Origin of the sequence: Micromonospora sp. WMMD714, from assembly GCF_029581315.1 — a bacterium.
In the GTDB taxonomy this organism is placed as follows: domain Bacteria; phylum Actinomycetota; class Actinomycetes; order Mycobacteriales; family Micromonosporaceae; genus Micromonospora; species Micromonospora rifamycinica.
The window spans coordinates 2,353,451-2,411,121 of the sequence record NZ_CP120744.1 but is presented as its reverse complement, the minus strand read 5'-3'; the positions used below and the strand labels follow the sequence as shown (position 1 = coordinate 2,411,121).

Genomic DNA, 57,671 nt, shown 5'->3' with positions numbered 1-57,671 from the left:
CCCGACAGGGGCTTCTCCGGTGCGGACGTGATTCGCCCCCGTACCGGCCCCCGCCCGCCGCAGGAGCGTGACAGCGACGAGGTCGCAGGCTGCCGTCGGAGCGCTCCGCCCACGACCACGGGTGCGCCGGACTCCGATCCACCACCGCCCCGACGACGGTCGCGCCGTCGGCGGATCCGCCCGTCCTTGAGCCACCTGGGCCCGACCGGGATCAGCGCGGGGTCCGCGCCGGCCGGCCCCGTCCGGGCCTGAACCCCGCGCGGTCCGTACGCGTCCTCCCCCACTCGGAAAGTGAGCAACAGTGATGGTCCCGTTGTCCTTCGCGCAGCGCCGACTGTGGTTCCTCGACCGCCTCGAAGGCCCCTCGGCGACGTACAACATCCCCGTGGTCACCCGGATCCGGGACGCGGTGGACGTGGCGGCTCTCGATGCGGCCGTCGGGGACGTGGTCAGCCGGCACGAGGTGCTCCGCACCGTGTACGTGGAGGTCGACGGGGAACCGTCGCAACGGGTGCTGCCGGCCGACCGGGTGCGGGTCGACTTCGCCCACCGGGCGGTCACCGCCGACGAGGCCGACGCCGCCCTGGTCGAGGTCTGCGCGCAGCCGTTCGACCTGACCCGCGAGCTGCCCGTCCGGGTCCGGCTGTTCAGCCTGGACGCACGGGAGCACCTGCTGGCGATCTCGCTGCACCACATCGCCGCCGACGGGACCTCGATGGGGCCGCTGAGCCGCGACCTGGCGACGGCGTACGCCGCCCGCCTCGCCGGGACGGCCCCGGCGTGGGAGCCGTTGCCGATCCAGTACGCCGACTACGCCCTGTGGCAGCGCGACCTGCTCGGTGCCGACGACGACCCGGACAGCCGGGCGAACCGCCAGCTGACCTACTGGCGGTCGGTCCTGGCGGGGTTGCCCGACGAACTGCCCCTACCCACCGACCACCCCCGCCCCGCACACCCCACCCACCACGCCGGCCGCATCGACCTCACCATCCCCACCCACACCCACACCACACTCCGCACCATCGCCCGCACCCACGACGCCACCCTCTTCATGCTCATCCAAACCGCCATCGCCACCCTCCTCACCCGCCTCGGCTGCGGCACCGACATCCCCCTCGGCACCGTCGTCGCCGGACGCACCGACGACACCCTCGACAACCTCATCGGCTTCTTCGTCAACACCCTCGTCCTCCGCACCGACACCAGCGGCAACCCCACCTTCACCGACCTCCTCCACCGCGTCCGCGACACCACCCTCACCGCCCTCGACCACCAAGACCTCCCCTTCGACCGCCTCGTCGCCCACCTCCAACCCACCCGCACCCTCGCCCGACACCCCCTCTTCCAGGTCGCGTTCGCCGTCGACCGGGGGCTCGTGCTGACCCTGGACCCGCTGTCGGTGCGGTCGGAGAAGCCGCCGTTCGACACGGCCAAGTTCGACCTGTTCTTCGGCTTCGTCGCGCACGACGACGGCGAACTGGAGCTGAGCCTCACCTACGCGGAGGACCTGTTCACCCGGGCGGGCGCGGCGGCGGTCGGGCAGCGGCTGGTGAACCTGCTGACGCAGCTCGCCACCGACCCGGCCCGCAGGGTGACGGCGACCGACGTGCTCACCGAGGGCGAGCGCGAGAAACTGCTGAACGGTTTCAACGCCTCGGCTGCCCGGGTCGTCCCGGAGACCGTGCCGGCGCTCTTCGCCCACCAGGTCCGCCGGAACCCGGACGCTGTCGCGGTGGCGCACGCCGCCGGTGAGCTCAGCTACCGCGAGCTGGACCTGCGGGCGAACCGGTTGGCGCACTACCTGACGGCGCACGGCGTCGGCCCGGACGTGCACGTCGCGGTGTCGATGCGCCGGTCGGTGGAGCTGGTCACCTGCCTGCTGGCGGTGGCCAAGGCGGGTGGCTGCTACGTGCCGGTCGACCCGGCGTACCCCACCGTCCGCAAGCAGTTCGTCCTGGGGCAGACCGCGCCGGCGGTCATCCTCGTGGACGACCCCGCCCACCTGCCGGGCTCCCCGGCGGCCAAGACCGTCCTGGTCGGCGGTGACCTGTGGCGGGAGGTGTCGACCCTGCCCACCGACGAGCCACGGCCGCCACTCGCCCTGGACCACGGCGCCTATGTGATCTACACGTCCGGTTCGACCGGACAGCCGAAGGGCGTGACCGTCACCCACCGGGGGATCAGTCGCCTGGCCCACCGCTACCGGCGGGACTTCGGTGTCCGGCCGGGCAGCCGGATCCTCCAGCTCGCCTCGATCGGCTTCGACGGGTCGGTGTGGGAGATGTACATGGCGCTGCTCGCCGGTGGTGCGGTCGTACCGTTCGACCCGGAACGGCTGCTCCTGCCGGCGGAGGCCGACCGCGACGAACTGGGCCGGACCACCCACGTCACGGTCACCCCGAGCCTGCTCGCCACGTTGCCGACGAGCATCCTGCCGGCCGGGGCGACGGTCATCACCGCCAGCGAGGCGTGCCCGCAGTGGCTGGTGGACACCTGGGCGGCCGACCACCAGCTGATCAACTCGTACGGTCCGACCGAGGTGACCGTCTGCGCCAGCGGCGGCCCCCTGCCCCACGGCCAGCCGGTGACCATCGGAACGCCGGTGGCGAACACCGCCTGTTACGCACTGGACGCGACGCTGCGGCCGGTGCCGGTGGGGGTGGCCGGGGAGCTGTACGTCGCCGGGGAGGGCCTCGCCCGGGGTTACGTGAACCGGCCGGAGCTCACCGCCAGCCGGTTCGTGGCCAACCCGTACGGGCCGGCCGGGAGCCGGCTGTACCGGACCGGTGACCTGGTCAGGTGGGACCGCGACGGGCGGCTGCACTTCCTCGGTCGTACCGACGACCAGGTCAAGATCCGGGGCTTCCGGATCGAGCTGGGCGAGGTCGAGACCACCCTCACCGGGCACCCCGGGGTCCGCCAGGCAGCCGTGGTGGTCCGCGAGGACCAACCCGGTGACCGGCGGATCGTCGCGTACCTGGTGCCCGAGGACGACGACCTCGACCTGTCGGCGCTCCGTGGGGCGGTCGGCGACCGGCTGCCCGACTACATGGTCCCGGCCGCCTTCGTCACCATGGCCGCGCTGCCGATGACCCCGAACGGCAAGCTCGACCGCAACGCCCTGCCCGCGCCCGGGCACCCGACCGCCGGCCGGGCCGTTCCGCGCACCGCCCGGCAGGAGGTGCTCTGCCAGCTCTTCGCCGCCGTCCTCGGGTTGCCCGAGGTGGGTGTCGACGACGACTTCTTCGACCTGGGCGGTCACTCGCTGCTGGCGACCCGCCTGGTCAACCGGGTGCGCGGCGTCCTGGGCGTCGAGGTCGGGGTACGGGACCTGTTCGCCAACCCCACCGTCGCCGCCCTCGAACCCCGGCTCACCACCGGCACCCGCCGTCCCCCGGTGACGGTGGCCGTCCGGCGGCCCGACCCGCTGCCGCTGTCCTTCGCCCAGCGTCGACTGTGGTTCCTGCACTCGGTGCAGGGACCGTCGGCGACGTACAACGTGCCGGTCACCACCAGGATCACGGGCAGGGTGGACGTACCGGCCCTCCGCGCCGCCGTCGACGACCTGGTCGCCCGGCACGAGGTGCTGCGCACCGTCTACGTCGAGGTGGACGGTGAGCCCACCCAGCACGTGCTGCCTGTCGCACCGGGGCTGGTCGAGTTCATCCACCAGCGGGTGCCCGACGCCGAGCGGCAGGAGGAGGCGGTGCGCGCCGCCTCCGCCCGCGCCTTCGACCTGGCCCGGGAAACCCCCCTCACGGTCCGGCTGGTCAGCCGGGACGACCTGGCGGACGAGCACCTGCTCGTGGTCAACCTGCACCACATCGCCGGTGACGGTGCGTCGATGGGGCCGCTCGGCCGGGATCTCGCCGACGCGTACGCGGCCCGGGTCGACGGGCACGAACCCGACCGGGAGCCGTTGCCCGTCCAGTACGCCGACTACACGCTGTGGCAGCGCGACCTGCTCGGCGACGCCGACGACCCGGGCAGTGAGCTGCGCCGGCAACTGGACCACTGGGGAACGGTCCTGGCGGGGTTGCCCGACGAACTGCCCCTACCCACCGACCACCCCCGCCCCGCACACCCCACCCACCACGCCGGCCGCATCGACCTCACCATCCCCACCCACACCCACACCACACTCCGCACCATCGCCCGCACCCACGACGCCACCCTCTTCATGCTCATCCAAACCGCCATCGCCACCCTCCTCACCCGCCTCGGCTGCGGCACCGACATCCCCCTCGGCACCGTTGTCGCCGGACGCACCGACGACACCCTCGACAACCTCATCGGCTTCTTCGTCAACACCCTCGTCCTCCGCACCGACACCAGCGGCAACCCCACCTTCACCGACCTCCTCCACCGCGTCCGCGACACCACCCTCACCGCCCTCGACCACCAAGACCTCCCCTTCGACCGCCTCGTCGCCCACCTCCAACCCACCCGCACCCTCGCCCGACACCCCCTCTTCCAGGTCGCCCTGTCCCGGGCCGACCGCACGCCCACCTCGACCCCGCTGCCCGGGCTGGAGACCGCACCGGAGCCGACCAGACTGGCGGTCGCGAAGTTCGACCTCGACTTCACGGTCGCCGACGAACCGGTCGACGCCGACCTCCAGATCACCCTCACGTTCGCCACCGACCTGTTCACCACCGCGACGGCCGCGGCGCTCGGGGAACGGCTGGTGGCGATCCTGCAGCAGGTCGCGCTCCGACCGACCGTCCCGGTCGGCAGCCTGGACGTCCTCACCACCCGGGAGCGGCGGCAGCTGCACGCCGAGGCCGACGACCCGCCCGTGGTGCCGTGCAGCGTGGTCGCCGCCTTCGACGAACAGGCCGCACGGACGCCCGACGCGCCCGCCCTCACCGAGGGTGAGGTCACCCTCAGCTACGCCGAGCTGCGGGACCGGGCCGAGCGGCTGGCCCGGACGCTGCGCGCCAACGGGGTCGGCGACGAAACGCCCGTACCGGTGCTCATGCAGCGGTCGGTGGACCTCGTGGTCGCGTTCCTCGCGGTGCTCAAGGCCGGTGGCGCGTACCTGCCGATCCACACCGCCTACCCGGTGCAGCGGATGCGCGCGGTGGCCGCGGACACCGCCTCACCGGTCCTGCTGGTGGACGACTCGTTCCAGGACCACGAGCTGGCGAACGACGAGCGGGCCGCCGGCCGGGTCGTGCTGACCGGGACGCCCCGGGACGCCGACGCGGCGGTGCCGCTCCCGCCGGTCCACCCGCAGCAGCTCTGCTACGTCATGTACACGTCCGGCTCCACCGGCGAGCCGAAGGGCATCCAGATCACCCACCAGGGCGTCGTCGACCTGGTCCGCGACCCCAGCTGGGCGCTGCACGCCGGGGACCGCATCCTGCTGCACTCCCCGCACGCCTTCGACGCCTCCACCTGGGAACTCTGGGGTCCTCTGCTGCACGGCGGAACAGTCGTCGTGGCACCGCCCGACGCCGTGGCGGCGGCCGTGCTCCAGCGGCTGGTCCGCACCCACGGCATCACCCGGTTGAGCCTCACCGCCGGGCTGTTCCGGGTCGTCGCCGACGAACTGGTCGACGTCTTCCGGGAGTTGGACGAGGTGACCACGGGTGGGGACGTCATCTCCGCCCGGGCCGTCGCGCGGACCGTCGAGCACTGCCCCGACACGGTGGTCCGCACCACCTACGGCCCCACCGAGATGACGCTGTGCGTCACCCAGTACCCCTGGCGGCACGGGGAGGACGTGCCGGCGACGGTCCCCCTCGGACGTCCGATGGCGTACACCGGCGTGCACCTGCTGGACCACCGTCTCCAGCCCGTCCCGGCCGGGGTGCCCGGCGAGATCTACCTCGCCGGATCCGGTACCGCCCGTGGTTACCTGCGCCAGCCGGGGACCACCGCCGCCCGCTTCGTCGCCGACCCGTTCGGCCCTCCCGGCAGCCGGCTGTACCGCACCGGTGACCTGGCCCGCTGGAACACCGACGGGAGTCTGCACTTCCTCGGCCGCACCGACGACCAGGTCAAGGTGCGCGGCTACCGGATCGAGCTGGGCGAGATCGAGAACGCGCTCACCGGCCGGGACGACGTCCGGCAGGCCGCCGTGGTGGTCCGCGAGGACCAGCCCGGCGACAAGCGGATCGTCGCCTACCTGGTACCCACCGCACACCCCGTCGACCCGGCCGCCCTACGCCGTGACCTCGGCGCCCGGCTGCCGGACTACATGGTGCCCGGCGCCTTCGTCACCATGACCGCGCTGCCGGTCACCGCCAACGGCAAGCTCGACCGGAAGGCGCTGCCGGCACCCACCCACACCCCCGGCGCCGGGGCCGGTCCGCGGACCGCCCGGCAGGAGGTGCTCTGCCGGCTCTTCGCCGACGTCCTCGGCCTGCCGGAGGTCGGCGTGGACGACGACTTCTTCGACCTCGGCGGCCACTCGCTGCTCGCCACCCGCCTGGTCAACCGGGTCCGTACCGCGCTGGGCGTCGAAGTGGGCGTGCGGCAGCTCTTCGAGAACCCCACCGTCGGCGCGCTGGAGCCGTGGCTGGTCTCGGCCAGGCCGGCCCGACCGACGCTGCGGGCCCGGTCGGCGGCCCGCGACACCGATCGAAAGGACGTACCGTGATGTTCCCCCCTGCCCTGCTCAAGGGCGACGAGCTGTACGAACACGAGGCCAGCGCCCCCTACGACGCCTCACGTGACCTGTCCAAGTACCTGCTCATGCACTACGGCAGCATCGAGGACGTCTTCCACCAGAGCGGGCACCCCCTGGCCATGGCCCACGGGTACTGCCAGCGCCTGTCGGACCTGCTGCGTTCGTGCGCCCAGCGCACCGGCACCACCGTCGCCCGCGCGCTCGACGTCGGATGCAGCGTCGGCGGGGTCACCCACGCCCTCGGCGCGTGGGTCACCGACCAGGTGGTCGGCGTGGACATCAGCCGCCGGTCGGTGGAGATCGCCCAGGCGCTGACCCACCACGGCGGCGGCACGTTCTCCGTCATCGAGCAGGGGCCGTTCCACCGGGAGGTGTCCATCCTCGTCGAGCCGGGTGACCGGGCACGGGTGGCCTTCGAGGTCGGCGACGCCAACGCGCTGCGGGTCGGGGAGCAGCCGTTCGACGCCGTCGTCCTGTCCAACGTGCTGGACCGGGTCGCCCGGCCGGCGGCGTGCCTGGAACAGTTCACCGGGTCCACGGCGATCCTGCGCACCGGCGGGCTGCTGATGGTCGCCTGCCCCTGGTCGTGGTACCCGGAGTACAGCCACCCCGACGAGTGGCTCGGGTCCGCGGCCACCGGCACACCGAGCGAGACCGCCCTCAAGGCGTTGCTCGCCGGCCACTTCGACCTGGTCGCCGAGGTCGACGAACCCGGCGTCCTGCGGCAGAACCCCCGGGAGTACGACTACTTCGAGTCGCACGTCACCGTCTGGAGGAAACGGTGACGGCCGGGCCGACGACCGGCACCGCGATACCCCTGTCGTACGCCCAGCGTCGGCTGTGGTTCCTGGGCCGGATGGAGGGACCGTCGGCGACCTACAACGTGCCGGTGGTGAACCGGATCACCGGCCCGGTCGACCCGGCCGCCCTGCGGGCGGCGGTCGCCGACGTCGTGGCCCGGCACGAGGTGCTGCGCACCGTCTACCGCGAGGTGGACGGCGAGCCCGTCCAGCAGGTCCTGCCGGCCGCCCGGGCACGGGTCGAGGTCGCTCACGAGAGGGTCGCCGCCGACCGGGTGGACGCGCGGGTCGCCGAGCTGTGTGGCCTGACGTTCGACCTGGTCACCGGGCCGCCGTTGGCGGTGTGGCTGCTCAGCACGGACGACCGCGATCACCTGCTGGTCCTCCTCGTGCACCACATCGCCGCCGACGGCACGTCGATGGGTCCGCTGAGCCGGGACCTGACCATGGCGTACGAGGCCCGCCTCGGCGGCGGCCCGCCGGCATGGGAGCCGTTGCCCGTGCAGTACGCCGACTACACCCTGTGGCAGCGGGAACTGCTCGGCGCCGACGACGACCCGGAGAGCGAGGTGCGTCGGCAACTCGACTTCTGGCGGCGCACCCTCCACGGGTCGCCCGAGGAGCTGCCGCTGCCCGTCGACCGGCCGCGCCCGGCCGCGGCCTCGTACCGGGGCGGCACGGTGCCGTTCGCGGTCGGCGCGGCCACCCACGCCCGGCTGCGGGACCTCGGGCAGGCCGAGCACGCGACGGTCTTCATGGTGGTCCAGGCGTGCATCGCGATGCTGCTCACCCGGCTCGGCTGCGGCCCGGACATCCCGCTCGGCACGGCGGTGTCCGGTCGGCTCGACGAGGCCCTGGACGACCTGGTGGGTCTCTTCGTCAACTCGCTGGTACTGCGCACCGACACCTCCGGCGATCCCTCCTTCACCGAGCTGCTGCGCCGGGTCCGGGACGCCGACCTGGCCGCCTTCGACCACCAGGACCTGCCGTTCGAGCGGCTGATCGAGGACCTCCAACCGGCCCGGTCGCTGGGCCGGCACCCGCTGTTCCAGGTGTTCTTCCTGCTCGCCAGCGGCGGCAGCGGGGACGTGCGCCTGCTCGGGCTGCCCGGTGCGCCGTACCGTCCGAGACACGACGTGGCCAAGTTCGACCTGTCGTTCTACCTGGCGGAGGAGTTCGACCCGGCGGGTCGACCGGCCGGGATCAGGGGCATCGTCGAGTACGCCGACGACCTGTTCGACCGGGCGTCGGCGAAGCTGCTGGCCGGACAGCTCGCCCGGGTGCTGGAGACCGCGGCGGCCGACCCCGCGCGGCGGATCGGTGCGGTCGACCTGCTCGACGACGACGATCGGCACCGGCTGCTGGAGAGCCGCAACGACACGGCCCGTCCGGTGCCCGACGTCCGGGTCACCGACCTGTTCACCGGGCAGGTGGCCGTCACCCCGGACGCCGTCGCGGTGCTGGCCGGCGACCGGCGGCTGACCTACCGCGAGCTGGACGAACAGGCCGAACTGCTCGCCGGGTCGCTGCGCCGCTGCGGGGTCGGGCCGGAACGCTTCGTCGCCCTGGCCCTGGCCCGTACGGAACAGGTCCTGGTGGCGATCCTGGCGATCTGGAAGGCCGGTGGGGCCTATCTGCCGATCGACACCGGGTATCCGGCGGGGCGGATCTCGTTCGTCCTGGACGACACCCGGCCGGTACTGCTCCTGACCGACCGGGCGAGCAGCGACGGACTGCCCGACGTGGACGGTTGCCCGCGCTTCCTGCTGGACGGACGGCGGAGCGGCCCGCTGTCCCCGTGCGCCGGCCCCGCCGACGGGGCCGCCGGACCGGGGCAGGCCGCCTACGTGCTGTACACGTCCGGTTCGACCGGGCGGCCCAAGGGGGTGGTGGTCACCCACGCGAACCTGGTCAACCTGCTCCTGGCGATGCGGGACCGGCTGCGGTTCGGCCCGGCCGACCGGATCGCGGCGACCGTCACCGTCGCGTTCGACGCGTCGGTGGTCGAGCTGCTCAGCCCACTGGTGTCCGGCGCCACGGTGGTGCTGGTGCCCCGCGACACGGCACGGGATCCCGCCGGGCTGGCGACGCTGCTGCGGCGTCGGGGGATCACGGCCATGCAGGGCACGCCGAGCCTGTGGCAGGTGCTGATCGGCCTCGCCCCGGAGGCGGTGCGCGGGCTGCGCATGCTCAGCGTCGGGGAGGCGCTGCCCCGGCGGCTCGCCGAGCGGATGCGCGACCACGGTCGTGAGGTGGTCAACCTGTACGGACCGACCGAGACGACGGTCTACTCCACCACCGCGGTCGTCGACGGACGCCCCGGCGCACCCCCGATCGGGCGGCCGATCGCCAACACCCGGGCGTACGTGCTCGACGATGCGTTGCGGCCCGTGCCGGAGGCGACCGTCGGCGAGCTCTACCTGGCCGGCGCGGGGGTGGCCCGGGGTTACCTGAGGCGGCCGGCGCTGACCGCCGGGCGGTTCGTGGCCGACCCGTACGGCCGACCGGGATCCCGGATGTACCGCACCGGCGACCTGGTCCGCTGGGCCCGCGACGGGCACCTGGAATACGTGGGCCGCTCCGACGACCAGATCAAGATCCGTGGTCACCGGATCGAGCCGGGCGAGATCAGCGCTGTGTTGGACACCCATCCGGACGTCTCGGCGTCGGTGGTGGTGGCCCCGGTGGCCGGGACCGGCGACCGGACCCTGGTCGGGTACGTGGCCCGGCGGCCCGGTGCCGATCCCGACCCGGAGGCTCTCCGCACCCACCTGGCCGCCCGGCTTCCCGAATACATGGTCCCTTCGGCACTGGTCGTGCTGGACGTGCTGCCCACCAACGCCAACGGCAAGGTGGACCGGTCGGCGCTGCCCCGGCCGCCCCGCCCCACCGGCGGCAGGGCACCGGCCAGCCCCCGGCAGCAGGTCCTCGCCGACCTGTTCGCCGAGGTGCTGGGGGTGCCCACCCCGGGGATCGACACCAGCTTCTTCGACCTCGGCGGCCATTCCCTGCTCACTCCGCGCCTGGTCAGCCGGATCGCCGCCGTCCTCGGCGTAGACGTGGGGGTGCGGGCGGTCTTCGCCGCTCCGACCGTCGCCCAGCTCGACCGGGTCGTCGACCGGGTCCTGGAGCACACCGGACCGACCGGGTTGGAGGCGGTGCTCTCCTACCGCGCCGACGGCGACCTGCCGCCGCTGTTCGTGTTCCCTCCGGCCAACGGCCTGGGCTGGGGCTACTCGGCGCTGCCCCGGTTCGTCCCGGCCGGCCGTCCCGTGTACGCCCTGCAGGATCCCCGGCTCGCCGACGGGCCGGTCGACGAACGGACCGTGGCCGACCTGGCGGCGGGGTACCGGGAGACCGTCACCAGGCTCCGGGGCACCGGCCCGTACCTGTTGCTGGGTTGGTCGTTCGGGGGGACGGTGGCCCACCAGGTGGCGGTGGAGCTGCGCGCCCGGGGCGAGGAGGTCGCCCTGCTCGTCCTGCTCGACGCGCATCCCGGCGGGGACGGCCCCGCCGAGGTCAGCGACGCCGACGCCCGCCGCGTCGGGCTGGACGGGGTGTCCGTCGGCGACGGGAACCCCCGGGCGGCACTGGTCGCGGCGGGAAGTCCGCTGGCGTCCCTCGACGACCCGACGGTGGACCGGCTGCTCGCGGTGACGAAGGCGAACCTGCGGGCGATGGCCGCGCACACCCCGGGCCGGTTCGACGGGCCGACGCTCGGCTTCGTCGCCACCCGGCACCACAGGGGCTCCGACCTGGCCTGGCGGCCGTACCTGACCGGACCGGCGGAGTTCCACGACCTGGACTGCGGACACCTCGACATCGTCAAGGCCGAGGCCATGTCGGTGCTCGGCCCCGTCATCACCGAGAGGATGAGCGACTCGTGACCATCCGGAACGCGAAACACCTGATCAGGAGCCGGAAACGGATGTGGGGGTGGACGTACCGGTGAGCACCGCGACCGCGCCACTGCCCCATCCGGGGCTGCTCCGCGCCGCGCCGCCGCCGGCGCTCGGAACCCACGCCATGGCCCGCGTCCTCGCGGTCGGCACGGCCGTCCCGCCGACCGGATACACCCAGCGGGAACTGCTGGACATCCTCGACGTCCGCGATCCCCGCATCCGGTCGGTGTACCTCAACAGCGCCATCGAGCGCCGGTTCCTCACCCTCCCCGAGGCGGGGCCGGACGGCACCCGTGTCATGGAGACGACCGGACAGCTCCTCGCCAAGCACAAGCAGCAGGGCGTGGCGATGGGCGTCCGGGCAGTGCACGAGTGCCTCAAGCAGACCGGGGCGGACCTCTCCGACGTGCGCTACCTGTGCTGTGTCACCTCCACCGGCTTCCTGACCCCGGGTTTCAGCGCGCTGCTCATCCGGGAGTTGGGGCTCGACCGGCACGTCAGTCGCGCCGACGTGGTCGGCATGGGATGCAACGCCGGCCTGAACAGTCTGAACGTGGTCGCCGGCTGGGCCCGTAGCAACCCGGGCGAGCTGGCGGTGATGGTCTGCATCGAGGCCTGCTCGGCGGCGTACGTCTTCGACGGCACGATGCGTACCTCGGTGGTGAACAGCCTCTTCGGGGACGGTTCGGCGGCGGTCGCGCTGGTCGCCGGCGGTCGGGACGACGACACCGTCCCCCACCGGACCACGCCCCGGATCGTCGACTTCACCAGCTGCATCATCCCCGAGGCGGTGGACGCGATGCGGTACGACTGGGACACCGCCCAGAACGGCTTCAGCTTCTACCTCGACCCCGACATCCCGTACGTGGTCGGCGCGCACGCCAGGGCGACGGTGGACCGACTGCTCGGCCGTTCCGGGTTGCGGCAGGACGACGTCGCCCACTGGCTGGTCCACTCCGGGGGCAAGAAGGTCATCGACGCCGTCGGGGTGAACCTCGGCCTGACCCGCTACGACCTGCGGCACACCATCAGCGTGCTGCGCGACTACGGCAACCTGTCCAGCGGATCCTTCCTGTTCTCCTACGAACGGCTGTTGCGCGAAGCCACCGTCCGCCCCGGCGAGTACGGCGTGCTCATGACCATGGGTCCGGGCTCCACCATCGAGACCGCCCTGGTCCGTTGGTGACCCGACCGTCCCCACCCGACCTGGGAGAAGAGCCCCCACCCGACCTGGGAGAAGACATGCCCCTCCAGCACGTCGTCGACGGCACCCTGCCCCTCACGGCGGCGGTCGTCGCCGCACTCGACGCCTTCATCGACACCGTTCAGGACGCCCCCGCCGGGCGGGTCGCCGTCCTCGAACTCACCGGGACACCCCCGGACCGGAAGCACCCGGCGCTGAGCCTGGTCAACAAGTGGGAGCGCGTCCTGCGCCGGTGGGAACGGGTGGCCGCGCCGACGGTGGCGGTGGCCCGGGGGGACTGCGGCGGCACCGCCGTGGAGATCCTGCTCGCCACCGACCTCCGGATCGCGGCGACCGACGCCCGCCTGCACCTGCCGGCCGCCGGGTCAGGGGTCTGGCCCGGTATGGGGCTGTACCGGCTGGTGAACCAGGCCGGTTACGCCCGGGTGCGCCGGGACGTCCTGCTCGGCAACGTGATCCCGGCCGACCGGGCCTTCGCCCTCGACCTGGTCGACGAGGTGACCGACGACCCCGCGGGCGCCGTCGCCGTGGCGGTGGCCGCTCTCGCCGCCGCAGGCCCCGACGTCGCGGTCCGCCGGCAGTTGATGCTCGACGCGACCACCACCCCGTTCGAGGAGGCGCTCGGTCGGCACCTGGCCGCCTGTGACCGGGTCCTGCGCGACGGGGACGACGAGGAGGCGCGTGATGTCGTCTTCGCCGGTTGAGCGGGTCGGACAGCTGGCCGGGGCGCGGGACGTCACCGCCGCCGAGGCGGCACTGGACGGACTCCTCGCCGGCTGTCCCACCCCGAGCCGTCGTTCACCGCGGCAGCGGGAGGCGGTCGCGGCGGCCCGCGGCCGGGCGCGTGACCTGAAGGACGCGTTCCTGCGAACGTCCGTCGACCAGCTCTACGACGAGCTGACCGACGGCCACCGACGGTTCCTCCGGCTGGACGACCTGTGCGCCGCCGCCGCCACGGCGGTGCCCGGTCTGGTGCCGACCCCGGCCCGGTCCGACGCGGAGCTGCTCCGGCCGCCGGCCGAGAAGGAGGGCCTCGACGTCGACCAGAGCATCCTGGTCAGCCACGTGCTGCGTTCCGACCGGGCCGGCCCGCATCTGCTGGCGGCGATGCGGCGGCCCACCCGCCGGGCCGGTGACCTGCTGCCGGAGCTGCTGCGGGCCGGCGCGGTGGAGCTGCGTTCGGTCCGGGTGGAGGTGCGTGACGGGGCGGCGTACCTGACGATGCGGCGTGCCGACTGTCTGAACGCGGAGGACAACGAGCAGGTCGAGGACATGGAGACCGCCGTCGACCTGGCGCTGCTGGCCCCCTCGGTCCGGGTCGGGGTGCTCCGGGGCGGCGTGATGACCCATCCCCGGTACGCCGGTCGACGGGTGTTCAGCGCCGGGATCAACCTGAAGTCCCTGCACGCCGGACGGATCTCGTACCTGGGCTTCCTGCTGCGCCGGGAGCTGGGCTACCTCGCCAAGATCGTCCACGGGTTGACCGGCGGAGGCGACGACGCCTGGGACGGCGGGCCGGTGCAGAAGCCGTGGATCGCCGCGGTGGACACCTTCGCGATCGGCGGCGGGGCGCAGATCCTGCTCGCCTGCGACCGGGTGATCGCCGAGCGGGGGGCCTTCTTCAGCCTCCCGGCCGCGCAGGAGGGGATCATCCCCGGTGCGGGGAACCTGCGGCTCGGCCGGGTCGCCGGAGGCCGGCTCTCCCGGCAGATCGTCCTCGTCGGGCGGCGGGTCACCACCGACGAGCCGGCCGCCGGGTTGCTGTTCGACGAGGTCGTACCGGCGGACGGGATGGACGCGGCGATCGTCCGGGAGGTGACCCGGATGGACAGTCCGGCGGTGGTGGCGAACCGCAGGATGCTGAACCTCGCCGAGGAGCCGCAGGCGCTGTTCCGGCTCTATCTGGCCGAGTTCGCCGTCCAGCAGGCGCGGCGGCTCTACAGCGGGGACGTGCTGGACAAGGTCACCCGGTTCAGCACCGGCCCACTCGCCGGGGCGCCGGCGGGTTGACCGGCACGGCGCGGGGCGCGAGCGGACCTGGTGGCCTCCGACGTCGGCGGGTCACGGGTGCCGACCTCCTTCCCCGACGATACATAGCGATATATCGTTGAGGGGTTCGTCCTGCGTACCGTGGAGGTTGTCGATGACGGACCGGCACGTGCACCTGGGGCCCGACGCGGACCCGTCGGACCTGCCACCACCACCGCTGCCACCGTTGCCGCCGATGCCACCACCGCCGCCACCGCCGCCACCGCCGCCGGGCCGGGTCCGACGGCCGGTCCGGATGCGCCGGGGAGACGTGCGGGCGGCGCTGCTCTCGCTGCTGCACGAGCATCCGGGCAACGGCTACCAGCTCATCCGGGCCATCACCGACCGCAGCGGGGGCCGGTGGCGGCCCAGCCCCGGTTCGGTCTACCCGGCGCTGTCGCAGTTGGAGGACGAGGGCCTGGTCGTCACCACCGGCACCGGCGCCGAACGCCGGTGCCACCTCACCGACGCCGGCCACGCGTTAGTGACCGGCGACCCCGCCCGGACACACGAGCCGTGGGCCGCGGCGGCCCGGCTGGTGCCCGACGCGGTCGTCGAGGTCCGGGCCGCGCTCGACGGCCTGACCGCCGCCGTCAACCAGGTCACCACCGCCGGCACCGACGCACAACTCGACCGGACCGCTCGGATGCTGGAGTCGGTCCGCCGCGACGTCTACCGCATCCTCGCCGGCGACGATGCCACCCGATGAGCACCCCTTCGAGGCCAGGAGCAACGTGATGGAGGCACCACCCGGCGTCCCGACCGTTCTCGACGCGGCGCCTTCCGACGAAACCCCGCTGCGGCGCAACCGCAACTTCCAGCTCCTGTGGAGCGGGTCCGCGCTCGCGTTCCTCGGGCGGGAGATCACCGACCTCGCCTACCCGCTGGTGGTCCTGGCCGCCACCGGCTCGGCGGCCTGGGCCGGCACGTTCGGTGCCGTGCAGATGCTGGTGGCCCTGCTGGTCGGTCTGCCGGCCGGGGCACTCGTCGACGCGTACGACCGGCGGGTCCTGCTGATCACCATGGAATCGGTCCGGGCCACGGCCTCGGCGAGCGTCCTGGTGGCGGTCGCGCTCGACGCGGTCACCCTGCCGCACCTGCTGGCCGCCGGGGTGGCGGTCGGCGCGGTCCAGCCGCTCGGCGGCTCGGCCCGGATGCTCCTCGTCCGGGCGGTGGTGCCGCCGAGGCAGCTCACCGCCGCGTTGACCCAGGAGGAGATCCGTACTCACGCGGCGGCACTGTCCGGCCCTCCGCTGGCCGGCCTCCTCTACGCCACCGCGACGGCGTTGCCCTTCCTGGGCAGCACCGTCTCGTTCCTGGTGTCCGCCTTCTGCGCGGTGTTCGTCCGGCCCCCGGCCCGGGACAGGGAGGCCGGCACCGGGGCCGGGAAGGGCCGGCTTCTCCGCCACGCGCTCGCCGGGCCCGCCCAGCTCTGGCGGGTGCCGGCGCTACGGGCGGCCACCGTCTTCGCCGCGGCGCTGAACCTGGTCACCGCACCGCTGATCCTCGTCGTCATCGTGGTGCTGACCCGCCAGGGGGCGTCCCCGACCGTGATCGGTCTGACCTCGGCCGGCCTCGCGTTGGGTGGGCTCGCCGGCACGCTGCTGGTCCGCCCGCTGCACCGGGCGCTCGGGCCCGGCACGCTCATGCTCTGGCTCGGCGGCACGGCGGTCGCCACCATCGCGGCGCTGGCCCTGCCCTGGGGTTCGTGGTGGCTGGCCGCCGCGCTGTTCCTGCTCGGTCTCGGTGGGCCGTCGATGCGGGTGCTGGTCGACATCCTCATCTTCCGGCAGATACCCGATGAGCAACGGGGCCGGGCCATCTCGGCGTTCATGACGATCCTCACCGCCGGCGCGGCGGTCGGCCTGTTCCTCTCCGGGCAACTCCTGCGGTGGATACCGTCGTCGATCGCGATCCTGAGCCTGGCGGGCCTCCTGGCGATCACCGTCGTGGTCGCGGCGACCGACCGGCGGATCCGTACCGCCCGCTGGCCGGACGAGTCGCCCTGACACCCACCCGACAGACCGGTCCGGCCGTACCCGGATACACGGGATGCCGGCCACGCAATCGATCAGTATCGTGGTCCTGAGCGGACGTTAAGGAAAGGCGGCCAGGACGGATCACAGCACTGGCGGACTCAACGGGGGCTATAGTGGAAATTCGGGTACTCGGACCGGTCGAGTTGTGGCATCGGGAAAGGCCGATACGACTCGCCCGCCGGCAACAACGGCTCATTCTCGGCATCCTGGCGCTCCGGGCGAACGAATCGGTGTCGACGAGTCAGCTGATCGACCTGCTCTGGGGGGACGCGCCGCCCAGGCAGGCCAGGGCGGTGGTGCAGACCCGGATCAGTGAGCTGCGCGCCGTGCTCAACACCGCTGACGGCGGCCTGGTCCACCTGCACACCCGGGGCGGGGAGTACCGGCTCGAGTCGCCCCCGTCCGCCGTCGACGCCCAGCACTTCCTCGCCCTCTCCCAGGCCGCCCGGGAGGAGCCGGACGCGGCGAGCGCGGTCCGTACCCTCGGCCGGGCACTCGACCTGTGGCGGGGTCCGGTTCTCGGCGGGGACGTCCCCGATGAGAGCTACGCGACCGTCTGCCAGCGGCTGGAGTCCGCCCGCCTCACCGCCGTCGAGGAACTCTTCGACCTCGAACTCGACCAGGGCAACCAGCGGGGGATCGTCGACGAACTGCTGGCGACCGCCCAGGCCAACCCGTCCCGCGAACGCCTCGTCCGGCAGCTCATGCTGGCCCTGAGCAGGGTGGGCCGCAGCGCGGAGGCACTCAGCCACTACGAGAGATGGCGGCGGTGGCTGGCCGACGAGTTCGGGGCCGACCCACAGCCGGAGACCCAACGCGTACACCTGTCGATACTGCGCGAGGGCCACGAGGACCCGGTCGAGGAGGTGGCCGCGTCCGCGGACGGCCCGGTCGGCAGGCAGCCGCACGCCGACGTGTCCCGACTCCTGCCACCGGACATCAGCGACTTCACCGGCCGTACCGTCGAGGTCGAACGGATGCGTCGGCTGCTCACCGCGCCGACACGGACCGGGGTGGCGGTGGTGACGGTGGTCGGGTCGGGCGGCGTCGGCAAGTCCGCCCTCTCGGTGCACGTCGCGCACACCGTCCAAGAGAGCTTCCCGGACGGACAGATGTACGCCGACCTCCACGGCTGCGACCACCGTGACCCGGTCGATCCGGCCGAGGTGCTCGGTCGGTTCCTCCGGGCACTCGGGGTGGCCGGTACGGCGGTGCCCGACACCGTCGAGGAACGGGCGGACCTCTACCGGAACCTCCTCGCCGAGCGACGGGTCCTGGTGGTGCTCGACAACGCGGCCACCGACGAACAGATCATCCCGCTCGTGCCGGCGGGCCGGCAGTGCGCGGTGATCGTCAACGGTCGCGCCCACCTCGGGTCGACCTTCGGTGCGTCGACGCTACGGCTGGCGGCCCTCGACCCCGCCTCGGCCGGTGAACTGCTCGCCCGGGTGACCGGTGACCAGCGGGTGCACGCCGAGCCGGCGGCCGCCGCCGAGCTGTCCCGTCAGTGCGGGTTCCTCCCGCTCGCCCTCCGCGTCCTCGGAGCCCGGCTCGCCGCGAAGCCGCACTGGAGCGTGGAGAAGCTCCGCGGGATGCTCCGGGACGAGAGCCGCCGATTGGACCAGCTCAGCTACCGCGAGTGGGACGTACGGGCGAGCCTGGCGGCCAGCTACGTCGGACTGTCCGAGGACGCGCGGCGACTGCTACGCCTGACCGGTCACCTCGACCTCGCCCACACCGACCCGGGGATCGCCGCCGCATCGCTGGACGTCTCCCCCGGTGAGGGTGAAGCACTGCTGGAGCAACTCTTCGACGCGCACCTGGTGGAGGCGGTCCGGGCCGAACCCATGGTCGGCGCCCGCTTCCGGCTGCACCACCTGGTGCGCCTCTACGCCCGGGAACGCGCCGCCGCCGAGGACGATCCGGCGGAGCTGACCGCCGCCCGGAGCCGGGGCTTCGGCGCCTGGCTCACCCTGGCCGAACTGGCCCGCAGGGCGGTCGGCGACGACACGGGCATGCGGCACCGTGCCGTCGCCGAGCGTTACCCGGTCGGCGGGGAGCCGGCCCGGCTGGCCCGCACGGCACCCCTGACCTGGTTCGACGGTGAACGCGCGGCGCTCGCCGTGGTCGCCCGCAGAGCTGCGGGGAAGGGGCATCCGGCGGCCTGCTGGGAGCTGGTCGACGCCGTCTCCCCGCTGTTCCGGCTGCGCCGCTCACTCACCGAGTGGCACGAGCTGCTACTCGTCGCGCTGGCCAGCGCCCGCTCGGCCGGAGACCGGCTGGGCGAGGCGACCATCCTGCACCGGCTCGCCGCGTGCAGCCGTGACCGGCAGGACTTCACCCGGGCCGAGCGGTACGTCGAGGAGTCGCAGACGCTCTTCGCGACGGTCGAGGACCACGAACTCCCGTACCTGGCCCGCACCGGCCCCGTCCCGGGCGAAACGCCACGCGCGGCGACGCCCACACCCGCCCACCGGTTCCGGCTCGACGACCTCGGACGCATCGCCGCCGGACCGCGTGCCGGCCTACTCCTGGTCGAGGACGATCCCGGCGCCGGGCCGGCGAGGCGCTGAACCCGCGCACCGGCTGGGAGCGGGCCTACCGGGGCTGCTCAGGTGAGGTCGCGCTCGATCCGGAAGCCCAGTTTGATCAGCAGCCGGATCGTCCCGTCGATGAGCTCCCGGTCGTAGGACTTGTCGCCGTCGTCCAGATCCTCGTAGGCGACCAGGTTCGGGTGGGTCTTCTCCACGTCGTCGCGGGCCTCGCCGTACCGCCAGCCGTCCGCGAGCCGTTTCGCGGCCCAGATGTCGTGCGCCTGGCGGGACAGCGTCTCCCGTTCCCTGCGCACCTCGGGCGGCACCTCGACCCCACTGGTGTCAATCGGCTGCGGATGCCACACCGGATGCCCCCTCGTCTGCCGCGTCGGTGCGCGGCGGTCGCGGCCAGTGCGCAGAGACTAACCGGCTGACGGCGGTAAATGCGCGCTCCGCCGCCACCGCACGGGCGGCGTCGTCCGCGTCGGGTGGCGCGACGCCGACGACCGCGCTGAAGTGACTGATCCGCCCGTACGTCCGGAAGTCCTCCAACTGTTCGACGGTGTCCACCGACAGCACGGCCACCGCCACCGTGTCGGGCCAGGCGTTCAGCACCGGGGCGAAGGCGGCGGCGTCCGGGGCGGGCACCACCTCGTCCCCGACGGCCAGTGTTCCCCGTACCACCGACGGCAGCCCCTCCGCCGATGCCGCGACCCCCGGATCGGTCGGGTAGTCCCGGTGCGGACTGGGCACGAACGAGCTGTCGATGCTCAACCGGTGGAAGCCGCAGATCCGGTCGGCGACCACCACGTCGGCCGGCACCACGGCCGACGCGGTGCCGAGCAGCACGACGTGCTCCGGTGCGAACGCCTCGACGGCCGCGCGCAGCGCCTCCCGGCCGCCGTCCGTGCCGGCCCGGCAGAGCACCAGTTGGTAGCCGCTGCCCTGCCGACGGGCCACCGTGCCGCCGAGCCAGTCGAAGTGGTTGGGGTGCTCGGCCGTGCCGACCACCGGGGCCGGGTGGCGCAGGGTGCGGGCCGCCGCCGCGTACTCCGTCGGGCCGGCGGCGAGCACGACGACGTCCACGTCCAGCGCGGTCCGCCCACCGGCCACGGTGATCTCGATACGGGGGCGGTGCCGCCGGTCGGTCAGGTCGGTCAGCGCCCGGTCCACGTCGTCGACGACGCGTCGCACCCGCGCGGCGGCGTCCAGGTGCACCACCGAGGCGCCCTGGACGGGCACGCTGGCGCCGGCGTGATGGTCGAGGAAGTACGGCAGTATCCGCATCCGTCCCCGACCACTCAACTCCAGCGCGATCTCCATCTCCTTCCGGCACCACGCGCTGTCCAGGTAGTGCCGGCTCACCAACGGCACGAAGATCCGGCACTCCCCCACCTTGGCGAGCAGGCGGTGCTCCCACGCCTTGCCCCGCGGCAGGTCGCTGTTGAACAGGTAGTGGAAGTGCTCGACGTTGCGCAGGTCCAGCTCCTGGGCGATCAGCTGGGCGAAGTCGTTGTCGCCCTGGGCGCTGCTGAGGAAGACCGGCCCCTGGTCCCGGCCGAGGCTCCAGACGTACCGGCGGGCCTCCGGCAGGCCGACGAACGGGAGGCGGGGCATCTGCAGCCGGCCGATCTCCCGGCCCAGCTCCGGCAGCAGCACGTCCATCTCGGACCACCAGATGGCGTGCCGGTTGACCGCACTGGACGCCTGCAGCGCGTGGCTCACGGCGAGCCGGGGCAGTTGCCGGACGGCGTCGTCGGGGCGGTGGCAGACCAGCCGGACTGTCGGCACGCCACGGGCCTGGAGGAACGGCAGCACCCAGGACGGCGTCCGAGGGTCGAGGACGTCGAGGAGGACGAAGTCGTACCGGTCCAGCAGGGTCGCCGCACCGGCGGCGTCGACCTCGTCGCGCAGCAGGGCCGCGGAGATGTCGTCCACCTGCCAACCGGCCTGGGAGATGAGCCGGCGCAGCTCCGGTTCGGCCGCCCGGTACTCGGGGGTCGGTGGGAGCACGAGCGCGGCGGCGCCCAACGGACGGTCCACCTCGTCGGCGTGCTCCCGGGCGCGGGCCGCCAGCTCGTCGAGGGCGGCCAGGGGCATCCGGTACGCGGCGAGCCGGTTGCGGTTGAACGGACGGGCCAGGTCCGCGCCGATGAAATGGCGTGCCGGAATGTTGATCTCCGGTATCACCAGTCTCGGCCGGTTCGCCAGGACCGCCATCCCGTACTCGTGCACCGCGAATGGTGAACACCGGTACTGCGGTTGATTTTCCCGACGCGTGACCACAGCGACGAAACAGGCGGTTCGTCGCATCATCAACTCAAGGTGCATCGTGGACAGGGTGGCGGAGCGCGGGTCGACGGCGAGGGCGAACCGTTCCGACAGCACCTCGAGAAAGAAGTCGGTCACCCGCCGGTCCAGGACGTCGTAGCTGTGGCTGAAGTAGGCCGCTGGGCGCTCGTCGAGCATCTCTGGTCCTCCCCTGAAGCCATTTTCCGACAGTTCGCTCCAACATCAACGACGTGGGAGCCGGAGTTATCCTCAGGTTAGGCGCTGCGCTTCGTGCGGAATGCGCGTGCTTTTCGATCAAGGAGCGGCAACGTGCGCGATCACCAGCCGAACGTCGAGATCCTTTCCGAGCAGGTGCTCCGCACCACCCCACGCGAGGAACACGTCCTCGTCATTCTCAAGGACGCCAAGACCCGCACCGACCTGCGCTGGTTGCACCGGAAAAGGTCACGGTCGTGAATCCACCGCTGCTCGGCGTCACCGGTGCCCTCATGCTGATCGGCATTCTGTTGCAGGTCTGGTTCTCCGCCCCGCAACGCGCCGGCCGACAGGCCGCGATGCAGCTGCCATCGGTGCTGCTCTACGCGGTCGCGGTTTCGCTGCTGATGTTCTCGATCTTTCCGGAATCGTACGCCGACGGCCGTGCCCTCGGCTTCAGCATCGGCGGTGCCGCGGCGTTCGTCCTGATCTCCATCACCCTCTCCTTCCAGTGGCTGGCCCGCGCCGGCAAGCGCGACGCGCTCGAAGCCGAGGTACGCCAGGCCCGCCAGGAGGTCGAGCGGCTGAAACTGCGGCTGACCATCGTGGAGGCCGCCCGGCAGCCCCAACGCCTGCACCGCACCACCCGGACCGTGGCGTTCATCCGGCAGGACCGCCGGCACCGCCTCGGCATCGTCACCGGCAACATCGCCAATGTCACCGGCATCGACGTCTGGGTGAACGCGGAGAACACCCGGATGGAGATGGCCCGCCCGACGGAGCCGACCATCTCCGGCACGATCCGCTACCGGGGCGGACGACGGGACACGGCCGGCAACCTGGTCGACGACCTCATCTACGACGAGCTGCGCACGGTGGCGCTGCGCACGCCGGTCGCCCCCGCGACGGTGTTCACCACCTCCGCCGGCAGGCTCGCCGTCGACAACGGCGTCAAGCGGATCCTGCACGTAGCCTCGGTCGACGGCTCACCCGGCACCGGCTACCGGCAGGTCTCCGACATCGGCGGTTGCATGCGCAACGTGCTGGCCGAACTCGACCGGCTCAACGCCGGCGGCGACCAGCTCCGGACGGTCGTCATGCCGCTGCTCGGCACCAGCAACGGCGGTGGTGACCCGGAGCGGACCGCGCAGATCATGGTGGAGGCGGCGCTGGACTACTTCCGGACCCACCCCGCCAGCCGGATCCGCACCGTCCACCTGCTCGCCTTCACCGACCTGGAGGAGCGGATCATCCGCCTGGTGCTGACCGACCACCGGGACATCAGCGGTCTCGAGTCCGGATGACCGTGCTCGACGACGCGGTCGCCACGATCGCCGAACCAGGCCCGGCCGGTGTCCTCCTCTGGACCGGAGCCGGCGTCTCCCGGGGTGCGCCGAGTTGCCTGCCGACCGGTTGGCAGCTCACCGAGCGTGCCTTCGCCGCGCTGTTCCGCCCGTTCACCCTGGACGTCGTGCTCGCGTACCACGAACTGCTGGGCTGGCGGCGGGGATCGGTGTGCCCGGCCGAGCCGGCCCGGACCCGGCTGCCCCGGCTGGAGACCGCGCTCGGCGCCGGTGCGCAGCAGAGCCCCGACCTGATCGGGGAGATCCTCGCCGACGTGCGGGACGCCCGGCCCAACCCGGTGCACGGGTTCCTCGCCGCCCACCTGCACGGCGGCGGACGCCAGCTCACCGCCAACTTCGACCTGTGCGTCGAACGCGCCCACGTCGGCCGGTACGGCCGGTCGCCGGACCCCGGGCAGCTCCACCACTTCCACAACGCGTTCTCCGACGGGTCGGATCCGGCCCGGTTGGGCGCCACCCTGGCGCGCATCGAACGTGGCTTCGACGCCGCCGACCGGGCGGCGCTCGTCGACCGGCTGCGCGGCCCGGCCCGCCGGGTCGTCATGGTCGGCTACAGCGGCAGCGACTTCTTCGACGTGGACGTGGCGGTCGCCGACCTCCCACCGGGCTCGCTCGACGGTCTGACCGTCCACTGGGTCAACCACTCGTCGTGTGCCTGGCACCGGCCGACCCCACGGCCGTCGACCGCCGTCTTCGACGTCGAGTACGGCGACCCGGACGGGGTCCTGCCCTCCCTCGCCGGGCACCTGCGCAGAGCCGGGGCCACCGTCGAGTTCCTCTGCGGGCCGACCACCACGCTGCTCGACGGGCTCGCCGTTCGCTGGGGCTTCGACCGGGTGCCCCCGCCGGTCCTGCGGCCACCGCCCGCCGTCGACGTCGCCGTGGACGACCGACGCCGCACGGCCGCCACCTTCCGGTACTTCCGCGCGGTCGGGCTCGTGCCCGAGGTCCGTCGGCTGCTCGCCGAGGAGCCGGACGTCGCCGCCGACGAGCTGGTCCTCACCCGGTCCGACCTGATGTGGGAGGAGGGCCGGTACACCGACCTGCGCCGCTGGTGGCGACAGCAGCCACCGTCGCCCCGCCGCACCGAACGTATCGGGGCGACCCTCTGGGTCCAGGGGCGGTTGCTGCCCGCCTACGCGTGGCTGACGTGGCACCGGCGGCGGGCCTCGAACGACGCGGAGCTACGGCTGATCGCCGAGACCGAGGCCCGGGTCATCGAGCACATGCGGCTGGTGCCCGACCTGCGCTGGCTGGGCCGCCCGCTGGCACGCGACGCGGCCCGCTGGTTGCCGGCACCCCGGCAGCAGGACGGGCTGCACGAGTTCCGGCGACTCACCGACGTCTCCGGAAGCCTGCGGAACTCCACGGCGGCCACCTCCCGGCCGGAGTCCGAGGCGGCCGAGACCCAGGAGTGGTTCCTGGAGGCCGGCAACGTCCACGCCGCCCTCGCTTACCAGCACCGGCGGCTGCGGGACAACCATCGCGTCACGACCCCCGTCGCCGAGCTGGGCCGGCTCTACCGGGCGCAGCAGCGTCGGGCCGGCATCCTCGGCTCGACGGCGGCATCCTGGCGGGTGCTCCTGCTTCCCCGGGCCGGGCAGGTGTTCACCCTGCGGGAGGCGGTGGTCGGGTGCGTCGCCGTGCAGTTCGGCGCCTGGCACCGGGTACGCCTGCTCGGTCGGCTCCTGATCGACCGGTTCCGGTCCCGGATCCGCCCCGCCCCGCCGGACGACCGGGGCTCCCTGCCCTGAGCTACCCGCGCCTGCCCGGCGTACGGCCGCCGCCCCGGATCCCTGGGGGAAAACCACCAGGCCGAGCCGGGTGGTTGCCGGCTTCTGACCACCGACGCGGGTGCCTAACGTCGATCTCGTGATCGAACTGCGGGAATTGACCAAGAGGTACGGCGACCGGGTCGCCGTGAACGGGCTGACCGTCCAGGTCCGGCCGGGGGTGGTGACCGGCTTCCTCGGCCCGAACGGGTCCGGCAAGTCGACGACGATGCGGATGATCCTCGGTCTGGACGCGCCGGACCACGGTGCGGCGCTGATCGGCGGGGTGCCGTACGCCGACCTGGACTGGCCGTTGCGGTCGGTCGGCGCCCTCCTCGACGCCGGGGCGTTCCATCCCGGTCGCAGCGGCTACGCGCACCTGGCCGCGCTCGCGGCGAGCAACGACGTCCCCCGCTCGCGGGTCGACGAGGTGCTGCGCCTCGTGGGTCTCTCCGAGGCGGCGAAGCGGCGCACCGGCACCTACTCGCTCGGCATGCGCCAACGGCTCGGCGTCGCGGTGGCGCTGCTCGGCGACCCAGGGGTCCTCCTGCTCGACGAGCCGGTCAACGGGCTGGACCCGGAGGGGATCCGCTGGATCCGGAGCCTGCTGCGCGCCCTGGCCGCCGAGGGCCGGACGGTGTTCGTGTCCAGCCACCTGATCGCCGAGATGGCGCTGACCGCGGACCGGCTGGTGGTCATCGGCCGGGGCGAGCTGCTGGCGGAGACCACCGTCGCCGAACTCGCGGGCCGCCACGACTCGCTGGAGGACGCGTTCCTCCGACTCACCTCGCAGTCCACCGACTACCGCGGCACGGAGGTGTCATGAACGGCTACGGATTCCGGCAGGTCGTCCGGATGGAACGGATCAAGCTGGGTAGCGTCCGGTCCACGTGGTGGCTGTCGGCCGCCGCGGTGCTGTCGATGGCGGCGACCGGGGTGGGGGTGGGCCTCGGCTACCGGTCCCACACGCCGGTCGCCACCACCGCCCAGATCCTGAACAACAGTCTCAGCGGCGCCATCCTGGCGCAACTGTTCCTGGGCGTGCTCGGCGTCCTGCTGGTGACCGGCGAGTACGGCACCGGGCAGATCCGCTCGACGTTCGCCGCCGTGCCGCGGCGTCGGACCGTCCTGGCGGCGAAGGCCGCCGTGGGCGGTGGCGCGGCTCTCGCCGTCGGCCTGGCCGGGTCGTTCGCCGGCTACCTGGGCGGGCAGCTCGCCATCCGGGGCACCGCCATCCCGACCGCCTCCCTCGGGGAGCCGGGGGTCCTGCGGGCGGTCCTGCTGACCGGTGGCTACCTGGCCGCCACCGCGCTGATCGGGGTCGGCATCGGGGCGGTGGTACGGCACTCGGGGGCCGCGATCGGCACGCTGTTCGCTCTGATGTTCGTCCCCACGATCGTGGTCGGGCTGTTCGGCGAGGACGGCGTCGTCGTCGGACGCTTCATGCCGCTGCTGATGCTGCTCAACTCGGTGGCGGTGCTCTCACCCGGGTCGGGGCTGTTCAGCGGGTGGGTGAGCGTGCTGCTGATGGGCGGCTACGCGGCGGTGGCGATCCTGTGCGGTGGCGTACTGCTCCGTTCGCGGGACGCGTGACCGAACCACCGTGGGACGGACCGCCCGTGGGACCGGCCGACCGGGGGCCGGCCACCACGCGGCCGACGACGACGGGGGTGGTCGTGGGGGTGGTGACGGGGGCGGCGGGGGCGGCGACAATGGGCCGATGACCGTGCTGCGCGCCCCGTTCACCGCAGCGGTCCTCCGTCAGGCCGTGTTCTGTGTGGTCGGGGTGCTCAGCGCGGTCGCGGTCCTGGCCGTACCGGTGCTTGTGCCCGCCCTGGGCGTCCTCGTCCTCTCGGCCACCGGTGCCCTGGACCGCGAGCCCGCGCCCGTCGTCGCGCCGCTGTTCCTGGTGCTGCTCCCGCTCACCGTCGCGCTCCTGGTCGTCCTGGTCGCCCCGACCGGACGCGCGACGGGAGCCGGGTACCGCCGGCTCGCGGCCCGACTGCTCGACGTGCACGTGGCAGCCCCGCCGCCCCGCCCCTCGCGGCGGCCCGGCGCGCTGGTCGCCGACGGGCCGGGCTGGCGGGCCGCCGGATACGCCCTGCTCAAGGTGCCGCTGGCCGTCCCGCAGGGCTACGGCGTGTTCTGCTACGTCTTCGGGCCGGTCAACCTCAGCTACCCGCTGTGGTGGCCGCTGTTCCGCAACCACCCGCCCGGCACCCGGCTCGGGCCGGTGTGGGCGTTCACCCCGTTCGGCGTCCTCGGCGCGCGGACCCTCGCCGGCGCGTTCCTCGTCGCGGCGGCCGGTCTCGCCATGCTCCTGGTGGCGCCGTGGGTGATGCGGGCCGGCACGGTGGCGGACGTGGCGGCGATGCGCCGGCTGCTGGGTCCGCCCCCGCTCGCCGAGCGGGTACGCGAGCTGCGGGCCAGCCGCGCACAGGCGATCGACGACGCGGCCACCATGATGCGCCGGCTGGAACGGGACCTGCACGACGGAGCGCAGATCCGGCTGGCGACGCTGGCCATGCACCTCGGCATGGCCACCGAGAAGCTCGGCGTCGACGGCCCACCGCCCGACCTCGCGCAGGCCCGCGAGCTGGTCGCGCTCGCCCACCGGGGCGCGAAGGACGCCCTCGCGGACCTGCGCGACCTGGTCCGCGGCATCCATCCGCCGGTGCTCGACAACGGCCTCGGCGACGCGCTGGCGACCCTCGCCACCGACAGCGCGGTCCCGGTCACGGTGACGGTCGAGCTGACCGACCGTCCGGCGCCCGCCATCGAGACCATCGCCTACTTCTGCGCCGCCGAGCTGCTCACGAACGCGGCCAAGCACAGCGGCGCGACCCGGGTCCGGCTCGGGGTCCGCGGCTCCGGTCGCCGCCTGACCCTGAGTGTCACGGACGACGGCACCGGCGGGGCGGACCCGGCCGGCGCCGGCCTGACCGGGCTGGCCCGCCGGATCAGCGTCGTGGACGGTCGGCTGCGGGTGCACAGCCCGGTCGGCGGGCCGACCCGGGTCGAGATCGAGCTACCCACACAGGTGTGAACGGAGGAGACGGCATGCGGGTGGTGATCGCGGAGGACTCCGCGATGATGCGCGAGGGTCTGGTCCGGCTGCTCACCGACCGTGGCTTCGACGTGTGCGCGGCGGTGGCCGACGCGGACACGCTGCGGGCCACGGTCGCCGCCGTGGTGCCGGACGTGGCCGTCGTCGACGTCCGGATGCCGCCCACCCACACCGACGAGGGGTTGCGCGCCGCGATCGACATCCGCCGCGACCACCCCGGTGTCGGGGTGCTGGTGTTCTCCCAGTACGTGGAGACCCGCTACGCCACCCGGCTGCTCACCGACCGGCCCAGCGGGGTCGGTTACCTGCTCAAGGACCGGGTCGCCGACATCGCCGACTTCGTGGAGGCGCTGACCCGGGTGGCGGCCGGCGGCACCGCGCTGGATCCGGAGGTGGTCGGCCACCTGATGCGGGCCGGGCGGGACACGCTCGGGCTGGCGTCGCTGACCCCCCGCGAGCGCGAGGTGCTCTCGTCGATGGCCGAGGGCCGGTCCAACGCCGGTATCGCGGCGGCACTCGCCATCACCCCCGGGGTGGTGGAGAAGCACGTGGCGAACATCTTCGCGAAGCTCGGGCTGCCCGCCTCCGACGGCGACAACCGTCGGGTGCTGGCCGTCCTGCGTCATCTCGGCGGCTGACCGTACGCGGCCGGACCCGCATGCGCCGCCGGCCGGCAGCCCACAGGGCTGCCGGCCGGCGGCGCGGCGCTGGCGTCAGGGGACGAACACGACGTCGCGCAGTCGGGGTGACGGACCGTCCAGCACGTGACCGGCCCGGCCGCGCAGCCACCTGTCGAAGAAGGCGGTGACCAGGGTCTCCTGGCTGCGGACGGCCCGGGCCGGCGCGATGGTGCCCAGGGCATCGGTGACGAAGCTGTCGGGGAGGTCGAGCTGCCGGGCGATCTGCGGGATCAGCGGCACGGCGTCCTTGTAGGCGTTCTCACCCTTCGCGCCGTCGAGCCGCAGGTCGACGCGCCAACCGGTGCTGTTGTCCCACAGCATCCGCCAGGACGGCGTCTGGTGGTGGTCGGTGTCGACGTCGCCCATGAGCATGAACGGCCGGTCCAGGCCGGTGCGCGTGACCGGCCACAGGGCGAGGGCGTCCGGCATGATCGGCGACTCGATGCTGCCGCCCATGTCGATCGCGGCCCTGATGCGGGGGTCGTCGCTCATCGCCTGCAGGGCGGTCATTCCGCCGGCGGAGACGCCGAACATGCCCGTCCGACTCAGGTCCAGGGCACCAGCCATGCCCCGGGGCAGCGGTCGGCCTGCCGCGTCCGGGTTCACCCCCCGGTCGAGGGCCGCCAGCTGGTCGAGCACGAAGCGGGTGTCCGCGAGCCGGGTGTCGAACACCCGCGCCCCGAGTCGCTGGAAGTCCTCGGGCTGCTGCGCCTGCTCGAACAGCTGCGGCAACACGGTGCTGACGACGCGGCCGTCGGGGAACTCCACCTCGGACACCTCGTAGGTGTGGTCGATGGTCACCACCACGTATCCGCGGCTGGCCAGGTCCTGCACCAGGGTGGTGCCCCAGGTCCGCGGGTCGCCGGCCCCGGCGGAGTACAACACCACCGGGTACGGCCGCCCGCTTCGCGCCAGCGGTGCGCCCCGGTGGCCGCTGGTCCGGGTGGCGGCGAAGTCCACCGCGCCCGCCGGGATGCCGTACAGGCCGGCCCCGACACCGGCGGCGCCACCGAAGTGGGCCGCCGCGCCGGGCAGCATGTGGGGTGCCGGTGGGAAGCGGTCCACCCCGGTGGCCGGGTACCAGACGCTGACCATCAGCTCGCGGGGGGCCGGGGTGGCCGTCCACGGGTCGGTGCGGGAGCGGTCGACCAGGTGCAGGTCGACGGTACCCACCGGGTGGGGCCCCGTCGGCGTCGGCAGCCGCAGCCGGGCCGGGCCGTCGGCTCGCTGCTCAGCCCGCGGTGCGACGGTGCCGGAGGCGGAGGCGGAGGCGGAGGCGGAGGCGGAGGCGGAGGCGGAGGCGGAGGCGGAGGCGGAGGCGGAGGACGGTGCCGGGTGGGCGACCGTCACGCAGCCGACGATCACCGTGGCGAGCACTGCGGTCCGGAATCCCCATGCCATGAGCGGCTCCTCAGGAAACCAGGGCTGCCCCAGCGGCCGCCCTTCGTCGAGTTCCACGCTAGGAGCGCGACGGGGCCGGAAGAAGGCGGCTTCCACCCACCTCGTGGGGGTGGTTAACCCCCGGTCCACCGGCAACGGACGGGCAGCCGTCCCGGGCCGCCGTCGGCGGCCCGGTGCAGACGGCGCGGTCGACCGTCGGCGGCAGGGGACGGTTACTCGGTGAAGTAGTCGCGGAGCACGGCGATCCGCCCGGCGCGGAGGCGGAAGATCTGCACGAGCGACATCGTCGTGCGCCGCCCGTCGGCTCCGTCGAACGCGACGTCGACCTCGGCGATGAACACGTCGGGATCCGGGGTGTCGTGCAGGACGTAGCCGGATCCTTCCGGGTGCACCGTGCCACGGTGGGCCGGCTGCCGGTGGTACCTGCGGAGTCCGGACCGGATCGCCTCGCGGCCGACCAGGCGGCCGTGCAGCGGGTGACCCTCCGGTGCCAGCGGTGCGTCGTACACACCGTCCTCGGTGAACATCGCGGCGATCGCGTCCGGATCCCGGGTGACCGCGCCGGCGTACACGTACCGCTCGAAGATTTCCTGATGCATGAGGTCCACTCTCCAGTCTAGCTCGCGGACCGGTGGCGGGGACGGGTGCCGGGCGACGGTGGCCCGGCGCGGAGAGGGTCCTCCGCGCCGGGCCGTCGGTGCCGGAGGGGTCAGCTGGCCGCGCAGGTGGCCGTGCTGCCCGGGCCGGTCCCGGTGCCCTGGAAGCCGAAGTTGGTCGACTGCCGGGCTCCGACCTGGCCGTTGTAGCTCACGTTGGTGAACCGGACGGTTCCGCTGGTGCCGCTGTTCTGGGCGCTCCAGGCGCTGGTGACGGCGGCACCGCCGGGCAGGTTGACGGTCACGGTCCAGCCGTTGATGCCGCTGTCGCCCGCGGTGACCTTCACGTCCGCGGTGAACCCGCCGGACCACTGGTTGACCGTCACCGACGCGGAACAGCCGTTGCCGCCCGCCGGCGGCGGCGTGGTGGGGGGAGCCGTGGTCGGCGGCGCGGTCGTCGGCGGCGCCGTGGTCGGCGGGGTGGTGGTCGGCGGGTTCGGTGCGCCGTTGGCCAGGCTGAAGGCCAGGTCCGGCTGGAACGAGCCGGCCGTGTAGCGGCAGCCGTCCGCCTCGCCCGGCGGCTTCACCCAGAGGTACGCGTCGATGTTGTTGTCGCCGGTGTTGGTCGTCGGGTACTGCCCGATGCGTCGGTCGGTGTTGTCGTCGCCGCACCAGTCCCCGCTGGCGCCGCCGTTGCGGCTGGTGTCGATGACCTGACGCTTGCCCGAGATGCCCATGCCGTTGAGGGCGGAGATGACCGACCGGCCGAAGTTCGCCTCACTGGAGGTGGGGTTGTAGTTCGACACGTTGGTGAAGAAGCCGTCGGCGTACTGCACCCCGGCCGCCCGGAGCCGGTTGGCGGTCTCGTTGGCGCTGTTCCAGGTGGAGTGGCCGGCGTCCAGGTACACCTTGGCGTTGGGGTTGGCCGACTTCATGGTCCGGGTGGCGGTCGAGATCGCCTGGTTACGGGCGTTGATCTCGTTGCTGTTCAGGCAGGTCAGCAGGGCGAGGGAGTCGGTCTCCAGGATGATGATGACCGTCCGGTTGCCCAGTCCCCGGGAGAAGTTGGACACCCAGGTCTGGTACTGGTTGAGGTCCGGCGCCCCGCCGGCGCTGGCTCCGCCGCAGTCCCGGTTGGTGATCTGGTACACCGCCATCACCGGGATCTGCTGCGCCGCGTTGGCGGCCCCGACGAACGAGGCGGCCTCGGACTGCGCGGTCGACGGGTTGAAGTTGGCGAACCAGCGGGCCTGCGGCTGACTCGCGATCTTGTCGCGGATGACCGCGGCACGCGAGTCGCCGGGGTTGGCGGCGACCCAGCGGACGACGGCCGAACTCGGGTCGCGGTAGAGCGGTCCGGACAGGGTGCCGGCGGACGCGCCGCCGGCCGTCATACAGACGGCGGCAACGGTGGCACCGGCCACGGCTGCCACGCTGACGGCCGCTGATCTGCGGCGGCGGAAGAGGATAGCCACGACGTGTTTCCTCCTGATCACATTGATGTATCTAAGTTCATGGGAGCGTTCCCATGGACGTTAGCGGAGGCGGACCCCGCTGCCAAGACGTGCACGCTTGTCAATCGGTCGGCAATGTGGCCGGCAGGGGCGGACCGACGCCGGACCGGGCCGGGCCACCCCACCCGGGGCAACCGACCGCATTGCGAGCAGGCGCCCGAAACCAGAGCAGTGCTACAGTTAACAACTATGAAGGCATCGGGGTTCCGCGCCCGGGTCCGGGCCGAGATCGTCACCGAGCTCAAGGCGGTGGCCTGGCGTCACCTGGCCGCCGACGGCGCCAACCTGTCGTTGCGCGCCGTCGCCCGCGACATGGGCATGGCCTCGTCCGCGGTCTACCGCTACTTCCCCAGCCGGGAGGACCTGCTCACCGCGTTGATCATCGACGCGTACGACGCCCTCGGGGAGAGCGCCGAGAAGGCCGCCGAGAGCGCCGAGCCGGGGCTCGCCCGCTGGCTCGCCGTCGGGCACGCCGTCCGCGACCGCGCCCTGGCGGTCCCGCACGAGTGGGCGTTGATCTACGGCAGCCCGGTGCCCGGCTACCGCGCACCGGAGGACACCATCGGTCCGGGTGCCCGGGTCGTCCTGCTGATCGGGCGGATCCTCCAGGAGGCGCTGCGGGCCGGCCGCCTGGAGCTCGGCGAGCCACTCACCGGGGAGTTCGCCACGGAACTGGCCTCGGTGGCAGCCCGGTTCGGCGACGACATGCCGCCACGGCTCCTCGCCGACAGCGCGACGATGTTCTTCATGCTCTGCGGCGCGGTCAACGCCGAACTGTTCGGCCAGCTGGCCAACTCGGTCGACCGGGACCGGCGCGGCTTCTTCAGCTTCCAGCTCGGCCAGGCGGCCACCCTGGCCGGTCTCACGGCCTGACCCGGTCCGGCACCGGCCGGCCCCCGGGCTGCCGGGCCGTCCGCGCGCGGACACCCGCCGGTCCATCGGTGGTAAAACTCGATACAGAGATCCATCGTGGACTTTGTGATTGAATGAACTGTGCGCGTCTTCCATCGCGATTGGACGATTCGACGACGAGGTATGCAGGTTCGGTTCTTCAGTCTGTCCTGCCTCCTCTTCCTCGCGTATCCGGTCGGCGCGATCACCCGCACGTCGATCTGGCTCCTACCCGTACTGTTGGCCTTCGCCGCCGGCTACTGCCGGGTGATAATTCGCAACACCCCGCAGATGCACGGCAACCGCGCGCCGCTGACCGTCCTGCTCACCCTGGTCCTGGGCGCGCTGATGGTCCCCACGCTGCACTACGACTGGTTCTCCGGTCTGGGCGTCTTCGCCGCGATCATGCTGCTGATCAACTTCCCGCTGCGCTGGTGGCCGGTGGTCCTGACCGCCCTCATCGGCTCCTGCACCCTCGTCGCCCAGTTCATCCTGCACGCCGAACGCAGCTCGATCGTCGTGCTCCTGGTCCTGCTGGTGATCGTCGGAGCCACCCAGGTGGCCGTCTACAAGCAGATCGAGACGTCCATGCAGTTGCAGGAGGCGCGCACCGAGCTGACCCACCTGGCGGTCGCCGAGGAACGGCTGCGCATCGCCCGCGACCTGCACGACATCCTCGGGCAACGGCTCTCCGCGGTCACCCTGAAAGCCGAGATCGCCGCCCAGATGGTCGTCCGGGATCCGCACCGGGCGGTCAACGAGATCCTCGAGGTGAGCGCCACCGCCCGAGACGCCCTGGCGGAGGTGCGCGCGGCCGTCTCCGGCTACCGCACGGTGTGGCTGCGGGCCGAGGCGGAGAGTTCCGAGGCCCTGCTGACCGCCTGCGGCGTGACGGTGACGGTGGCCGGTCCGCTGTCCCTGCCGCGGCCGACCAACGAGACGGCCGGGTGGGTGGTGCGGGAGGCGACGACGAACGTGATCCGGCACGCCTCGGCGCAACGGTGCTGGATCACGGTCGTCGACGAGGGCGACACGTTCGTCGTGCAGGTCGCCGACGACGGGGCGGGCGGCGCGCTCGACCAGCCCTTCTCGTACGGCACCGGGCTCACCGGGCTCGCCGAGCGCATCGACATCGTGGGGGGCGAGCTGGAGGTCGGCCCCCGCGACGGCCGCTTCGTGGTGACCGCCCGGATCCCGGCCAACCCGCAGTTCGCGGACTCGACCGCTACTCGGCGATCCGCGTTCGGCCGACCCAGGTGAACACCGTCCGGCCGTCCGCCCCCGGGGCCGTCCGGTGGAAGTGCTCGTACCCGTTGAGCCACGGGAGCTTGACCCTGTCCGCGTCGCCGGTGACGTGACAGGTCCGCATCATGACCGGAATGTCGGTCGGACCGCCATCGAGCACGGCGACGACGGTGGGCTGCTGATCGTCCATCGTGACCCCTTCGATGAGCAACTGTCTGTGCTGCTCACGCTATGCACGGGGCCTGGAGTGCGGCTTGACCCGGTGACTCGATTCCGGCTCAAGCGCGCCGGAGGACCCTTCAGGCATGACGACCGAATCAGGGCAGGCCCGCCTGACCGGCACGGCGGTGTCGCCGCACGCCGGTCGCCCGGGTGGCATCCATATCGCGTACGAGAGTCTCGGCCGCCCCGACGGTGAGCCGCTGCTGCTCGTCATGGGTCTCGGCATGCAGATGATCATGTGGCACGACGACCTGTGTGCCGCCTTCGCCGGCCGGGGCTTCACGGTCGCCCGGTTCGACCACCGCGACGTGGGCGCCTCGACCCACCTGCACGAGGCCGGCCGCCCCACCATCCTGCGGATGATGCTGCGGCCGGGCAAGGCGGCGTACCGGCTGCCGGACATGGCCGGCGACGCGGTCGCCGTGCTCGACGCGCTGGGCTGGCCGCGCGCGCACGTCGTCGGCATCTCCCTCGGCGGGATGATCGCGCAGCAGATCGCGATCGACCACCCCGGGCGGGTGCTCAGCCTGACCTCGATCTCGGCCACCGCGTCGCCCCGGATCGGCCGGCTCAGCATGCGTACCGCGATGCGCCTGCAGAAGCTGCAGGACCGGCCGGTCGAGAACGGGGAGCAGGCCGGGCAGCTGATGGTCGACCTGTTCGACCTGATCGGCTCCCCCGGGTACGACATGGACGAACGCTGGCTGCGGGAACGCGGCCGGATCGCCTTCGACCGGGCCTACGACCAGGCCGGCCGGCTGCGGCACGAGGCCGCGCTGATGGCCTCCCGGGACCGCCGCGCCCAGCTCGCCGAACTCCGCGTCCCGGCACTGGTGGTGCACGGCGAGGCGGACCGGATCTGGAACGTCGCCGGTGGTCGGGCCACCGCCGAGGCCATCCCGGGCGCCCGGCTGATGACCTTCCCCGGGTACGGGCACGGCGTCCTCCCCCGGGCGCTCTGGGCCGACGTGGTCGACGGCGTGGCCGCCCTCGCCGGCCGCTGAACCCCCGGCACGGAGAAGCCCGGTCACCCTCGCGGTGACCGGGCTTCCCCGTGCCTCACCAGCCGGCCGCGAGGTCCTCGCGGGCCGCGGCGACCAGGTCGTCGAGGGACAACTCGGACAGCACGGCGTCGTCCGGGCCGACCGGGCCGACCGCCGGACGCGCCGGAGACGGCGGCACCGGCGTCCGGGCACCGAACAGTTCCGTGGTCAGGTAGGCGCTCAGGGCCACCACCGTCGGGTGGTCGAGCGCCACCGTCGCCGGCAGTTCCCGGCCCAGGCCGTACGCCAACCGGGTCCGCAGGTCGATCGCCATGATCGAGTCGAGGCCCAGGTCGGCGAAGCCGGAGTGCTCGTCCACCGGCACCGGACTGCCCAGCGTCTCCGCCACCATCGTCGCCACCGCGTCGCGCAGCACCCCCGGCGCGTCCGCCTCCGCCAGGTCGGCCACCCGCTCCCCGAGCCACCCCGACGGCGGCGTCGCGGCGTCGCGGGGGGCGGCCGACGCCGGTGCCGCCGAGGCCGCCACCAGGGCCGCCCGGGGATGGCCGGCGACCAGCGCGGCGTAGCGGGGAAGGTCGACCGCGACCGCGACCAACTGGTGCAGGTCGCTGTCCAGCGCGGCCGCCAGGACCGGCGCGGCGTCCTCGTCGCCCAACGGGCGGACGTGGTAACGCTCGGAAGCCCGCCGTACCACGTCGGTGCCGGCCAGGCCCTGCTCGCCGTCCGGCACCCACGGCCCCCAGGCGATGCTCACCGCCCGGACGCCCTCGGCCCGCAGCGCCTCGGCCAGACCGGTCAGGTAGCCGTTGGCGGCGGCGTAGCCGGTCTGCCCGGCCGAGCCGAGCACCGAGGAGACCGAGGAGTACAGCACCAAGGCGCCCAGCTCCCGACCCCGCAGCGCCGCGGCGAGGGCCGCCGCGCCGTCCACCTTGCCGGCGAAGACCCCGTCGTACGCCGACGGTGCCGCCGTGCCGAACGCGCCGTCGGCGGTCGCCCCCGCCAGGTGCAGGACGGCGTCGAGTGGACCGAGCCGGTCGGCGGCGGCCACCGCCTCGGCGCACACCCGGGGATCGGCGACGTCACCCCGTACCACCTCGATCCGGACCCCCTGCCCGGTGAGCGAGTCCAGGACCCGGCGCGCACCCGCACCCGGCGCGGACCGGCTCACCAGGGTGAGCGCCCTGGTCCCCCGCTCGACCAGCAGCCGGGCGGTGCTCAGGCCGAGCGCCCCCAGACCACCGGTGATCAGCGCCCCGGACGGCCAGCCACGACCGGCGGACCGCGGTCGCGCCGGCACCAGCCGGGCGCCGGTGACCGCTCCGGCGGACACCCGCAACCGGGGCTCGGCGCACCCGTCGTCGACCGCGCCGGTCAGCGTCGCCGCCAACCGGTCCACCGCCGTCCGGTCGGTCTCGACGCGCAGCAGCCGACGGTCCGGCTCCTCAGCCTCCAGTGCGGCGAGCAGACCCCACAGCGTCTCCCGCAGCGGCGCCCCGCCCGGGCCGGTCGGGGCGAGCACCGCGTACGGCACCGCCGGGCGGCCGGCACGCAGTGCCGTAGCCAACTCCCGGACCGCCGCCAGCGGCTCCACCCCGTCGGACTCGACCCACCGGGCGTCCACCACCAGGTCGGCCGGGCCGTCCGGGGTCACGGTGTGCCCGACGCGGCGCAGGGCGGCGGCCAGCTCGTCGACGAAGACACCCGTGCCGGTCAGCCCGACCACGTGCCGCCGCCCGACCGGACGCTCCGCGACCTCCACCGGGGTCCAGTCCACCGCGTACAGGTGGGACCGCTCCTCACGCAGGCTCTGCCGCAGCAGCTCACGCGGCGCGTGCCGGACCCGGAAGTCGTCCACCACCATCAGGCTCTCGCCACCGGCGGTGAACAGGTGCAGGTCGGCGGCGTCCACCCGGCTGCGCCCGCCGGCCAGCGGCTCGGCCGAACGCACCCGGACGTGCCCCCACAGCTCGCCGGTCGGCCGGGGTCCGGCCGGGAAGGTGATCCGGGCCGCCGAGAACGGGATGGCCAGCGACGCGGCCTCGGCGACCCGGTCGTCGACCAGGAACCCGGCGATGCTCTGGAAGCACGAGTCGATGAGACCCGGATACAGCTCGTAGCACGCCGGATCGTCGGGCAACGCCGGCGGCGCGTAGCGGACCAGGGCCTCCCCGCCCCGGATCCACACGTCGGCGATCCACCGGAAGGACGGGCCGAGGGTGTAGCCGAGGGCGGCGAAGTAGGCGTAGAACGCCGCCCCGGAGAGGTGCCGGTCGGCACCGCCGACGAACTCCCCCCGGTCCGTCTCCGTCGGGGCCGCCCGGCCCGCCCCGTCGGCCGTCAACCGACCGGAGAGGTGCTCCTGCCACTGCCGCCGCTCGTCGTCGAGCAGGCTGTGCACGGCGAGGTGACCGGTCGCGGTGTCGGCGACCAGCTGCACCCGGTACTCCTCACCCTCGGCGACCACCAACGCCCTCGGGCAGACCATGTCGGTCAGCGTCAGCGCCGCGCCGTCCCCGGCGAGCGCGGACAGCGCGGTCGCCAGATGCGACGCGGCCGGGGTGACCACCGTGTCGTACAGCCGGTGGTCGGTGAGGTAGGCCGGGAACGCGGTGGTACGCGGGAACTCGAAGACCCGGGCGCTGCGCAGCGCGGGCGACTGGACCTCGGTGCCCCAGTGCGCTCCGGTGCCGGCCGGCGCGGGCGACGGCCGGGCCGGGGCCGACTTCACCCAGAACCGGGTGTCGGCGAACGGGTAGACCGGTGCCGCCCCGGTCGCCCGGCCCTGCACCGCGGCCCACTCGATCGGCTGCCCCAGCTCGTACAGCCGGGCCACCGCGTCGAGCAGGACGGCCCGGTCGGACGCCCCGCGCCGCATCGACGGCAGCGCGCCTCCGGCCGGCAGCAGACCGCCGGCGGTCACCAGGCCGGTGAGCGTACGCCCCGGTCCGATCTCGACGAACACGTCGGCCCCGAGGTCACGCAGCGCCTCCACCCCGGCGCCGAAGCGCACCGGCTGCCGGACGTGCCGGGCCCAGTAGCCGGCGTCGTAGCCCTCGGCGGGCCGACCGGTCACGTTGCTCACGATCGGCAGCACCGGCGGCCGGTGCGTCACCCCGGCGACCGCCGACCGCAACTCGTCGAGCACCGGCTCCATCAGCCAGGAGTGGAAGGCGTGCGAGACGACCAGGCGCTGCGTCCCGATCCGGTCGGCCCGGCAGGCGGCGGCGAAGGTGTCCACGGCGTCGGCCGGGCCGGCCACCACGACGGCGCGCGGCCCGTTGACCGCGGCGACGTCCAGCGGCTGGCCGGCGATCCGGTCGGCGACCTCGGCCTCGGTGGCCGTCACCGCCACCATCGCGCCCGGGGCGGACCCCTGCATCAGCCGGGAGCGACGACTGACCAGGAACAGGCCGTCGGCAAGGTCGAGCACCCCGGCGTGGACCGCGGCGGAGATCTCGCCGACGCTGTGGCCGAGCACGGCGGTCGCGGTGACCCCCCAGGAGGCCCACAGGGCGGCCAGTGACACCTGAAGGGCGACCAGCGCGGGCTGGGTCACCACGGTCTGGTGGATCCGCTCCCGGTCGGCTCCGGTCCAGAGCAGTTCGGTGAGCGGGGCACCGAGCTGCGGGGTGAGCACCGCGTCGCACGCGTCGAAGCGCTCCCGGAACACCGGCTCGGTCTCGTACAGCTCGCGGGCCATCCCGAAGTACTGGCTGCCCTGGCCGGAGAAGAGGAACGCCACCCGCGGCGGCCGGCCGGTGCCGACCTGCGGCGGCGGACCCGACAACCCGGCGAGCAGGTCCGCGCCGGTGCAGCCGACGACCGCACGGCGGGCGCGCAGGTGGGACCGTCCGGCCCCGGCGAGCGCGGTCAGCGCGGCCACCCGCTCCTCGGCCGGGTCACCGGCGAGCGCGTCGCGCCAGACGGCGGTCACCCGCTCCAGGCCCGCCGGGTCCGACCCGGACAGCGGCAGGACGAACGGCGGGCGGCCGGCCGGCGGTGGCTCCTCGGCCGGTGCCGCGCCGACGATCACGTGCGCGTTCGTGCCGGAGAAGCCGAACGCCGAGATCCCGGCCAGCCGCCGGCCGCGTCCCGCCGGCCACGGCAGGGCGTGGTCCACCACCCGGACGTTCATCCCGGCCCAGTCGATCTGCGGGTTCGGCTCGGTGTAGTGCAGGTCGGCCGGAATCCGGTCGTGCCGCAGGGCGAGCACCGTCTTGGCCAGCGACACCAGGCCGGACGCCGACTCGCAGTGCCCGACGTTGCTCTTCACCGATCCGAGGTACAGCGGATCGTCCGGTCGCCGGCCGGAGCCCAGCACCCGCCAGGCGGCGGAGACCTCGACCGGATCGCCCAGCGCCGTCCCGGTGCCGTGCGCCTCCAGGTAGGAGACCTCGGCCCCGTCGACCCCGGCGTCGGCCAGCGCCGACCGGATCACCGCCTGCTGCGCCCGCCCGTTCGGGGCGGTCAGCCCGGTCGACGCGCCGTCGGAGTTGACCGCGCTGCCGTGCAGCACCGCGAGGATCCGGTCACCTGCCCGCCGGGCCGCGTCCAGCGGCTTGAGCACCACCATCGCCACCGCCTCGGAGCGGACGAAGCCGTCCGCCTGGGCGCTGAACGTGCGGCAGCGACCGGTCGGCGAGAGCATGTGCGCCCGGCTGACCGCCACCGAGGCGGCCGGCGCGGCGATGACGTTCACCCCGCCCACCAGCGCGGTCTGCGACTCCCCCGACCGCAGGGACCGGATCGCGAGGTGCAGCGCGACCAGCGACGACGAGCACGCGGTGTCGATCGCCATCGCCGGGCCCTCGAAGCCGTACAGGTAGCTGAGCCGGCCGGCCGCCGCGTTGAGCGCGGTGCCGGTGCCGAAGTAGGCGTCCAGCCCGTCCAGGCCGCCCCGCTCCAGCAGGCGCGCGTAGTCGCTGTTGGAGATGCCGACGAACACGCCGGTACGGCTGCCCCGCAGGCTGCGCGGGTCGACGCCGGCGTCCTCGAACGCGTGCCAGGCGGTCTCCAGCAGCAGCCGCTGCTGCGGGTCCAGGCTCTCCGCCTCGCGACCCGGGATGTCGAAGAAGGCGGCGTCGAACCGGTCCACGTCCCGGAGGAAACCGCCCTGGTCGGTGGTGATGGTGCCGGCCCGCACCTGGTCGGCGTCGTGCAGGGCGGCGCCGTCCCACCGGTCCGCCGGCACCGGGCCGACGCCGTCACGGCCGTCGGTCAGCAGGTCCCACAGCTCGTCGACCGAGTCGGCGCCGGGGAAGCGCCCGGCCATGCCGACGATCGCGATCGGCCCGGCGGTCGGCTGCCCGGGCCGGTCCGCCGGCACCGGCCGCGCCGGCGCGGGCCGCAGCGGCTCCGCGCCGGCCACCTCCGGCGACGACCCGGCAGGCTCCGTCCGGGCCGACATCGGCGACGGCTCGGCGGGACGGGATTCGGCCACCGGCGACGAGCCGGCCGGATCCGACCCGGCAGCCACCGGCGACGAGCCGGCGGGATCCGTCTCCGCCGCCACCGGCGACGGTTGCGGCTCGGCGGTCGTCGGGCCGGTCACCCGGTCCAGGACGAACGCACCCAGGTCGGCCACCGTCGGGTGGTCGAAGATGTCCGCCGTCGCCAACCGGACCCCGAACCGGGCACCGAGCGCGTCGAGCAGGTCGATCGCCATCATCGAGTCCAGCCCGAGGTCGAAGAAGCCCTGGTCGTCGCGGATCCCGGCGGTCGACGGATGGCCCAGCACCCGGGCCACCGCGTCCCGGACCGCGTCCCGGGCGGCAGCCGGCCGGGCCAGCTCGGGCAGGTCCCGCAGGGCGACCGGGGCGGTCGGTCCGGCAGCCGGTCGGGTGACCGGGGCCAGCTCGCGGAGCAGGGCGCGCGGTCGGCGACCGCCCAGCACCGCGTCCAGCCGGCCCCAGTCGGCCGGGCAGCACACGACGGTCGACTCCGGCCCGGTGGCCGGGGCGACCAACGCCGCGGCCCCGTCCTCGGGCCGTACCGCGCCCACGCCGCCCCGCGCCAGGTCGGCGAGGGCGTCGGCGTCGACCATCCCGTCGCCGGCCCACGGCCCGTACGCGACGGTGCCGGCCGGCAGACCCAGCCCGGCGCGGTGCCGGACCACCAGCTCGGCCGCGCCGTTGGCGGCGGCGTAGGCGGCGTAACCGTCGGTGCCCCAGAGCGCCGACACCGACGAGACGACGGTGAAGAAGTCCAGCGGCCGGTCGGCCAGGAGCAGGTGCAGCCACCAGGCACCGGCGAGCTTGGCGCGCAGCGCCCCGGTGAACGCCGCACCGTCCACCTCGGGCAGCGGGGTGCGGGCGATCGTGCCGGCGGCGTGCAGCACGCCGGCCACCGGGCGGTCCTCGGCGGCCAGCACCCCGGCCAGCGCCGCCGGGTCGGCACAGTCGGCCGCCGCGTAGCGTGCGTCGACACCGGCCGACCGGAGCCGGGCGAGCAGGTCGGTCGCGGCGGTCGGCAGGGCGTCCTCGGGCCGCCGGCCGAGCAGCGTCAGGTGCCGGGCGCCCCGGCGGACCAGGTCGTCGACGAGCACCCGGCCGACCCCGCCGAGCCCCCCGGTGACCAGGTAGGTCGCGTCGGCCCGCAGCGGCTGCGGGTAAGCGGCGGCGGGCACCGAGGCGCGCAGCCGGCCGGTGAACACCTGCCCGTCGCGGACCGCGAGCAGGTCCTCGGGGCCGCCGTCGGGCAGCGCCCGCAGCAGGGCGTCGACGTCGGTCCCGTCCGGGTGCGCCGGCAGGTCGACGATCCCGGCGTACCCGGCGGACTCCAGACCCAGCACCGGGGCCAGGCCGTGCAGCGCGCCGTGCCCGGTGGCCGACACCTCGTCGTCGCCGCCCACCCGGCGGGCACCCCGGGTCAGCAGCACGACCCGATGGTGCGCCGGCAGCTCGCGCAGGGTGGCGGTGACCGTCGCGCACAGGGCCGCCGTCGCCTCGATCGACCGGGCGTCGTCGGTGGTCGCCGGCAGGGCCGGTGCCACGTACGCCAGCAGCACGCAGGTCGGCTCGGCGGGGCTCGCCGCACCGGGCGGGAGCACCTCGCGGCCCGCCGCGCGGGCGCGGGACCTGATCAGCGCGGTCAGTTCCGGGTCGTCACCCAGCACCATGACCGGACGGCCCTCGACCCGCCCCGGCTCCGGCAGCGGCAGCCAGGCCAGCTCGTGCAGCGGGGTGCCCGACGCGGACGGAACCTCCGTCACCGGGGCGTACCGCTGCCGCTGCCACGGGTAGCCCGGCAGGTCGACCACCCGGCGGGCCGGCGCGGGGGCCGGCGGCTCGGCGTCCACGGCGAGGTCCCGCACCAGGGGCGACGACTCACCCGCGGCCAGCGCGGTCAGCGCCTCCAGCGCGGCGGCCGGTCCGTCGGCGGCCACCCAGGCGCGTACCCGGTGCCGGGGCCGGCCGGGACCGGCGGTGTACGCGAACGCCGGGTAGTCCGCCGCGTCGAGGGTCGCCAACCGCTCCCGGTAGCGGGCGGCGAGCGTCCGCAGGGCCTCCGGCGTGTGCCCGCCGATCTCGAAGCCGGCCACCTGCTCCGGGGCCGGACGGGCCGGCGGGGTCACCCCGGCGGACTCGGCGGTGCCGAGGATGACGTGCGCGTTCGTGCCGCTCATCCCGAACGAGCTGACCCCGGCGTGCCGGTTCGCCGTCGCCTCGTCCCAGGCCAGCACCTCGGTGGGCAGGGTGATCGCGGTGCCGGTCAGGTCGATGCGCGGGTTGAGCGTGCCGAAGTGCACGAGCGGCGGCACCTGCCCGTGCCGCAGCGAGAGGATCGCCTTGACGATGCCGACCACGCCCGCCGCGGCCTCCAGGTGGCCGACGTTCGTCTTGGCGGCCCCGATCAGCAGCGGCGCGTCCGTGCCACGTGGGCGTCCGAGCACCGTGGCGAGGGCCTCGACCTCGATCGGGTCGCCCAGTGCCGTGCCGGTGCCGTGCGTCTCCACCAGCCCGACCTCGGCGGCGGTGAGGTCGGCGTCGGCCAGCGCCGAGCGCAGCAACGCGGTCTGCGCCAGCACGTTCGGCGCGGTGAACCCGGAGGACCGGCCGTCCTGGTTGAGCGCGGAGCCCTTGACCACGGCGAGCACGGTGTCGCCGTCCCGGACCGCGGCGTCGAGCCGCTTGAGCACCAGGACGACCGAGCCCTCACCCCGGGTGAAGCCGTTGGCGCGGGCGTCGAACGCCTTGCACCGCCCGTCCGGGGCGAGCGCGCCCATCTCCGGACCGAGCAGCCGGGTCGAACGCGGCGACAGGATCAGGTTGACGCCACCGGCCAGGGCCAGGTCGCACTCGCCGGCCCGCAGCGCCGCCACCGCCTGGTGCAGGGCGACCAGCGACGACGAGCAGGCGGTGTCCACCGCCACCGCCGGACCGGTGAGGCCCAGCGCGTACGCGACCCGGCCGACGGCGAAGCAGTGGCCGTTGCCGGTGGCCCAGTAGGCGTCCGCGGTCGACGGCTCCCACTCCCGGTAGTCCTGGTGGGTGATGCCGACGTAGCAGCCGACCCGCTGGTCGCCCAGGCGGTCCGGCGGGGTGGCCGCGTGGTCCAGCGCCTCCGCCGCCACCTCCAGCAGCAGCCGGTGCTGCGGATCCAGGGCGACCGCCTCGCGCGGGCTGATCCCGAAGTACCCGGCGTCGAAGCTGAGCACCTCGTCGAGGAACCCGCCCTGGCGGGGCAGCGTCGCCCACTGGTCGGCGAACGGCGCGGTACGGGCCGCCGGGATCGGCCGGATCAGGTCACGGCCCGCGGTGAGCGCCTGCCAGTACCCGTCCATGGTGTGGATCCCGCCGGGCAGCCGCAGCCCGACGCCGATGACCGCGACCGGTTGGCGGCCGCCCTGCTCGTCGAGTTGCCGGCGGAGCTTGCGGATGGTGTCCAGGGCACGGCTCAGCGGCGTCGGGTCGCCCGGTGTCGTCGTCACTGCACTCGTTCCGTTTCCGTAGCGGTGTCGAGGAGTTGCTCGCACAGCACGGTGGCCAGGGCGCCGGCCGTGCCGTAGGTCCAGAGCAGCGTGGGCGAGAGCTTCAGCCCGAACGCCGACTCCAGCCGGTTGCGCAGTTCCAGGCTCATCAGCGAGTCGAGCCCGAGCGCCTTGAACGGGGTCTGCTGGTCGACGGCGCCGGGATCGATGCGCAGCACCCGTCCGGTCAGCTCCCGCACCTTCTCCTCCACCAGCGGCACCCGGGCGTCCGCCGCCGCGCCGTGCAGCCGCTCCAGGAACACCGTGCCGTCCCCGCCGCCGGTGCCCCCGTCCGCCCGCAACTCCTGCCAGCTGGGCAGGGCCGCGGTGTCCGGGTAGGCGTCGAACCACTGCCGTACGTTCAGCGGGACGTAGCCGACGACCCGTTCGCCGTCGTCGAGGAACCGGGCCAGCGCCGGCCACGCCCGGGTGACCGGGAAACTGCCCATGCCGCGCTCGGACAGCCGGTCGCCCCGGTTGCCGTCCTGCGCCGCGAGGCCGACGTCGGCGAACGGTCCCCACTGGACCGACAGCGCCGGTCGACCCCGCCGGCGGCGGGCCTCGGCGAGGCTGTCCAGGTAGGCGTTGCCGGCCGCGTAGCCGGCCTGGCCGGCGTTGCCGACCAGGGCGGCGGCCGAGGAGAAGAGCACGAACAGGTCCAGCGGGTCGTCGGTGGTCAACGCGTCCAGGTGCCGCGCGCCGTCCACCTTCGGGGCCACCGCGCGCTCGATCTGCTCGGGCCGCAGGGTGGCGATCGTCGCGTCGTCGAGGACACCGGCGGCGTGCACCACCCCCCGCAGCGGCGGCTGCCCGGCCCGGACCCGGTCCAGGACCGCGGCCACCGCCGCCCGGTCGGTGACGTCCACCGGGTACGCCCGGACGTCGCAGCCGGCCGCCCGGAGCGCCGCGATCCGCTCCCCGGCGTCCGGGTCGGGAGCACGCCGTCCGAGCAGGGCGAGCGCGCCACCGCCGTGCTCCGCGACGTACTCGGCCAGCGACAGGCCGAGCGCGCCCAGGCCGCCGGTGATCAGGTAGGTGCCGTCGGCCCGGAACCGGCCACCGGGCATCGGCTCCGGCACCACGGCGGTGACCGTGGTCGGATCCACCAGCACCAGCTTGCCGATGTGCCGACCGGTGGCCATGGTGCGCAGCGCGTCGGCGGCGTCGGCGAAGTCGTACCGGGCCACCGGCAGGCGCGGCAGCTTGCCGGCGACCACCAGGTCCCACACCTCGGTGAACAGCGGGGCGAACCGTTCCGGGCGGCGGTCCATCAGGCCGGCCAGGTCGATCGCCGCCACGGTGACCGACTTGCGGAACGCGGCCAGGCTGATCCGGCGGCCGGCGTACACGTCCCTCTTGCCGACCTCCAGGAACCGGCCGTCCTCGGCGAGCACGTCCAGCCCGGCGTCGATCGCCGCGCCGGTGAGCGAGTTGAGCACCACGTCGACACCCCGGCCACCGGTGGCCGCCAGTACCTCGTCGGCCCAGGACAGGTCCCGGGAGTCGAAGACCTGCCGGACGCCGAGGCCGCGCAGGTACTCCCGCTTCTCCTCGGTGCCCGCGGTCGCCAGCACCTCCGCGCCGAGGTGCCGGGCGACGCCGATCGCCGCCAGGCCCAGCCCACCGGCGGCGGAGTGCACCAGGACCGTCTCGCCGGCCCGCACCCGGCCCAGGTCGGCCAGCGCGTACCAGGCGGTCAGCGTCACCAGCGGCAGCGCCGCGGCCTCGGCGTCGTCGAGGTCGGGCGGCAGGGCGCGGACCCGGTCGGCGGCGACCGTCAGGTGCGAGGAGATGGCACCGAACGCGCAGGCGACCACCCGGTCGCCGACGGCGAACCCGGTGACGTCGGCGCCCACGGCGGTGACCCGTCCGGCGCACTCGCCGCCGAGCAGCTCCCCGCCGACCGGGTCCGGATAGGTGCCCATCGCCTTCATCACGTCGATGAAGTTGAGCGCGGCGGCGGTCACCTCGATCTGCACCTCCCCGGCGGCCGGGACGCCCCGGGACCGCGGTCGGAACTCCAGGCCGTCCCAGCGGCCCGGTCGCGCCGGCACCAGGCGGAAGGGCTGCACCGGGGTACGCCACACGGGCGGCTCCTCGTCGGGCTCCGCCCGGCCGACCACGATCCGGCCCACCCAGCGGTCCACGCCGCGCAGCACCACCTGGTCGTCGCCGTCGGTGGTGGCCAGCTCGGCGACCACGGCGAGCGCCGCCACGACCGGGTCGTCGGCGGCGGTGACGTCGACCAGCGTCGGGGCGAGCTCCGGGTGTTCGCGGCGCAGCACCCGGGTGAAGCCCCAGAACATGGCGGCCCCCGGGTCCGGCAGGTCGGCACCGGTGACCGCCTGTGCCCCGGTGGTCACCACCGCGATCCGCGACGGCATGGGCAGCGCCGCGGCGGCCCGGGTCAGCTCGGTGAGCCCGACCAGGGCGGCACGCTGCTGCGGCCCGCCGGTCGGGACGACGAACACCACACCCGCCGGCTCCGCCGCGGCCAGCCCGGCCGGGTCGGTCAGCTCCTCCCCGGGCAGGGCGGCGGCCAGCGGGCCGGTCCCCGCGACGAGCCACCGGCCGGGCAGTGTCGCCGGCTCGGGGCTGGGCGCGGGCCGGAACGCCAGCCGGTGCAGCAGCGCCGTGTCCGGGTCGTCCCCGGCGGTCAGCGTCAACTCCTGGAGGGACAGGCCGATCATGCTGAGCACCGGCTCGCGCTCGGCGTCGAACACGTGCACGTCGTACCGGCCGTCGTCGCGTCGCTCGGCGTACGACCAGCCGGCCGTCGGCACGGTGGCCCGGTGCCGTTCGACCCGCTGCACCCCGGTCGGCACCACCGTGCCGGTGCCCTCGTCGAGGGCCAGGCTGACCTGGAGGGCCGCGTCCCACAGCGCGGGGTGCAGGGCGGCCGACGCGCCGGCCCGGCACTTCGCCGGCAGCTCCAGTTCGCCGAGGGCGCGGGCGCCGTCGACCGTCACCCGACGGACGCCCCGCATCGCCGGGCCGTAGCGCAGCCCGCGCCGTTCGCACGCCGCGTAGAAGTCGTCCGCCTCGACCGGTGGCGGCCCGACCAGGCCGGCCGGGAAGGGCACCGGCGCGGTGGCGGCGGACTGCTGGACGCGGGCCGTGGCGTGGGTGGTCCAGCCGGAGCCGTCGGACGCCAGCGAGCAGAGCGTGAACGAGCCGCCCTCGGTGACGTCGTCGCGCCACAGCGCGCCAACCTGCGCCGTCGCGTCGCCGGTCAGGGTGAGGTCGGCGCTGAACCGGACGTCGCGCAGCACGGTCGGCTCCTGACCGGTGCGGGACCGGCCGGTGGCCAGGGCGACGGCGAGCATCGCCGCGCCGGGCACCACCACCGCGTCGTGCACCCGGTGGTCGGCGAGCCACGGGTGGCTGCCGGTGCCGATCTCCAGGTCACCCTGCCACAGGTCGGGCTCGGTGGCCGACGGGACGACAGCGACGTCGAGCCCGAGCCGACCGCCGCGCCGCCGGCCGCCCTCCGTCCAGTTCCGGATGCGCTGCCAGGCGACACCGGGCAGCCGGACGGTCCGGCCCGGTGGCAGGTAGGCGTGCGGGGCCAGCCCGGCCACGTACCCGGTGGCGAACGCGGCGGCCAGGTCGTCCACCGTGCCGGCGTCGCGGCGCAGGGTGCCCAGCACCCGGGGCGGCACCGGGCGCGACGCGGCGATCTGCTCGATCGCGGTCAGCAGCACCGGGTGCGGGCTGATCTCGACCAGGTGGGTGACGCCCCCGTAGACCAGCTCCTCGACGGTGGTCAGGAAGCGCACCGGTCGACGCAGGTTCTCGGCCCAGTACGCCGCGTCCAGCTCGGGACCGGACAGGGTGGTCCCCCGGACCGTCGAGACCAGCTCGACCGTCCCGTCGACCGGGGTGATCGCGGCGAGCGCGGCGGTCAGGTCGGGGGTGAGCGCGTCCATCTGCGGGCTGTGCGAGGCGTAGTCGACGTCGACCAGCCGGCAGTGCACGCCGTCCGCCTCCAGGATCTCGCGCAGCGCGAGCACGGCGTCGCCGTCGCCGGAGAGCACGCAGGAGGCCGGCCCGTTCTCGACCGCCAGCGATACCAGGTCCTCGAACCCGGCCAGGGCGGCCCGGGCCGCCTCCGGGTCGAGCGCGACGGAGAGCATCCGCCCCCGGCCGGACGCCCGCACGGCGAGCGCGCTGCGGGTGGCGACGACCAGCGCGGCGTCCTCGTAGGACAGGATCCCGGCGACGGTCGCGGCGGAGACCTCACCCTGGCTGTGCCCGATCACCACGTCCGGGGTGACACCGGCGTGCCGCCACAGCTCGGCGAGCCCCACCGACATCGCCCACAGCGCTGGTTGCACCATGTCCACCCGGGACGTCCAGCCGGTCCCGGCGGTCCCGGACAGCACGCCGGCCAAGTCCCAGTCGACGTGCGGGGCGATGGCCCGCGCGCAGCGGTCCACCACGGACCGGAACACCGGGCTGGCGGCGTACAGATCGCGGCCCATCGCCGCCCACTGCGAGCCCTGTCCGGGAAAGACGAAGGCGACCCGGCCGACCGGCTCGGCGCGGCCGGTGACCAGCCCGTCGACGTCGGCGTCGCGGTCGGTGGACCAGGTGTCGAGCCGGTCCAGCGTCGCGGCGGTGTCGGTGGCGAGCGCGGCCACCCGCAGCGGGAAGTGGTCCGCCCGGTGGGCGAGCGCACCGGCCACCTGCGCCGGGTCGGTGCCGTGGGCGAGCAGGTCGCGCACCTGCCGGACCCGCTCGGCCAGGGCGGCGGACGAGTGCGCGGAGATCGGCAGCACGGCCGGGACGCCGAGCGCCGGTGACGCCGGTTCCGCGCCGGCCGGCTCGCGCGGCGGGTCGGCCACCACGACGTGCGCGTTGGTGCCGCCCCAGCCGAACGAGTTCACGCCGAGGAAGACCGGCTCGTCGGGGAGCGCCACCGGGCCGGTCGCCACCCGCAGGCGCAGCCCGGCGAAGTCGATGCCCGGGTTCAGCTCGCCGTGCTGCCGGGTCGCCGGCACGGTGCGGTGCCGGATCGCGAGCAGCACCTTGAGCAGCCCGGCCAGGCCGGCGGTCGCCTCGGTGTGCCCGATGTTCGTCTTGACCGAACCGATCGGCAGCGGGCCGACGGCGGTGTCCCGCGCCTGACCGGCGACCCGGCCGAGCGCCGCGGCCTCGACCGGGTCGCCCCGGCCGGTGCCGGTGCCGTGCGCCTCCACGTAGGCGAGCCGGTCCAGCGGGATGCCGCCCTCGACGTACGCCCGGCGCAGCAGGTCCTCCTGGCCCGCCGGGTTCGGGGTGACCAGGCTGTCCCCGCCGCCGTCGTTGTTCACCACGGTCCGCACGACGACGCCCTGGATGCGGTCGCCGTCGGCGAGCGCCCGGTCCAGCCGCTTGAGGTACAGCCCGGCGATGCCCTCGGCCCGGACGAACCCGTCGGCGTCCGCGGCGAACGCCTTGCACCGGCCCTGCGGGGACAGCCCGCCGAAGTGGGTGAGCCCGATCGAGACGTCCGGCGCGAGGATCAGGTTGACCCCGCCGACCAGCGCCGCGTCGATCTCCCCGGTGCGCAGCGCCTGGCCGGCCAGGTGCAGCGCCACCAGCGACGACGAGCAACCGGTCTCCACCACCAGCGACGGGCCGGTGAGCCCCAGGAAGTACGAGACCCGGGCGGCGATCACGTCCAGGGCGTTGCCGACCGTGCTGTGCTGGGTGGCGGTGGCGCCCCGCTCCTTGCGGAGGATCTCGTAGTCGTGCCAGGACGCGCCGACGTACACCCCGGTACGGGTGCCGCGCAGGGCGGCGGCCGGCTGGCCGGCGTCCTCCAGCGCCCGCCAGGCCACCTCCAGCATCAGCCGTTGCTGCGGATCGATGTCCGCGGCCTCCCGGGGGGAGATGCCGAAGAACCCGGGGTCGAACTGGTCGACGTCGTCGAGGAAGCCGCCGACGTCCTGCACCGCCCGCTCCGGGTCGAGCTGGGCGGTGGCGTCCCAACGCTCCGGCGGCACCGGCCGGATGGCGTCGCCGCCGTCGGCCAGCAGCTGCCAGAACGCGTCCAGGTCGGGGGCGTTCGGGAACCGCCCGGCCATGCCCACCACGGCCAGCAGCTGGGTCGGGTCGCCGGCAGGGTCGTTGTCATGCATCACGGGACCGCCTCGGTGTCGACGAACGGGAAGGGGGCTTGTGGGGCCGGATGGTTCAGACGCCGAGGCCGGGCCGGCTGCCGCCGGCCGCCACGGCCAGGTCGGCCGGGTCGATGCCGTGCGGCGCGTTGAGGACGCCGCCGAAGATCCGGTACTTCAGCGGCAGGGCGTCGAGCAGCCGGTACCGGGCGCGACGCAGCAGCACACCGGGGGTGGTGCCGGTGGCCAGCGCCTTCTCCTGGAGCCGCTGGAAGCTGGTGACGTGCGCCTTGTGGCGACGCCGCTCGGTGACGAACCCGGTGAACGCGGCGGCGGGGACCGGGCCGGCGGTGGACAGCGCGTCGGCGATGACCGGCGCGATCACCACGGCGTCCTGGATGGCCAGGTTGACGCCCTGGCCGAGGATCGGGGTGCAGGTGTGCGAGGCGTCGCCGATCAGCACCAGCCCGTCGCGGGTCCACTCCGGCACCTCGGCCGTGAAGATCTCCAGGAACGACGTGTCGTCCCACGAGTTGAGGTGCTCGGCGACGACCGGGGCCAGCCGCGGGTCGAGCGCCATGATGCCGGCCTTGAACGGCTCGAAGCCCGCGGTGCGCAGCGCGCCGAGCCCCCGCTTGGGCAGGTTGTGGCCGACCCGGAGGAAGTCCGGGAAGGTGGGGAGCACCACCAGGTGCCGGTCGCGGTCGACGACGAGTTCCGCCTGGAGACCCCAGTCGGCCGGGCGCGGCAGCTTGAAGGAGAGGAAGTCGCGGGCCATGTGCTGCACGTCGGCGGTGATCCCGGCCGCGTGCCGCACCTTGGAGAACCGGCCGTCGGCGCCGACCACCAGCCGGGCGCGTACCTCGCTCGTCGCGCCGTCGCGGCGGCGCAGCCGGGCCCCGGTGACGGCGTCGCCGTCGCGCAGCAGCCCGGTGAACGAGGTGCCGAAGCGGTACTCGAACGTCGGGAACTCCGCCGCCGCGTCGCTGAACATCGCGATGAGGGCGGGCTGGGGGATGTCCACCGGCACCTCGCCGAGCGCGAACCGCCGGTAGTCGACGTGCATCACCCGGCGGCCCTCCATCCGCATGGTGACGCCCTCGGTCCGCAGGAAGCCGTGGGCGTCGAGCGCCGGGCCGAAGCCGAGCCGGCGCAGCGTCACCACCGACGGCGCAGCCACCGTCTCGCCCCGGAAGTCGCGCTCCAGGGAGGTCTGCTTCTCGACCACGATCACGCCGATGCCCCGGCGGGCCAGCAGGAAGCCGAGCAGTGCGCCCGCCGGGCCGCCACCGACGATCAGGACGTCGGTCTCCTCCACGGCGCTCACCGTCGGCTCCCCGCGTCCGCGCCGACGAGCTCCGCGAGTTCGCCGACGGTGGCGACCGCGGCGAACCGCTCGTAGTCGAGGGGACGACCCACCTCGCGCTCCAGGTACACCAGCACCCGTAGCGCGTTGACCGAGTCCCAGCCGTCCACCGCGGTCAGCGGGGTGTCCGCCGCGATGGTCTCGCCGGGCAGGTCGAGCAGGTCGGTGATGACCTCGACCACCAGATCCTCAGCCAACACGGAACACCTCCGGTTCATGCGTGATCTCGATGAAGGGACTCAGGTCGGGCAGCCGCGCCAGGTCGTGCCGGAACTCGCCGGTGTCGCCGGTGGGGTGGAACCCGAGCGAGGGGTAGAGCTCGGCGAACCGGCCGTTGCGGTCGGTCGGCCGGAACGTGCCGGTGACGCCGGGTGCGCCGGCCGCGGCGGCCGCCCGCAGCACCAGCCCGAGCAGGGTGCTCTCCACGCCGCGGCTGAACACCCGGCAGCTGAGCACGAAGTTGCCGATGGCCCAGGTGCCGTCCGCGGCCCGGTCCAGCGCGATCGCGGCGATCAGCCCGTGGTCGCCGAACGTGTCGCCGAGGCGGGCGGTGAAGAAGGTGGGGACGCCGTCCGTGCCGGACCGGTCCACCTCGTCCGCGCCGTACCGCACGCCGGTGAGGTTGCACTGGTTGGTCTTGGCGAACAGCTGGGTGATCCGCCCGGCGTTGACCGGTGTGCACGGTTCGACGGTGAGCCGGGTGCCGAGCCGCGCCAGGTGGTCGGCCAGGCTGGTCGCCTGCTGCTCGACCTCCCGGCGCCGGGCCTGCCGGCGGTACAGGGTGGTGCGGTCGCGGTCCTCGTCGGTGACCGACAGCACCAGGAAGTCGCCCCGGGCGGCGAGCGTGGCGGCGTACCCCGCCGGGTCGTCGGGCAGCTCGACGGTGGTCACCTCCGGTGCCATCCGGCGCATCAGTTCCCGCTCGACCGGGTTGTCGTCGACGAAGACGAACGCGTCGCTGCCGAGGTTCAGCTCGGCGGCCATCGCCCGGACGTTGCCGGCCTTGGGTTCCCAGTCGATCCGCCGGGCCACCAGGTGCGTGCTGCGCAGCAGCATCTCGGGGTGGTTGTCGAGCGCCTCCACGGCGACCGGCTCGTCGTTCTTGGAGCTGACCGCGAGCAGGACGCCCTGGGCGCAGAGGTCGAGGGCCAGCCGCTGGAGTTCGGTGTGCGCGGTTCCCGGATAACTGCCGCCGATCCGCAGTCCGGCGGTGCCGACGTCGCCGACCACGCCGTCCCAGAGCGTGTTGTCCAGGTCGAGGACCAGGCACTTCGCGGTACGGCCCAGGTCGGCGGCGGCGACCCGGGACAGCTCCTCGGCGTACGCCAGCAGGTAGCCCGGCGCGTAGGCGTGCCCGGCCACCTGGCGCATCCGGTGGTCGGCGAAGATGCCGCCGGCCGCCTCGGCCAGGTCGCCGTGGTCGAGCACCACTGTCGACGGCAGCTCGGCCGCCAGCGCGGCCAGCCCGGCGTTCATCCGCGACCAGGCGGCGGCGAGCCGGGCGCGGGCGGCGTAGCTCACCAGCCGGCGCGACCGCAGCGGACCCAGCGGGATGGTGGTGAGCACGGTGAGCCCGCCGAGCGTGTCGCGGGCGGCGGTGGCCCAGCCGGCCAGCTCCGCCGGGAAGGCCGCGCAGCGGGCCTCCACCTCGTCGAGGTCGACCGGGTCGGCCACCCGGTCGAAGACCGCCGCGTCGTCGAGGAGGCAGCCGACCAGCCTGGGCCGCAGCGTGGACAGCTCGGGCGCTCCGGCGGCGATCTCCAGCTGCCACTGGTTGAAGCCGGCCATCCGGATCTCGGGAAGGATCCCCCGGCGGAACGCCGCCGCCGTGATCATCGGCGGCAGGGCGTCCATCGTGGAGCTGCCCAGCAGGGCCAGGCGCGTCCTCGGCAGGTCGGCGTCGGCCAGCGCCGCCCGGCCCCGGGCGCCGCGCAGCAGCCGGCCGGCCGCCTCCAGATCGAGTGGATCGGGCACCCGGTCGAGCAGCTCGCGGACCGTCGCCAGGTCCGGCGGGGTGCCGCCGAGACTGGCCCGCAGCCCGGCCAGCGCGACCCGGCCGGTCGCCGGCGCCGACCCGGTGCCCTGGTCAACCGGCATCGGGGCCGCCCTCCGCCCGGTGCCGCAGGGCCATCCCGGCCAGCACCCACTTCGACGACTCGACGGTCGCCACCAGCATCCGGCCGCCCTCGCCGACCCCGCCGCGGATCCGCCGCAGCGCCCGGTTGAGCTGGATGAACGGCAGCGCGTTGCCGTTGTTGCCGGTGTCCGCCACGCAGGACACCGCCTGCTCCTCGCCGACCCCGAGGTAGTCCCGGATCCGTTCGGTCATCACGCCGTTGAGCTGCGGGGTGAGGACGTGCTCGACGTCCGGCAGCCGCCACCCGGTGACCGCCACCAGCTCGTCGAGGATGGCGCGGGCGGCCTCCGGCACGTGCCGTTCGATCGCCTTGTAGTCCTCCTCGCCCATCGCCTCGCGTACCGTCCGGCCGTGCGCGTCGGGCACCTGCGGGGCACCGGCGACGCCGTACCAGCGGACGATCTGGGCGGGCGCCCGGCCCTTGCCGACGGTACGCAGGAACAGGTGCTCCACGAGCAGCCCCGGCCCCTGGGTGCCGGCCTCCACCACGGCCGCCCCGCCGCCGTCGCCGAACATCGCGAAGTTCACCATCTCGGCCGGTCGCAGCTGGGCCACCGCGTCGCCGGGCGGCAGCATGTTGCGGCAGGTGTCGGCGCCGATGACCAGGCCGCGGCGCAGACCGGAGGCGAGCAGCGCACGGGCGGTGTAGAGGCCCTGCAACGCGCCCGCGCAGCCGGAGGTCAGCTGGAACGTGGGCAGGTCGTTGAGGCCGAGCCGGTCGGCGACCAGGTTGACGGTCGCCGGCATCAGGTGGTCCGGCGAGGCGGTGGAGAGGACGAGGAAGTCGATGGCCGCCGGGTCCACCCCGGCCCGGACCAGGGCCTGCTCCCCCGCCTCGGTGGCCAGGTCACCGGTGGTCTTCGGCACGCCCGTCGGGCTGTCCGGCCGGCAGAAGTAGCGGGTGCGGTTGCCCGTCACGGAGTCCAGCCACCGCTCGTGCAGGCCGAAACGCTCGGCCATGTCACGGTTGGTGACGGGCTCACCGGGCAGCACCTCGCTCAGTGCGATCAGTCTCATGGTCGTCTCGCCTTCGGGTTCGGGCGGTCGTGATCGGGCGCTCAGCCGTACCGCTGGACGTCGTGGAAGAAGTCCGGGACGCAGACGAGCGCGTCGTCCGCGCCCACCTGGTCGTAGACGTGCTTGGCCAGCACCAGGTCGAGCACGCCGAGCCCGAACGGGGAGAACACCACCGGCCGGTCCGCGGGCGGGACGATGCCGCCGGTCAGCACGTCGCACAGCGTGCCGGCCACGAAGTCCCGGTGGCCGACCCGCTGCTCGGTGAGGTGGACCGAGGTGCCGGCCTTCATCACGTGTTCGACGTCGTCGACCACGTTCCAGGCGTCGAGGACGACGTCCGGGTCGAGGTCCCGCAGGGACAGGTGCAGCACCAGCGGCGCGTGGCCGAACAGCGCCGGGTCGCTCACGTGCGGCTCGCCGGCGACGGTGGTGAACAGCACCAGGTCGCTCCCGGCCAGCAGCCCGTCGAGACGGTCGTGGGTGACCACCTGCTCGCCGCAGCGGCGCAGGTGGTCGCCGAATCCGGCGGCGTGCTCCGCCGACAGGTCGTGCACGCCGACCGACTCGAACCGCAGGCCGTTGGCGCGCAGGTAGCGGTGGGTGTAGCGGGCGATGACCCCGGCACCGACCACGCCGAGGCGGCGGGGGGTGACCCCGCGCGCCGCGGAGAGCCGGACCGCCGCCGACGCCGCCGACGCGGCCGTCCGGGCCGCGCTGATGATCGACGCTTCCAGACAGGCGATCGGGTAGCCGGTCTCGAAGTCGTTGAGGACCAGCACCGCCGAGGCGCGCGGGATGCCGGCCGCCACGTTCTCCGGGAAGCTGGAGATCCATTTGAGGCCGTGCACGCCGACCTTGCCCCGGACCGACGCGGGCAGCGCGATGATCCGGTCCCGCGGCCGGTCCGGGAAACGCAGGAAGTAGGAGTCCGGGTTGGTCGTCTCGCCCTCGCCGTGCAGCCGGTACGCGCTTTCGATCAGCTCGGTGACCTCGCGCTCCCGCCCGTGCAGGACGTCGTGCACCTGCCGGCCGGAGATGATCGCGAACGGTGGTACCTGGAACATGGTGCTCATCAGCTCCTGAGTCGTCGTACGGCGGGGTGGGGGGTTCGGCCGACCGACCGGTCCTAGCTGGCGGCCCGCCCGGCGGTGGCGCGGCGCAGCGACGCCGGCCGCAGGTCGGTCCAGACCCGGTCGACGTGGCTGACGCACTCCTCCTCGGTGCCCTCGAAGCCGACCGGACGCCAGCCGCCGGGATCGGGGTGACCGGCCGGCCACAGCCCGTACTGCTCCTCGTGGTTGACCAGCACCCGCCACCGGCTCATGCCGACACCGCCGCGGTGTTCACCCGCTCGTTGACGGCGTCGGTGAAGGCGCGGAAGGTGCGGTGCTCGAAGAGCATCCGGGTGGGCACCTTGACCCCGCCCAGGCTGGTCCGCAGCCGGGTGGCGACCTGCATGGCGTTGAGCGAGTGGCCGCCGATGAGGAAGAAGTCGTCGTCCTCGTCGACCTTCTCCAGTTCGAGGACGGTGCACCACACCTCGCGGACGGTGTCCGTGGCGTCGACCTTCATCTGTGTCTCCTCGGGAGTGTCGGATCCGTCGGCGGCGTCCCCGGTGGACGTGAGCCGGCGGATGAGGGCACCGCGGTCGGCCTTGCCGCCGACGGTCAGGGGGATGGTGTCGACGACCGCCCAGTCAGCGGGCTGCATCCAGCTCGGCAGCTGGCCCGCCGCGTACGCCCGGACGGCCGCCAGGTCGCCACCGGGACGCAGGTGGAGCACGGCGGAGAGCCGCCCGCCGTCCTCCCCGCCGTGGTAGAGCATCACCGCGCGGCTGACGTCCGGGTGGTCGGCGAGCACCGACTCGATCTCGCCGAGTTCGACCCGGTGCCCACGGATCTTGATCTGGTCGTCGGTGCGGCCGATGTACTCGATGACCCCGTCGGCCCGCCGGACCACCCGGTCCCCGGTCCGGTACATCCGGGCGCCGTCGGTCGACAGCGGATCGGGCACGAACCGCGCGGCGGTCAGGCCGGGCCGACCCGAGTAGCCCCGGGCCAGGTAGGGGCCGGCGACGCACAGCTCGCCGGGGGTGCCGTCGGGTACCGGCACCAGGTCGGGGTCCACCACCCGGGCCTGCACCCCGGCCAGCGGGCGGCCGATGGTCGGGCTCTCGCCGGGCCGGATGAACGTGCCGGCCACGTTGACCGCCGCCTCGGTCGGCCCGTACAGGTTCATGGCGGTGACCGAGCCGTCGCCGACCAGGGTCTGCAACCGCGCCCACAGGGCGGGGGGCACCGCCTCGCCGGCGACGAAGAGCCGCAGGTGCCGCTCGGGGCCGGCGACGGCGGCCAGGTCCTCGATGAGCATCTGCGCGTGCGACGGGGTCATGTCCGCCTCGGTGAGCCCGCGCTCGACGATGAACTCGGCGAACTCCTCGGCGTCGCGCCGCATGTCGTCGGTGAGCACGCCGACCGTGTCGCCGCGGAACACCCGCACCCACTCCTGCACCGAGGCGTCGAACGCGATGGACGCGTTCCAGGCCAGCCGGGCGCCGGGCGGCCCGAAGAAGCCGCCCTGCTCCATGCCGTTGAGGAAGCTGACCAGCGCCCGGTGGGACACCTCGACGCCCTTCGGCCGCCCGGTCGAGCCGGAGGTGAAGATGACGTACGCCAGGTTGTCCGGGTGCAGG

The 57,671-nt window shown here is 74.0% G+C and carries 34 protein-coding genes (1 of these 34 cut by a window edge); 19 read left to right on the top strand and 15 right to left on the bottom strand.

The window, feature by feature from the left end:
* Positions 1 to 304: 304 nt before the first annotated feature.
* The 9 genes from O7625_RS10790 (at position 305) to O7625_RS10750 (ending at position 19,183) form a co-directional block, all read left to right on the top strand.
* On the top strand, positions 305 to 6,607 hold the full coding sequence (locus O7625_RS10790) for a non-ribosomal peptide synthetase (RefSeq protein WP_282346895.1): 6,303 nt from the start codon (positions 305 to 307) through the stop codon (positions 6,605 to 6,607).
* On the top strand, positions 6,607 to 7,422 hold the full coding sequence (locus tag O7625_RS10785) for a methyltransferase domain-containing protein (RefSeq protein ID WP_282346894.1): 816 nt from the start codon (positions 6,607 to 6,609) through the stop codon (positions 7,420 to 7,422). The genes O7625_RS10790 and O7625_RS10785 overlap by 1 nt, the downstream gene beginning before the upstream one ends.
* On the top strand, positions 7,419 to 11,324 hold the full coding sequence (locus O7625_RS10780) for a non-ribosomal peptide synthetase (RefSeq protein WP_282345678.1): 3,906 nt from the start codon (positions 7,419 to 7,421) through the stop codon (positions 11,322 to 11,324). The genes O7625_RS10785 and O7625_RS10780 overlap by 4 nt, the downstream gene beginning before the upstream one ends.
* Before the next feature lie 49 nt (positions 11,325 to 11,373).
* Positions 11,374 to 12,525, top strand: coding sequence for a 3,5-dihydroxyphenylacetyl-CoA synthase DpgA (gene dpgA / locus O7625_RS10775; protein WP_282345677.1), 1,152 nt, complete (start codon positions 11,374 to 11,376; stop codon positions 12,523 to 12,525).
* Positions 12,526 to 12,581: 56 nt separating this feature from the next.
* The gene (dpgB, locus tag O7625_RS10770) at positions 12,582 to 13,247 is read left to right on the top strand and encodes an enoyl-CoA-hydratase DpgB (protein WP_282345676.1); all 666 of its coding nucleotides are present in this window, start codon (positions 12,582 to 12,584) and stop codon (positions 13,245 to 13,247) included.
* On the top strand, positions 13,228 to 14,553 hold the full coding sequence (gene dpgC, locus O7625_RS10765) for a (3,5-dihydroxyphenyl)acetyl-CoA 1,2-dioxygenase DpgC (RefSeq protein ID WP_282345675.1): 1,326 nt from the start codon (positions 13,228 to 13,230) through the stop codon (positions 14,551 to 14,553). The genes dpgB and dpgC overlap by 20 nt, the downstream gene beginning before the upstream one ends.
* Before the next feature lie 133 nt (positions 14,554 to 14,686).
* Positions 14,687 to 15,280, top strand: a complete 594-nt coding sequence (locus O7625_RS10760) for a PadR family transcriptional regulator (protein WP_282345674.1) — start codon at positions 14,687 to 14,689, stop codon at positions 15,278 to 15,280.
* A gap of 28 nt (positions 15,281 to 15,308) precedes the next feature.
* A complete protein-coding gene (locus tag O7625_RS10755) occupies positions 15,309 to 16,580 on the top strand; it encodes an MFS transporter (protein ID WP_282345672.1) in 1,272 nt (423 codons plus the stop codon).
* Between the two features lie 143 nt (positions 16,581 to 16,723).
* Entirely contained in the window at positions 16,724 to 19,183 is a 2,460-nt protein-coding gene (locus O7625_RS10750; RefSeq protein ID WP_282345671.1) for a BTAD domain-containing putative transcriptional regulator, read from the top strand.
* A 38-nt stretch (positions 19,184 to 19,221) separates the two neighbouring features.
* On the opposite strand, the gene O7625_RS10745 is transcribed toward O7625_RS10750, so the two are convergent.
* Positions 19,222 to 19,458, bottom strand: a complete 237-nt coding sequence (locus tag O7625_RS10745; protein ID WP_282345670.1) for a RyR domain-containing protein — start codon at positions 19,456 to 19,458, stop codon at positions 19,222 to 19,224.
* A gap of 28 nt (positions 19,459 to 19,486) precedes the next feature.
* A complete protein-coding gene (locus O7625_RS10740; protein ID WP_282345668.1) occupies positions 19,487 to 21,613 on the bottom strand; it encodes a toll/interleukin-1 receptor domain-containing protein in 2,127 nt (708 codons plus the stop codon).
* Positions 21,614 to 21,745: 132 nt separating this feature from the next.
* Here O7625_RS10740 and O7625_RS10735 point away from each other — a divergent pair, with 132 nt between their 5' ends.
* The 7 genes from O7625_RS10735 (at position 21,746) to O7625_RS10705 (ending at position 28,472) form a co-directional block, all read left to right on the top strand.
* Positions 21,746 to 21,892, top strand: coding sequence for a hypothetical protein (locus O7625_RS10735; protein ID WP_282345666.1), 147 nt, complete (start codon positions 21,746 to 21,748; stop codon positions 21,890 to 21,892).
* The gene (locus O7625_RS10730) at positions 21,889 to 22,935 is read left to right on the top strand and encodes a macro domain-containing protein (protein ID WP_282345664.1); all 1,047 of its coding nucleotides are present in this window, start codon (positions 21,889 to 21,891) and stop codon (positions 22,933 to 22,935) included. Before O7625_RS10735 ends, O7625_RS10730 begins: the two co-directional genes overlap by 4 nt.
* Positions 22,932 to 24,749 carry a hypothetical protein gene (locus O7625_RS10725; RefSeq protein WP_282345662.1) on the top strand — a complete coding sequence of 606 codons (1,818 nt, stop codon included), beginning with the start codon at positions 22,932 to 22,934 and terminating at the stop codon, positions 24,747 to 24,749. The genes O7625_RS10730 and O7625_RS10725 overlap by 4 nt, the downstream gene beginning before the upstream one ends.
* Before the next feature lie 118 nt (positions 24,750 to 24,867).
* Positions 24,868 to 25,593 carry an ATP-binding cassette domain-containing protein gene (locus O7625_RS10720; protein ID WP_282345660.1) on the top strand — a complete coding sequence of 242 codons (726 nt, stop codon included), beginning with the start codon at positions 24,868 to 24,870 and terminating at the stop codon, positions 25,591 to 25,593.
* Positions 25,590 to 26,360 (top strand): ABC transporter permease, encoded by a 771-nt coding sequence (locus O7625_RS10715; RefSeq protein WP_282345658.1) that lies wholly within the window; start codon positions 25,590 to 25,592, stop codon positions 26,358 to 26,360. The genes O7625_RS10720 and O7625_RS10715 overlap by 4 nt, the downstream gene beginning before the upstream one ends.
* A 127-nt stretch (positions 26,361 to 26,487) precedes the next feature.
* Entirely contained in the window at positions 26,488 to 27,813 is a 1,326-nt protein-coding gene (locus tag O7625_RS10710; RefSeq protein ID WP_282345656.1) for a sensor domain-containing protein, read from the top strand.
* 14 nt (positions 27,814 to 27,827) lie between these two features.
* A complete protein-coding gene (locus tag O7625_RS10705; protein ID WP_067303166.1) occupies positions 27,828 to 28,472 on the top strand; it encodes a response regulator transcription factor in 645 nt (214 codons plus the stop codon).
* 75 nt (positions 28,473 to 28,547) lie between these two features.
* On the opposite strand, the gene O7625_RS10700 is transcribed toward O7625_RS10705, so the two are convergent.
* The 3 genes from O7625_RS10700 to O7625_RS10690 form a co-directional block, all read right to left on the bottom strand.
* Entirely contained in the window at positions 28,548 to 29,915 is a 1,368-nt protein-coding gene (locus O7625_RS10700; protein WP_282345655.1) for a hypothetical protein, read from the bottom strand.
* Positions 29,916 to 30,127: 212 nt separating this feature from the next.
* Positions 30,128 to 30,514 carry a nuclear transport factor 2 family protein gene (locus O7625_RS10695; protein ID WP_067303234.1) on the bottom strand — a complete coding sequence of 129 codons (387 nt, stop codon included), beginning with the start codon at positions 30,512 to 30,514 and terminating at the stop codon, positions 30,128 to 30,130.
* A 110-nt stretch (positions 30,515 to 30,624) separates the two neighbouring features.
* Complete coding sequence (locus O7625_RS10690) at positions 30,625 to 31,986, bottom strand: glycoside hydrolase family 6 protein (protein ID WP_282345653.1); 1,362 nt, start codon at positions 31,984 to 31,986, stop codon at positions 30,625 to 30,627.
* Between the two features lie 228 nt (positions 31,987 to 32,214).
* On the opposite strand from O7625_RS10690, the gene O7625_RS10685 reads away from it, so the two are divergent.
* Both O7625_RS10685 and O7625_RS10680 read left to right on the top strand, forming a co-directional pair.
* Positions 32,215 to 32,898: a TetR/AcrR family transcriptional regulator gene (locus tag O7625_RS10685; RefSeq protein WP_067303174.1), complete on the top strand. Its 684-nt coding sequence runs from the start codon at positions 32,215 to 32,217 to the stop codon at positions 32,896 to 32,898.
* Positions 32,899 to 33,060: 162 nt separating this feature from the next.
* Positions 33,061 to 34,176 carry a histidine kinase gene (locus O7625_RS10680; protein WP_282345651.1) on the top strand — a complete coding sequence of 372 codons (1,116 nt, stop codon included), beginning with the start codon at positions 33,061 to 33,063 and terminating at the stop codon, positions 34,174 to 34,176.
* On the opposite strand, the gene O7625_RS10675 is transcribed toward O7625_RS10680, so the two are convergent.
* Positions 34,142 to 34,351, bottom strand: coding sequence for a DUF5988 family protein (locus O7625_RS10675; protein WP_282345650.1), 210 nt, complete (start codon positions 34,349 to 34,351; stop codon positions 34,142 to 34,144). The genes O7625_RS10680 and O7625_RS10675 overlap by 35 nt on opposite strands.
* 115 nt (positions 34,352 to 34,466) lie before the next feature.
* Between O7625_RS10675 and O7625_RS10670 the strand changes: the two genes are divergently transcribed.
* A complete protein-coding gene (locus tag O7625_RS10670) occupies positions 34,467 to 35,387 on the top strand; it encodes an alpha/beta hydrolase (protein ID WP_282345649.1) in 921 nt (306 codons plus the stop codon).
* Positions 35,388 to 35,442: 55 nt separating this feature from the next.
* Here O7625_RS10670 and O7625_RS10665 read toward each other — a convergent pair whose 3' ends face one another.
* The 9 genes in view from O7625_RS10665 to O7625_RS10625 are tightly spaced (at most 55 nt apart) and all read right to left on the bottom strand, a layout consistent with a single transcriptional unit that may run on beyond the window.
* The gene (locus O7625_RS10665) at positions 35,443 to 44,316 is read right to left on the bottom strand and encodes a type I polyketide synthase (protein ID WP_282345648.1); all 8,874 of its coding nucleotides are present in this window, start codon (positions 44,314 to 44,316) and stop codon (positions 35,443 to 35,445) included.
* Positions 44,313 to 50,480: a type I polyketide synthase gene (locus tag O7625_RS10660; RefSeq protein ID WP_282345647.1), complete on the bottom strand. Its 6,168-nt coding sequence runs from the start codon at positions 50,478 to 50,480 to the stop codon at positions 44,313 to 44,315. Before O7625_RS10660 ends, O7625_RS10665 begins: the two co-directional genes overlap by 4 nt.
* A 55-nt stretch (positions 50,481 to 50,535) precedes the next feature.
* Complete coding sequence (locus O7625_RS10655; protein WP_282345646.1) at positions 50,536 to 51,786, bottom strand: FAD-dependent monooxygenase; 1,251 nt, start codon at positions 51,784 to 51,786, stop codon at positions 50,536 to 50,538.
* Positions 51,783 to 52,022 carry an acyl carrier protein gene (locus O7625_RS10650; protein ID WP_197699986.1) on the bottom strand — a complete coding sequence of 80 codons (240 nt, stop codon included), beginning with the start codon at positions 52,020 to 52,022 and terminating at the stop codon, positions 51,783 to 51,785. The genes O7625_RS10655 and O7625_RS10650 overlap by 4 nt, the downstream gene beginning before the upstream one ends.
* Positions 52,015 to 53,922: an HAD-IIIC family phosphatase gene (locus tag O7625_RS10645; RefSeq protein WP_282345645.1), complete on the bottom strand. Its 1,908-nt coding sequence runs from the start codon at positions 53,920 to 53,922 to the stop codon at positions 52,015 to 52,017. The genes O7625_RS10650 and O7625_RS10645 overlap by 8 nt, the downstream gene beginning before the upstream one ends.
* The gene (locus O7625_RS10640) at positions 53,912 to 54,979 is read right to left on the bottom strand and encodes a 3-oxoacyl-ACP synthase III family protein (protein WP_282345644.1); all 1,068 of its coding nucleotides are present in this window, start codon (positions 54,977 to 54,979) and stop codon (positions 53,912 to 53,914) included. The genes O7625_RS10645 and O7625_RS10640 overlap by 11 nt, the downstream gene beginning before the upstream one ends.
* A gap of 41 nt (positions 54,980 to 55,020) precedes the next feature.
* Positions 55,021 to 56,052 carry a 2,3-diaminopropionate biosynthesis protein SbnB gene (gene sbnB / locus O7625_RS10635; RefSeq protein ID WP_282345643.1) on the bottom strand — a complete coding sequence of 344 codons (1,032 nt, stop codon included), beginning with the start codon at positions 56,050 to 56,052 and terminating at the stop codon, positions 55,021 to 55,023.
* Between the two features lie 53 nt (positions 56,053 to 56,105).
* On the bottom strand, positions 56,106 to 56,303 hold the full coding sequence (locus tag O7625_RS10630) for an MbtH family NRPS accessory protein (protein WP_067303203.1): 198 nt from the start codon (positions 56,301 to 56,303) through the stop codon (positions 56,106 to 56,108).
* Positions 56,300 to 57,671, bottom strand: the 3' portion of a protein-coding gene (locus O7625_RS10625; protein ID WP_282345641.1) for a non-ribosomal peptide synthetase. The gene runs 485 nt beyond the window's last position; 1,372 of the gene's 1,857 nt are visible here — the last part of the coding sequence; its start codon lies beyond the right edge, outside the window — the gene reads right to left on this strand; its stop codon occupies positions 56,300 to 56,302. The genes O7625_RS10630 and O7625_RS10625 overlap by 4 nt, the downstream gene beginning before the upstream one ends.

Coding starts and splice junctions, on each gene's coding strand:
- O7625_RS10790 (WP_282346895.1), top strand. CDS start 305: ATGGTCCCGTTGTCCTTCGCGCAGCGCCGACTGTGGTTCCTCGACCGC.
- O7625_RS10785 (WP_282346894.1), top strand. CDS start 6,607: ATGTTCCCCCCTGCCCTGCTCAAGGGCGACGAGCTGTACGAACACGAG.
- dpgB (WP_282345676.1), top strand. CDS start 12,582: ATGCCCCTCCAGCACGTCGTCGACGGCACCCTGCCCCTCACGGCGGCG.
- dpgC (WP_282345675.1), top strand. CDS start 13,228: ATGTCGTCTTCGCCGGTTGAGCGGGTCGGACAGCTGGCCGGGGCGCGG.
- O7625_RS10760 (WP_282345674.1), top strand. CDS start 14,687: ATGACGGACCGGCACGTGCACCTGGGGCCCGACGCGGACCCGTCGGAC.
- O7625_RS10755 (WP_282345672.1), top strand. CDS start 15,309: ATGGAGGCACCACCCGGCGTCCCGACCGTTCTCGACGCGGCGCCTTCC.
- O7625_RS10740 (WP_282345668.1), bottom strand. CDS start 21,613: ATGCTCGACGAGCGCCCAGCGGCCTACTTCAGCCACAGCTACGACGTC.
- O7625_RS10725 (WP_282345662.1), top strand. CDS start 22,932: ATGACCGTGCTCGACGACGCGGTCGCCACGATCGCCGAACCAGGCCCG.
- O7625_RS10715 (WP_282345658.1), top strand. CDS start 25,590: ATGAACGGCTACGGATTCCGGCAGGTCGTCCGGATGGAACGGATCAAG.
- O7625_RS10710 (WP_282345656.1), top strand. CDS start 26,488: ATGACCGTGCTGCGCGCCCCGTTCACCGCAGCGGTCCTCCGTCAGGCC.
- O7625_RS10705 (WP_067303166.1), top strand. CDS start 27,828: ATGCGGGTGGTGATCGCGGAGGACTCCGCGATGATGCGCGAGGGTCTG.
- O7625_RS10700 (WP_282345655.1), bottom strand. CDS start 29,915: ATGGCATGGGGATTCCGGACCGCAGTGCTCGCCACGGTGATCGTCGGC.
- O7625_RS10695 (WP_067303234.1), bottom strand. CDS start 30,514: ATGCATCAGGAAATCTTCGAGCGGTACGTGTACGCCGGCGCGGTCACC.
- O7625_RS10685 (WP_067303174.1), top strand. CDS start 32,215: ATGAAGGCATCGGGGTTCCGCGCCCGGGTCCGGGCCGAGATCGTCACC.
- O7625_RS10680 (WP_282345651.1), top strand. CDS start 33,061: ATGCAGGTTCGGTTCTTCAGTCTGTCCTGCCTCCTCTTCCTCGCGTAT.
- O7625_RS10675 (WP_282345650.1), bottom strand. CDS start 34,351: ATGGACGATCAGCAGCCCACCGTCGTCGCCGTGCTCGATGGCGGTCCG.
- O7625_RS10670 (WP_282345649.1), top strand. CDS start 34,467: ATGACGACCGAATCAGGGCAGGCCCGCCTGACCGGCACGGCGGTGTCG.
- O7625_RS10660 (WP_282345647.1), bottom strand. CDS start 50,480: ATGCATGACAACGACCCTGCCGGCGACCCGACCCAGCTGCTGGCCGTG.
- O7625_RS10645 (WP_282345645.1), bottom strand. CDS start 53,922: ATGCCGGTTGACCAGGGCACCGGGTCGGCGCCGGCGACCGGCCGGGTC.
- O7625_RS10640 (WP_282345644.1), bottom strand. CDS start 54,979: ATGAGACTGATCGCACTGAGCGAGGTGCTGCCCGGTGAGCCCGTCACC.
- sbnB (WP_282345643.1), bottom strand. CDS start 56,052: ATGAGCACCATGTTCCAGGTACCACCGTTCGCGATCATCTCCGGCCGG.
- O7625_RS10630 (WP_067303203.1), bottom strand. CDS start 56,303: ATGAGCCGGTGGCGGGTGCTGGTCAACCACGAGGAGCAGTACGGGCTG.